The organism is Burkholderia sp. WSM2232 (genome assembly GCF_000472545.1).
GTDB lineage: Bacteria > Pseudomonadota > Gammaproteobacteria > Burkholderiales > Burkholderiaceae > Paraburkholderia.
On record NZ_AWZV01000036.1, the window covers coordinates 1 to 56,859 of the forward strand.

The following is a 56,859-nucleotide window of genomic DNA, read 5'->3' on the forward strand; positions in this document are numbered from 1 at the left end:
CGTTTGCAGGCCCATGTCGCGCAGCGCCTTCGCGCATTCCAGACCCAGCAGGCCACCGCCGATCACCGTGCCGGTCTTCGAGCGCGCGCCGCATTCCTGCATTGCTTCGAGATCCTCGATAGTTCGGTAGACGAAGCAATCGCGCCGCTCGCGGCCCTGCACCGGCGGCACGAACGGCGAGGAGCCGGTGGCGATCACGAGCTTGTCGTAGGCGAGCGTTTCGCCGGTGGCGAGCGTGACCGNGCGCGCGTTACGGTCGATCGACACGGCTTTTGCATTGAGCTTGAGCAGCACGTTCTCGCGCTCGAAAAAGCCCGGCTCGACAAGCGAGAGGTCGTCCGCGGACTTGCCCGAAAAGAATTCCGACAGATGCACGCGGTCGTAGGCGGGACGCGGCTCTTCGCACAGCACGGTGATGTGCAGTGCAGCCTTCGGATCGTCGACGAGACATTCGAGCAGCTTGTGACCGACCATTCCGTGACCGATTACGACCACGTTCATGACAGAGGCTTGGTTCGTTTGCGATGCGGTTCGCGACATGATGTGTCCGGCAATAAAAAAGCGTCCCGCGGATGCAATCGCTACTGCGACTGTATTCGGGGGACGCCGTTGTCCAAAACCAGTAATCGGGGAAACAGACTGCTTGCTGCAAATTGGCAGGATCGCCGTTGATCCGCAGCCTTATTAATGCAAGGCCCATGCCATTCAGGCAGAACTTCCTGAACGCCCCGCCCCGTGGGCTTACCGCGAGTCTTGCCGCACTGGCTGCACGCCGACGCCCGACGCATTCCGATGCATGAAGGCGCAATGATGGTGCGACGCAGCACCTTCGGCGTGCAACGCGCAGCCGCACGGCATGCGCGAGGCGCGCCAGAAAGCCGGGTTAGTTGGCCACGCTCTGGGTGCTCGCGGCGGCGAGCGCACGCTCTCTCAACGCCGCTTCGCGCGCCTTGTGCTCGCCGCTAAAGCGCACTGCCAACGCACACAACGCCGACAGCGTGACGAGCACGCCGAGCGTCGCGAGGGTCTGCTGTATGCCGCCTATCCCTTTCATCAGGAAGCCCGCCGCCACTGCACCGACATTGCCGCCCGCGCCGATGATGCCGGCCACGCCGCCGAGCGCCTTGCGATCGATAAACGGCACCAGCGCATAAGTCGCGCCGCACGCCATGTGAGTGAACAGCCCGAACACCAGCATCGCGACGAGTGCAGGCGCGATGCTGTTCGCGTGCGCGAAACACATGAGGCCGAGCCCCTCGCCGATCATCAGGGCGCACAGCAGCGTGGAGCGCACTTCGAGACCGCGCCGCGCGGCAGCCCGGTCCGATACCCAGCCGCCCAGCGCGCGGGCAAAGAGCGCGAGCAGTCCGAAGCTGCCCGCGGCCATGCCGGCTTCCTTCAGCGACAGATGGAAATGGTCGACGTAATAGATAGCCGCAATGTTGTGGATGAACACCTCCACCCCAAAGCACGCCGCGTAGGTGATGAAGAGCATCCATACGCGGTAGTTCGCGCAGGCCGTGCGAAAGCTCGCCCAGCCACCCTTCTTGCCGCCGTCGATGGTCACGCCCTGTGCACGCAGTTCGCTGAAGTTGCCTTGCGGGCAGTCCTGCGTGAAGCGCCAATAGAACGCGGCCATCACCGGCATTGCGAGACCGGGCACCACCAGCGCCACACGCCACGCGGACGACTCGCCCACGCCCAGCACGATGATCGCGGCGAGCAGCAACGGAATCAGCGCCTGCGCGGCGCCCGCTCCGGTGTTGCCCCAACCCGCGGTAGTCGCGTTCGCCGTGCCCACCACGTTCGGCGCGAACATCATCGACGTGTGGTATTGCGTGATCACGAAGCTCGCGCCGACCGCGCCGATTAGCAGACGGCACAGCAGAAAGCTCTCGTAGCCCGTGGACACCGCAGCACCGAGCACCGGCAACGCACCGATGAGCAAGAGCCCCGAGTACACCTTGCGGGGTCCGTAGCGATCGCACATCGGGCCGACCACGAGCCGCACGAGAATGGTCACAGCCACGGCGGCGATGTTGATGTTGGCGACCTGGTCGGCGGAAAGCCCGAACTCGCGCTTGATGAGCGGCATCAGCGGCGCGCAGGCGAACCACGCGAAAAAGCACACGAAAAAGGCCATCCACGTGAGATGGAAGGCGCGCATGGCCGGTGTGCGCAGGCTGAAAAGGTCTATGCGGATTGCTTTGTCTGCCATCGTCGTTCCAGAAACAAAAAAGCGTCCCGAGAAACCGGTCGCGTGACTGGTTTCAGGGGACGCCGTTGTCCAAAGCTGCTCGTTACTGCTTGCGTGTATCGTGCTGCGAATGCATTTGGGAAGAATCGCCGTTGATCCTTTGCGGATGCACTATGCAAAGGCTATGCCATACAAGGCAAGTGTCGAAGCGATGCGGGTTTGCGCGACAAAACGCCAGTCGCCCTGGATTCAGGGCGTCGTATTTTGACGCGCCGAGGCACAGCGATGGTGCGGGTTCACAGCAACGGGGCGTCGCGCCCCAGGACCTCCGGAGCGGCGAGCTTCTGCGCGCGGCGGGTTTGAACAGGCAGATCGTTGTCGCTTGCAAAGCGCATGACGAAGTCGAAGGCGTCGGCGCACACTGAGCGCAACTCCTCCGAAACAAACAGGCACTTGGTCCCCGCATCGACAATCGGCATGGCGAGGCGCGTGCACGCGACATGAATGCCCGGCCGCCGCTCGCCGACGAACAGCGTAATGACGCCGCTCAGTCGTTCGGGCCAGTCGCCTGGCCGGAAGATCTTCTGCGAGTGAGTGATGCCCATGATCAGATAGCCCTGAATGGCGCCTTCAATCGTCTCTTGCGTGATGAGTGGTATCCGGTCCATGCCTGTCGCTACCCGCCAGCTGGTGAGGGTCTGTCCACGTCGCTCTCGTCGCCCGGCACATCGCGAGAGGCGATCTTGAGTTGCCGAAGCTTGTGATACAGGGTCTTTTTCGGCGTGCCCAGTTCGATGCTGGCTTCCGCGACGTTGCCGTTATGACGCCGCAACATGTCTTCGATCAGCATGCGCTCGAAGTACGCAAGCTGCTCGGCCAGCGTGCCGCCCTTGCTCGCGTTGCCGCCCTCGCTCAGCAGACTGTCGCCCGATAACCCCAGCACGAAACGGTCGGCGACGTTCTGCAACTCGCGCACGTTGCCCCGCCACGGATGCGTCATCAGCTCCGAGAGCTGCGATGCCGACACGATCGGCGCGGGCTGTCCGAAACGGCGCGCGGCCGCCAGCACGAAATGCTCGAACAGCAAGGGCACGTCTTCGCGCCGTTCACGCAGAGGCGGCAATTCGATCTGCGCGACGTTCAGGCGGTACAGCAGGTCGGAGCGGAACTGCCCTTCGCTGGAAAGCTGCATGAGGTCCGCCTTGGAGGCGGCAATGATCCTGCAGTCGACCGCGATAGGCTCGTTCGCGCCAAGGCGCTCCACTGTGCGCTCCTGCAGCACACGCAGCATCTTGATCTGCAGCGACACCGGCATGGTTTCGATTTCGTCGAGAAAAAGCGTGCCGCCATGCGCCCATTCGATCTTCCCCACCCGCTTCTTGATCGCGCCGGTGAAGGCGCCGGCTTCATGCCCGAACAGCTCGCTTTCGAAAATCTGTTCCGGCAGGCCGCCGCAGTTCAGCGCAACGAAATGCCGGTCGCGTCGCGCGCCGAACTCGTGCAGGCTGCGCGCGATCAGTTCCTTGCCGGTGCCGGTCTCGCCGGTGATGAGCACCGACACCGACGTATCCGCGAGACGCAGTATCTTCTTGCGCACCTCGGCCATTGCCGGGGACTTGCCGAGCACGAGCGCCTCGATGCCCTGCCAGTTGTGAAGCGCGGCGCGCAAGCCCTGCACCTCCAGCGTGAGGCGGCGTTTTTCGACTGCGCGCGCCACTCTGCGCGCAATATGGTCCGACGAAAACGGCTTTTCGATGAAGTCATACGCACCTACCTGCATCGCGCCGACGGCGGTGGAAATATCCGCGTGACCGCTGATCAGAACCACCGGAATCTGCGCGTCGATGGCCATGACCTTGTCGAGCAGTTGCAGACCGTCGACGCCCGGCATTCTCACATCCGACACGATCACGACAGGGGCGCCGGGCGCGACTTCGGCGAGCGCCCCGGCTGCGCCCGCGTATGCGGACACCCGCATCCCCGCCAGCTCGACGGCCTGCTGGACGCCGAAGCGCACGTTCTCGTCGTCCTCCACGACGAGAACCCGGATTTCATCTCCCATCGGCTACTCCCTTTGCTGATGCAAACTCGATAGTGAAGCGCGCGCCGCCCTCGTTGCGATTGGCAGCCGCAATCTTCGCGCCGAACGCTTCGACGATGCGCGAGGTAATCGCAAGCCCGAGCCCCAGGCCGTGACCGCGCGGCTTGGTCGTGACGAACGGTTCGAACAGATGGTCGAGCACGTCCTGCGCGATACCGGCGCCGCTGTCGTCAATCGAGAAAAGCACGCGGGCCTTGTCGGCGGACTCAACCGCTTCGAGCACGATTACGCGCTTTTCTTCGTGGCGGACCGCGTCGAGCGCATTGCCCAGCAGATTGACGATAACCTGCTGCAACTGGCTCGCCTCCGCAGACACCAGCGTGCCCGGCGCAATCCGCACGTCGAGCTGCACGGACTCGTCGCGAATCCGTGCATCGTAGATGAGGCAGGCACGGGCCACCGCTTCGTCGAGCGACACCGCGACGCGTTCCACAACCGGCTTGCGTGCAAATGCCTTGAGTTCGCCAGTGAGCGTGGCCATGTTGTCGACGAGTCCCGACACCCGTTCGAGGTTGGCGACTGCATGCGCCGGCTGGTTCCGCTCGAAAAACGTACGCGCGTTATCGCACAGCGTCCGGATCGCGACGAGCGGCTGACTCAACTCGTGCGTGAGACCGGCGGCCATCTGCCCAAGCACCGCGAGCTTGCCCGCATGCACGACTTCCTGCTGCGATGCGCGCAGGCGCTCTTCGGTGCGCTTGCGCTCGGCAATTTCCTGCTGCATCCGTTCGTTGGCTTGCGTGAGCGCCGCGGTACGCTGCGCGACCGTTGCTTCGAGTTCGTCGTTCGCACGGCGCAGCGCGTCCTGTGCTTTCAGTTTCTCGGCAATCGTGCGGCGCCGCTGCACTGCATACAGCGCATAAAGCCCTGCGATCAGAAAGCCTCCTGTCACGAAGCCGAGCGCGAGTTCCTGCTGACGCCGCGCGCTCGCGACGTCGAGCAGCACCATGATCGAGTCGCCCGCTTGCGGCGCAGGCCGCGCCATCACGAGATAACGCGTGGTGTGCAGAGGACGGCGCGGATCGGGAAAGCGGCCGAGCCACGCGTCCGCGCCCCATTCGCCGACGCGCTGATAGTGCAGCGGTTCGACATTGCGGCCTGCGTATTGCCGCGAGGCCTGGATCTCGCGTTGCTGTTGCGAAGTGATGGGCCGCAGCGCCGCAAACTTCCACGCGGCCACGGTCGAGATGACGATCACGCCGTTGCGGTCGATCACCATCGCGGCCTCGTTTGGCCGGCGCCATGCCGACTCGAGTTCGTCGACGCTGATCTTGACCGCAGCCGCGCCGATCGGCGTGCCGCCGTCGCGCACCGCGCTTGCGAAGTAAAGCCCGGGAATGCCGGTATTGGTGCCGATACCGAAGAAGCGCCCCGCGCCGCGCGCGAGCGCGTCCTTGAAATAAGGCCGGTACGACACGTTGGTGCCGACGAAGCTCACCGGCTGATTCCAGTTGCTTGCGGCGATTACCGTGCCTTGCCGGTCGATCACGTCGACCGCGACGCTGCCCGCCTCCTGATTGACCGCTTCCAGATAGAGGTTGACGTCATGCAAAAGCACAGCGGAAGCGCGCGGCCCGGCTTTTAGCAACGCGCGCACGCTGTCCTGTCGCGCGACGATGGCAGGCATCGTCTCGAAGCGCCCCAATTCGCTCTTCAGGCTCGCGCCGTACAGGTCGAGCTGATGCGCGCCCGCCTCGGCGAGCGCGTCGATGGCGCGATTCCACGCGAGCTCGACCGCTGCCGCGGCCATGCCGGCATACAGCACCGCCGCAACCACCCACGCCCACAGCGGTATCCCCTTTATTCTCACCTGATGTCGACCTCGCGTAGACCCGATGCTCGCCCACCGCACGCGCGAGAGGCGCCGCGGCGCCGCGTCACGCTCCATGCGCGAGCGCAACCAGCGTAACCGTGACGACGATAGCGCCGCCAATGCGCGTGGCGATCTGCGCGAACGGCATGAGTTGCATGCGGTTGGCCGCCGTCAGGATCGCGACGTCGCCCGTGCCGCCCTGGCCGCTGTGACATGCGTTCACGATAGCGGTGTCGATAGGGTACATCTTAAGCCTGCGGGCAACCACAAAGCCGGTGCCCATCAGCGTCGCGACCGTTGCGACGATGGTCACGATATTGGCAAAGGTGAACGCGGCAATCAGCTTGTCCCACGGCGTCATGGCAACGCCAATGGCGAACAGCAGCGGGTACGTCACCGCGCTCGAGAAGAACTTGTAGACGACGAACGCGCCCTCCTGCAATTGCGGCGACACTGCGCGCGCCAGTTTGACGAGCACCGCGAGGAACAGCATGGCAACCGGCGCGGGCAGGCCGAACAGGTTGCGGCACATCAGGCCGAGCAGATACAGCGTGATCGCGGTGATACCGGCCGCCGCGATATGCGTGACGTCGATATGGCCGCGAAACTCTGCTTCCGCAGGAGCCAGTTCGTCGCTCTCGCCGATCTGCAAGCGCCCCTTGCCGGTGAGATGCGGCAAGCGCTTGCCCAGCATGTCGAGCGCGCCCGACAGGACGATCGCGGTGAGACTGCCGAGCATGACGGGCGGCAGGACCTGCGCGAACAGTTCGCCTTGCGGCAGGTGCATGATTTCCGAATAGCCGACCGACAGCGGAATCGCACCTTCGCCCACACCGCCCGCCATGATCGGCACGACGATATAAAGCAACGTATGGCGCGCGCCGAGTCCAAATGCCGAGCCCACCGCAACGCCGACAATGGCCGCCGCCAGCGAACCCAGCGCAAGCGGCACGAAGATCTTCACAAAGCCCCTGATCAGCACGCGCCTGTCCATGCTGAGAATACTGCCGACGATAATCGACGCGATGAACAGATACAGGAAGTTGGTCGACTTCGTGAACTCGGTCGTGAGATGCAGGATCGGCTTGGGCAGCACATGGTAGTACGTGAGCGCCGAAGGCACGAAGGTCGCGCAGATCGCAGCGGCGCCGATATTGCGCAGAAGCGGCAGGCGCTTGCCAAGCTCGGCGCACGTGAAACCGAAGAACGCGAGCACGGCGATGGCCATTGAAATCTCACCGGGCATCTTGCCCGTCACGGCGAAGCCGACAATCAGCGCTAGCAGAATGAAATAGACCGGCAACGGGATAATGCCGATACGGTATTCCATCAACTTCCACCAGCCTTCAGGCCAGAAGCGGGTGGTCGAGGTGGACTGCTGCACGGCTTCGGGCGCGAGGCTCGAACGCGGATCGTCGTGGGTCTGGGCGGGTGTGGACAAAACATGTCTCCTTGTCTTGGCGCGCCTCGCTGGCGTGGCGCGTCGCATTTCGATGCGGATGTCGGCGCATCCGGCTGTGGCTCGTCGAGCCGGTCGTGGGCAAACGTCAGGAAAACCCGGGCAAATTGAAGATGAAGTGAAGCGCGCGGCTTTAGCGTCGCGCGAGCCGGCTGGGCAAATGCAGGGTCATGAATGTCTCCGTGGGGTCTTGTGAATGGCGCTCGAGGCGCTCGTGGATGCTTATAAGGCAAGCCCTATGCCAATGGCCGGCCCTGCCAGGATTTCCGCAAGTGACTGATTCCGCAATGGAATTTTGCGTGGAGACGGAAGCGGGAAGCAGCGCATTCCGAGAGTTCAGAATTGGCGCCTATGAGAAGGCCGAGAGTTCAGCCGTCGCCCGGGTGCTCGGGCGACTCGTGCAACGTGACTCATGCAACGTAAAAGAATGCGCCCCAGGCACGAGCCTGGAGCGCCGTGCGGGAAAGCGCGCAGGTGCAGGTGCTGGCGGAGGCGGGGGCTGAGGCGAAGGCGGAAACCGGCCTCAACCGTCCGTGGACAGCGTGAGCGCTTCCCACGTCGCGATTTCGTCAGACAGTGCAGTCAGTTTCCTGCGCACGAGACCCAGCGCGTCGCTCCCGAGCAGAAGATGCGCGGGCGGCTGCGCCGACGCGATCGCAGCCAGCATCGCGCGCGCTGCTTTCACCGGGTCGCCCAACTGCTTGCCGCTCTTCTCTTCGCGAGCCTTGCGCAGCGGATCGAACAGCGCGTCATAGTCGGAAATGGAGCGCGGCGTGCGTGACATGGAGCGCCCTGCCCAATCGGTGCGAAAGGAGCCCGGCGCGACGGCGGTCACATGAATGCCCAATGGCCGCACCTCCTGCCCGAGTGCTTCCGAGATTCCTTCGAGTGCAAACTTGCTGCCGCAGTAGTACGAGATGCCGGGCATGGTGATGAAGCCGCCCATCGACGTGATGTTGAGAATGTGGCCGCGCCGGCGTTGGCGCATGTAAGGCAGCACGGCTTTCATCAGCGCCACCGCGCCGAACACGTTCACTTCGAACTGTCGGCGCAGGTCGGCAAGCGGCGCCTCTTCCATGACGCCTTCGTGGCCATACCCGGCACTGTTCACGAGCACATCCACGGGGCCGACACTTGCCTCTATGTCGGCTACGACGCCGTCGATCCGGTCGAAGTCGGTCACGTCCAGCAGGCGGCCGAACGCCCTGCCCGGCGCGAGCGCCTCCAGCTCCGCTCTCGCGGCCTCGCTTCGCACGGTGCCGACCACACGATGACCTGCCTGCAGCGCCTCCCGTGCAAGAGCGCGGCCGAAGCCGCTGCTGGCGCCGGTAATGAGCAAAATCCTGTTCGATGTCATGAGATGCCTTTCCTGGAGTTAAACGGAAAGTGCATACTATTCTTCCGGCCTCATAAGTTTGAGGTCGAATCATGGCTTTTTATTGCCTATTTCTATGACAGCTCGAATAACAAACAAGATGAGCCGTGGCGCGTCGCGCGCGCCTTCCCGCCGAACCCACCAGACAATGATCGGGCTCGTGCGTGCGCTCGCCCCCGAGGAAGGCTACAACCTCACGGCGCTGGCGAGCGTGCGCGTGCTGCGCTCGGATCGCAGCCTGACGTCGACGCCGGTGCTGTATGACCCGGGCATCGTGATCGTTTGCCAGGGACGCAAGCGCGGCTACTTCGGCGACCAGCTCTATGTGTACGACGAGCAGCACTATCTGGCGATTTCAGTGCCGGTGCCGTTTACGATGGAGACCGACGCCGATGCACAGCGTCCGCTGCTCGCGATCTACCTGCATCTCGACTTCAAGCTGGCTGCGGAACTGATTGCGCAGATAGAAGGTCACGTGCTGCCGCACAGCGGACACGCGCCGCAAAGCATGATGTCGAGCCCGCTCGACAAGCCCTTGCGAAACACCGTACTGCGCCTGCTCGAAGCGCTGAACCGGCCGCTCGACGCAGCAGTGCTGGGCCCGTCGCTGCTGCGCGAGCTGTACTTTCGGGTGCTGACCGGCCCGCAGGGCGATGCGATGCGCGCGGCGCTCGGCATGCAAGGTCAATTCGGCAAGATTGGCAAAGCGCTGCGCCGCATCCATTCCGACTACGCGAGTGCGCTCGACCTCGCACTGCTCGCGCGCGAGGCCGGCATGAGCATTCCCACGTTTCACGCGCATTTCAAGGCCGTCACGCAGACCTCTCCGATGCAGTACGTGAAATCGACGCGCCTGCACCAGGCCCGCTTGCTGATGTTGCGGCAGGACATGTCCGCGGAAACCGCGAGCGTGGCTGTCGGCTACGCGAGCACGTCGCAATTCAGTCGGGAATTCAAGCGGCTTTTCGGGCTGACGCCCGCTGCGGAAGCGCGACGCATGCGTGCCAGTTTCGCGATTCCGCCCGCGCATACCGGGTCCGAATACGTGTCCTCGCATTGAACCGATAGACGGACCATCACGCGGCAGAGAGCGCCCGCTTCGATTCGCGGCTTCTCACCAGGGCCAACATTGGTTGTGGCGCGGCGCGCCCGGAAAGCGGCTGACTAGCGAGCGAATCGCGCTAACCCTGGCCTTCGCCCTAGCCCGCCGTGCCCTCGTACGCCGCCCTCAATGCGGCGACATCGAACTTGACCATTTTCATCATTGCCTCGGCCGCGCGCCGCGCCTTGTCAGCGTCGGGGTCGCCCATCATCGCGATGACATCGGCCGGCGCAATCTGCCACGACACGCCAAAGCGGTCTTTCAGCCAGCCGCACGCCTCGGGTGCGCCGCCGCCTTCGAGCAGCGCATCCCAGTAGCGGTCGATTTCAGCCTGATCCGCGCAACTGACGAGAAGCGATACCGAGTGATTGAACGTGTCGTTGCCGCTCGAGCTCATTGCGTAGAAAGTCTGGCCGAACAGCACGAACTCGACCACTTTGGTCGCGCCGGCGGCTGGCACCCCCGTGACCCGAACGACGCGCGAGTCCGGAAAGATGCTCGTGTAGAAGGCCGCGGCCTCTTCGGCCTCGTTCGAATACCAGAGAAAAGGGGTGATCTTCTGAATTGTCATCGCGAGTCTCCTGTCAGTATCGGTCAGATGGCGGCCAACTGTATGCCGCTATGAGGACGACGAAGCAGCGCCCGCGGAATCGACACGGCAGGGGAAATTATTTTTCTTCTCTAACGGTTCCCGCCTGACGTGCCGGCGTGACCGTCGCGGCCGTCGCCCCATCGGAGCCGATTATAGGCAACGGTGCGCTTCGCGATGCGGGCCGCTGCGCCCGCCCGCATCGGCGCGGCAGGACCGGACGCGCCTGCCCGAGGGGCGGCGGCCGGGACTAACGCCGCGACCGCCCCCGATGCATGACTACAACGCGAGACCTAGTGGCTCGCGCCCTCTACCGCGCCGATGCCGGTTTCGGAGCGCACCGCCTGGGCGTCGAAGCCGGCCTGGTCGATGCGTGCGCGCGCCGATTTGTCGGTGACCGAAAACAGCCAGATCCCGGCAAAACCCACTGCCATAGAGAACAGCGCAGGCGACGCATAGGGGAACGGCGCGCTCGCGAAGTGAAACACGTCGACCCATACCGCCTTTGAAAGCACCGTCAGCAGCACGGCCGACAGAAGACCGAGGAAGCCGCCTATTGCCGCCCCGCGCGTCGTGCAGCCGCGCCACAGCACCGACAGGAACAGCACCGGAAAATTGGCCGAAGCCGCCACCGCAAACGCCAGCGACACCATGAACGCGATGTTCTGCTTTTCGAACACGATGCCGAGCACGACAGCGACGACGCCCAGCACCACAGTCGTGATACGCGACACGAAAAGCTCATTCGCGCTCGAGGCCTTGCCGTGCTTGAACACGGTCGCATACAGGTCGTGCGACACGGCCGACGCGCCGGCGAGCGTGAGCCCCGCGACCACTGCAAGAATCGTCGCGAACGCCACCGCCGAGATGAAGCCGAGGAACACGTTGCCGCCCACCGCACTCGCCAGATGCACCGCCGCCATGTTGCTGCCGCCGAGCAGCTTGCCGGCTGCGTCCTTGAACATGGGGTTGGTGCTCACCAGCACGATCGCACCGAAGCCGATGATGAACGTGAGAATGTAGAAATAGCCGATCCACGTAGTGGCCCAGAACACCGACTTGCGTGCCTCCTTCGCATTGGGCACGGTAAAGAAGCGCATCAGGATGTGCGGCAGGCCGGCCGTGCCGAACATCAGCGCGATGCCAAAGGAAATGGCCGAGATGGGGTCCTTGATGAAATTGCCCGGCCCCATGATCGACGCTTTCTTTTCGTGCACTTCAACAGCCTTGGCGAACAGCGCTTCGGGGCTGAAGTGAAATTGCCACAGCACCATGAAGGCCATGAACGACGCACCCGCGAGCAACAGACACGCCTTGATGATCTGCACCCACGTCGTAGCGGTCATGCCGCCGAACAGCACATAGACCATCATCAGCGCGCCGACTATGACCACCGCGATCCAGTACTCGAGTCCGAACAGCAGCTTGATGAGCTGGCCTGCGCCCACCATCTGCGCGATCAGGTAGAAGGCGACGACGACGAGCGTGCCGGATGCGGCAAAGGCGCGGATCGGGCCTTGCTTGAAGCGGTAAGCGGCCACGTCGGCGAACGTGAAGCGGCCAAGATTGCGCAGCCGCTCCGCCATCAGGAACGTGATGATCGGCCAGCCCACGAGAAAGCCGATCGAGTAGATGAGACCGTCGTAGCCGTTCGTGTAGACCGCAGCAGAAATGCCGAGGAACGAGGCGGCGGACATGAAGTCGCCCGCAATCGCAAGGCCGTTCTGGAAGCCCGTAATGCCGCCGCCCGCCGTATAGAACTCGGCCGCGGAACGCGTCCTTCGCGCAGCCCATTTGGTGATGAAAAGCGTCGCGATCACGAACGCGACGAACATGCAGATTGCGGTCCAGTTGGTCGGCTGCTTGACCGCCTGGCCCAGATCGGCGCCTGCCGCGAAGCAGGTCGAAGAAGCGGCGAAGAGCGCGGCCGCAGTTCCGGATCGGCGCGTATTCATACCGCCTCCCGCTTGATCTGGTCGGTGAGTTCGTCGTACGCACTGTTCGCGCGCCGCACGTAAAAGCCCGTGATCACGACTGTAAACACGATCACGAAGAGTCCGATCGGCATGCCCCACGTGGTAACGCCCGCGCCGAGCTTCGCCGACAGCACGTCCTTGTCGAACGCAATCAGCAGCACGTAGCCGTAGTAGACGATCAGCACGAGCGCCGTCAGCGTCCAGCCGAGCCGCGAGCGCTTTCGCACCAGTTCGCGGTAGGCCGCGCTCGATCTGATCTTGTTCGCGAGTTCCAGGTCCATCTCCGTCTCCTGCATGAGTATCTTTCGCCGCGTGCACAGTGCCCTGCTGTGGACGAGCCACAGTCATGGGACGTTTTCGCGCGCCGAGGTAGTTCGCTGGGAATGCAAGCCAATGCGCTCGCGCATGCGATGTGTTCTGGTTGTTTCGATGCGCTCGACCATACGTTAAGAGCGGCCCCTTACCCGGTTCTTACGGCGAGCGTTTTCCTGTGACGGGGTTTACGCGGAGAGCGGCGCGAGTGCGCAAGACAGGCCGCGGCCGATTGGCGCGGCAGAAATGGAGCGGGTTCCGGCAGCGCGAAGCCGTCGCGCCTAGCCGGAACCCACGTTCAATACATTCGACGATTGACCCGATAGACCGAGGCCTTCGTTAAACCCTGGTTAAACGATAGTCAGCGTCACGTCGATGTTGCCACGCGTTGCGTTCGAGTACGGGCAGACGATATGCGCCTTGTCGACCAGTGCCTGCGCAGCGTCGCGAGCCATGCCCGGCAGCGAGATCTTCAATTCCACTTCAATGCCGAAGCCGTTGGGAATCGCGCCGATGCCGACGCTGCCGTCGATCGAGACGTCCGCGGGAATCGCAATCTTGTCGCGAGCCGCCACGAACTTCATCGCACCGAGGAAGCACGCGCTGTAGCCGGCCGCGAACAGTTGCTCAGGGTTGGCGCCGTCGCCGCCTGCACCACCCAGCTCGCGCGGCGTGGTCAGCTTGAAATCCAGCTTGCCTTCCGGAACGACGGCACGGCCGTCACGGCCTCCGGTTGCGTGAGCATGAGCGCGATACAGAACTTTTTCGATCGACATGGTGAAGCTCCTTTTGAACAGGTTTGAAGTTGCCTCTCTCTATAACGATAGAGGCGAATGCAAAGCATGAGACAGACATATACCGCTTTGAATCTACCAGCGCGTTACCTTTTCTATCTACTGAAAGATAGACACATCAGCAAATCAGAACCCACCGATGGCGCTTGCCACTATGGCTGCGAGCGCTGTCACCGAACAACCCTAACCGAGGCCTCGACATCTTCGAGCCGCGCCCTTGTATTGAACAGCCGGCTTGCCAGCACACTGCCCTGGAACGCCGCGAACAGTGCCCGCGCAGCATTCTCCGGCTTGCCATTCACTGCGAGCGTACCCGCTTGCGAACCTTCCGCCAGTACCTTGGCAAGCCATTTTTCATTCGCCTTGAAGAATGCCTGCACTGCTTGCCGAATATTCTCAGGCAATGTTTCGATGTCGGCCGCCAGCATACCGCACAGACAGATCTGGCGCCCGTCGCCCAGCGTGCGGCCAAACAGTTTTGCGTACTTGCCGAGCTTCACCTCAGGAGGCAGCGATTCGTCGACGCCCTTGAGCGTGCTGAGTACCTCGCTGCTATACGCGCTTACCGCTTCGAGGACCAGATCGTCCTTCGACGGAAAGTAGTAGTGAATGCTCGACGTCTTGACTCCGACAAGGCTCGACAGATCGCGATAGCTAAAGCCGTTATAGCCGCGCATCATGATCAACGTAATGGCGTGATCGAGAATCTGTTCGCGCACTGATGTTGTCGTGTCCATGTATCGAACTCTATCTACTTGCAGATAGATTGTCAAGCACCGTGGAACCGGCCGCACGCGATGGACTTCCGCAAGGCGCCAGTGGACCGTTCGGGCAGCAGCGGCCGTCGTCGACTGCGCAGCGGAGCACTACGCTTGCGGGCGCACCTTTGCCGGGTCGTCCACGTGTGCTTCGCCCCCTGCGAGGCCGTCTGGCAATAGCCCCCGCTGCGGCCGTGTACATTGCCGCTACTGCTTGACTTCGCCGGTGCGCGACGGCCCCGACGCCCCCTCCGGCGACAGCGCGTTCGCGCGCTTGTCCATCAGGCTTCCGGGCTTGTTGCCCGGCGTGCCGAGGCCCGCGGGTTTGTCCACTGTCTGTCCGGCTGGTCCTGGCTGGACCTGCTGCCCGCTTTGTGTGCCGCTGTTTGCGGGCGCGTTACCGCTTTGTTGCGAGTAAGCCACGCTGGTCATGCACAGGACGCATGCCACGCCTGCAACTTTCAAGGCTTTCATCTCTGTCTCCCGGTTTCACGGCGCCTGCCGTTTTACAGAAAGACAGCATGGAGCGTGCCTCGTGCGCAATGGCAACAAAGCGTGCTAGCGGCGCCTGCCGCGCAACACTAGACACCCGCCCCGCTATTCGATGCGGCGACGCGTGGAAATTGCAGAGGCGGTGGAAATGACCAGATCGGCGAAGCGTTTTTCGTCGCGCTGTGCCTGCCAGCGCGAGCGCGCCACTGCGATGTTCACCGCGCCGATGCCACGCCCATGCGCGTTCGTGATGGCGGCCGCCGTGGAAATGTCGCTTACGAAATACTCGTCTTCCGTATGCGCGTAGCCCTGCTTGCGGATTTGCACGATCCGCTCCTTGATCTTGCGCGGCTCGTACACGGTGGAGGCCGTATAGGGTACGAGGTTAGTGCGCGAAAGAATGTCGTCGATTTCGCCGTCCGGCAGCGTTGCCAGAATCGCGAGCCCAGGCGCCGTGCAGTAGGCGGGCAGACGCGAGCCGGTAATGACGTGCGCGTTGAATACATTGCGGCTGACGATACGCAGCACGAACACAATGTCCGTGTCGTCCAGCACCGTGAGGTTGGTCGCCTCTTCCGTCTCCGACCCGAGTTGCTGCAAATAAGGCGTCGCGCGGCTGACCAGATCGTTCGAGGTCAGATAGTGGTAGGTGAAGTCGAGAAGCCGCGGCGACAGTTCATACTTGCGGCTGTCGGGGTCCTTGAAGAGATAGCCGAGCGCGGCGAGCGTGTAAGTGAAGCGCTGCGTCGCGCTCATGTCGAACCCGGTGGACGACGAGATCTCGGAGAGCGACAACTGACGCTTGCTGCCGTCGAACGCGGTGAGCACCTTCATCGCCTTCTCGACCGACTGCACATAAAGCGAAGACGCGCTCGGGTCAGCCGCTTCTGCGCGCGGCTTTGCGGCTCTACTGTTGCGCTTGCGTGCGGCTTTGGGCTCGTCGCTCATCACGTCGGTATCTGTCTGGTTCGAACAGCAAATTATCGCATAGCCCTAATCAGCTACCTATATGCGATAGCTATTGCGCAACGGTCGCCAGACGGTCCCATGCGTCCTGCGTATCACGCGAGATCAGATGTTTCCTGACGCGCTCGCTCGCCGTCAACTCGAAACCGGCCACCGCACGGTAGTAGCGCGGCAACTGGAAACTCGCGAGCCGCTCTCGCGCCCATGCGTGCAGAGCGGGCCACGCGACCGGCTCGTCCCTGAACTGGACGTCGAGCAGAATGTCCTGTTCGCCGATGGCCGATGCGACACCTATTGCAGCACAGACGCGAATGGCCGGATGAGTGGCGAAAACACGCTCTATTTCCCATGCTGACACGTTTTCGCCGCGCACCCGCATGCTGTCCGTCTGCCTGCCGATGAAGAACAGATCGCCATCCGCATCGCGGCGCGCGCGGTCGCCGGTATGCAGCCGCCCGTGGCGCAACGCGGCGCGGGTTGCTTCCGAATTCTTCAGATATGTCGGCAAAAACGTGCCCTCCACCTTGCTCGACAGCACGATCTCCCCTGCTTCGCCGTTGGGTACCGGCTGCCCGTTTTCATCGAGCAAGTCGATGTCGATCCACGGCAACGCGCGACCAATCGAGCCGGCCTTGCCGCTCAGATTCGCCGTCGCGAAGCTCGAGCATTCGGTCATGCCGTAGCACTCGCGCAACGATACGTTCAGGCGCGCCTGGATCGGCTGCCACGACGCAGCACTCACTCCCGCGCCCCAGGCGACGCGCAGCGTGTGCGACGCCGGCTGCTCGCTTGCGGGCAACTGCATCAGGATATCCAGCACGCCGCCGAGATAATGCAGCTGCGTTGCGCCCGCGCGGCCGATCTGCTGCCAGAACTGCGATGCCGAAAAACGCGGCACCGCATGCAACGTGACGTTCGCGAGGAACGGCAGCAACAGCATCTGCGCGCCGCCGATGTGGCACAGCGGCTCCCACAGGAACAGCCGGTCGCCGTCGTGCACGTCGGCAACGCGTAACGCCGCCTCGCTTGCAATGCGCATCATCCGGTGCGTGAATACGACGCCCTTGGGCGCGCCCGTCGTCCCCGACGTGTAGATGATGCACAGCGGATCGTGCACGCCGATTGTTGGAGTTGCGAAGTCGGTGGTTGTGCCGGTCGCAGCGCTGGCGTCGTCAGCCTTCGAGGCAGGCAAATGCGCGGGTAGATGCGCGGGCAGATGTGTGCGCAGCGCAGTGCCGCAATCGAGTTCCGCGGTAAGCGCATCGAACTCGTCGTCGATCACGAAGAGCTTTGGCTCGGCGTGCTGCAGCAGATATTCGAGGCCCGCCGCACGCAGCTTCGTATTGACGGGCACCCACACGAGCCCGCTCAGATGCAGCGCGTAGATCAGATGGATATGCTCGGGACTGTTGCCGAGCATCACGGCGACGCGATCGCCCTGCACAAGACCGTGCCCGGCAAACCAGCGCTGCAATCGCGCAACCTGCCGGGCGGCCTCTTCGCAGGTCATCGCGCGATCCTCGAAATGGACGATGGTGCGCGCCGGATCGCGGCGCAATCCTGCCGCGAGCAGAGGCGCACAGTCGAGTTCGTCGTTTGCGTAGCGGTGAGCAAAATATTCTGGATAACGATGCATGTGTAAACGAGTTGAATGACCGGGATTTAGCGCGTCTTGCGTTTGAGCCACGAAGAAACCGCGACGACTAGCGCAATCAGAATCACAAGGGTGGTCGACACGGCCGCGAGTGTCGGCGTGATGGCGAGCTGGATGTCGTCCCACATCTGCTTGGGCAGCGTCGAGTTGATGCCGCCGGAAACGAAGATCGCGATCGTCAGGTCGTCGAACGAAACGAGGAACGCGAACAGGAATGCGGCGGTCACGCTTGCCATGAGCAGCGGCAGCACGATCGACGTGATGCGCCGCAACGGCGACGCGCCCATTACGCGCGCAGCGTCGTCGAGGCGCCAGTCGAAGCGCTGAAAGCCCGCGGCGAGCGTGACGACCACATACGGAATGGCAAGCACCGTATGGCCGATCACGAGGCCAAGGTTCGTGCCCGTCAGCCCGAAGCGTCCGAACAGGTACAGCAGACCGACTGCCACCACGATGCGCGGCACGATAAGCGGAGCCACCAGCAGCGCGAACATGGGCTTGCTCGCGCGGCGCGGCATGCGCGTCATGGCGAGCGTGGCGCCGAAACCGAGCAGCAGCGACAGCAGCGCAGTGCCGAGGCCCACTTCGAACGAGCGGATCACCGCGCTCTGCCACACGGGCGAATCCATGAAGGTGCCGAACCAGCGAACACTGAAGAGCTTCGGCGGGAACGCAATGTAGTCGCTCTTCGTGAACGCATACGGGATCACCGACAGCACCGGCGCAACCAGCACTACCATCACGACGCATGTATAGAAGCCAAGCGGGCTCGCCGCGCGCGCGCCCGCTTCCGCGTGCGCCTGGCGGCGCATCATGATCGGTGCGAAGACGCGCCCGGCGCTCATCAGAAGCGCAAGCTTGAGCCCTTGAGCGCGCGAGCCGCGCTGACGCTGCGCTACTTCGCCGGTAAGCGATGTGAGGCCCACCATACGGTCGTATATGAAGAAGATCACGATCGAGCAGACGAGCAGCACCGTCGAAAGCGCTCCGGCAAAGCGCATGTCGAAGAGCTCCAGCACCGACGAGATCACGAGTTGCGCGATCATCGTTTCTTTCGGCGAGCCAAGAAGCGCAGGCACAATAAAGAACCCGAGGCTGGAAATGAACACGAGCAGGCCCGCGGCCGCCACGCCCGGTGACGACAGCGGCAGAAACACCGTAAAAAAGCTCGTGCTGCGCTCGGCGCCCAGCGTTTCGGCGGCCTGCGTCAGCCGGTCGTCTATGCCGCGCATAACCGGCAGCATCGTCATGACGGCGAGCGGCAGCATCGAATGCACCATGCCGATCAACACGCCGGTCAGCGACGGAATCGTGCCGCTCGTCTCGCGTACGAGGCCAAGCGAGAGCGCAATGGTGGAGAGCACGCCGGTCTTCGAAAGCAGCAGCATCCACGCGTATGTCTTGACCAGGTAGCTGGTCCAGAACGGCAGCATGACCCAAAGCAGCCAGCGTTCGCGGGCGCGCTCCGACAGGCGGCTCAACATGTACGCGACCGGATAGCCGAGCAGAATGGAAAGCGCCGCCGTCATGAACGAAATTGCGAAGGTGATCCACAACACCTTCGCGTAGACGGGCGTGCGCGCGATGCGCTCGAACTGTGCAAGGCCTATCTGGCCGTCCGGTCCGACCAGTCCCCCTTGCAGAATTTCGCCGACGGGCAGCACGAAGAACACCAGCAGGAACAGAAGCGTCGGCACGATCGGCAAAAAGCGCAGACTGCGCGCGAGCCACATGGAGCGGCCGCGCCGCGAGGCTTCGCTTTCGCGGTGCGCGTGAAGAGCGATGGTCATTCCAGTCCCTTTCAGCTATGCAACAGCGTCGTGCGATACGGGTCCCATACGAGGCCCACTTTGTCGCCGACGCGCGGCGACAGACTGCGCTCGCAGCGCACGGTGAGCTCGCTGCCGTCGTTCATCGCGAGCTGCACGCGCGTGTCGCTGCCGAAGAACACCACGTCCGCAATTGTGCCGTCGACGAATCCGCTGGCCGGCTCGACGAAACGCGGGGCTTCCGGACGCACGAGCAGCGTGTGGCGCGCAGCAGAAACGGACGCGGGCGCAGAAACCGAAGCGCCGGATGCACCCTTGCCATTCGTTATCCTGATGGTGTCGAGCGCGCTGACCGGCAACGGAATGCGGCCGCCCGCCGCGAGCAGGATCGGCTCGCCGCTTGCGCCACGGGTTTCGTCGAGCGCGCCTTCGAGCAGATTCGAATGACCGATGAAGCCGGCCGCGAAGCGTGTTGCGGGACGGTCGTACAGGTCGGCGGGCGTGCCCACCTGCTCTATGCGCGCCTGATTCATGAGGCAGATGCGGTCAGAGAGCGTCAGCGCCTCGTCCTGGTCGTGCGTGACGTAGACGAAGGTTGCACCGAGCTCCTTGTGCAGCCGGCGGATTTCGGACTGCATGTGCTCGCGCAGTTTTTTGTCCAGTGCGCCAAGCGGCTCGTCGAGCAGAATCACCGACGGCCGGTACGCAAAGCAGCGCGCCAGCGCGATGCGCTGCTGTTGCCCGCCCGATAGCTCCTTCGGAAAGCGCTTCGCGTAGTCGGTCATGCGCACCATGGCGAGCGCACTCTCCACGGCCGCGCGCACCTCGTCGCGCGACTTGCGGCGCATGCGCAGACCATAGGCGACGTTGTCCCACACGCTCATGTGCGGAAACAGCGCATAGCTCTGGAACACCATGCCGATGCCGCGCTTACCCGGCTCAACGTGCGTGACGTCGCGCCCGTCGATCTCGATACGCCCTGCGCTTGGTGCGACGAGGCCCGAGATCATCTGCAGCAGTGTGGTCTTGCCCGAACCCGACGGCCCGAGCAGCGTCAGGAATTCGCCCGCCTGCACGGCGAGGTCCGTCGGTTCAAGCGCCACCGCGTCGCCGTAGCGCTTGGCAATGCCTATCGCCTCGAGTTTCGAGCTCATCGTGCAGTCCTCACGAAATGATCCACGAATTGAACCGTTCAGTGACTTTCTGGCGGTTCGCTTCCCACCATTGCGGACTCGGCAGCCGCATGTCGCGGATATTGTCGGGGGCCGTGGGGAATAGCGTCGCGCGCTCTTTGGCAATGGTCTCGAACGCTTTCCTGTTGGTCGGCCCGTAAGCCAGCGTGCGCGTGAGCAACGCCTGGCGCTTCGCGTCGGCGCAAAAACGCACGAACTGCTTTGCCGCCTCCGCGCGCGGCGTGCCCTTTGGAATGCCCCACCCTTCGATTGAATAAAGCCCCTGATTCCACACGATCGCGACCGGCGCGCCCGCGTCCTTCGCGGCTTGCGCGCGGCCGTTCCACGTCGAGATCATGTCGACATCGCCGCTCTGGATCGCCTGCATCGCCTGCGCGCCGGAAGTCCACCAGATGTTCACGTGCGGCTTGATCCTGTCGAGGCTTTTGAATGCCCGGTCGACGTCGAGCGGATACAGCTTGTCGAGCGGCACGCCGTCGGCGAGCAGCGCCTGTTCCAGCGTGTCGAGCGGGCTGCGCCGCAGGCAGCGGCGGCCCGGGTATTTCTTCACGTCCCAGAAGTCCGCCCACGTTTTCGGTCCGTTGTCCTTGAACCTGTCGGCACGATAGGCAAGCACGGTCGAATACACGTCCACGCCCAGCCAGTTCGGCGTGATCGCTTCGGGCATGATGTCAGGATAGTCGCTCGCCTTCAGGCCGATGGGTTCCAGCAGGCCCTTCGCTTCGAGGTAGGGAATGTCGGCGGAGAGCGTAAGCGTGGTGACGTCCCATACGTAATTCTTCGTTTGCACCATCGCCGCGAATTGCGCAACCGGCTGCGATTCGCGCGCGACGCTCACGACCTTGATGCCGGTCGCTTTTTCGAACGGATCGTAAAACGCTTCGCGATAGGCGGTGGTGTAAGGACCGCCCGGGTCCGAGACCACGATCTGCTTTGCCTGCGCACGCGCGGCGAGCGGCAGTGCGCCCGCCACGGCAAGCGCGCCCGCGCCGTGAAGAATGCGGCGGCGTGCCGGGTTGAAGTCTTGCGTCATTGTTCAGGTCTCCGCACTAAGGTTGAGATGGGAACGGCTTGACTTGGCCTTGCGGCTGCACTTGCAGCGGGCGCAAGCACCACGACGAAAACCGGCTCGGGCATTGCACTGACCATGCCGACCACGAGCGGCCCCGCGCGCCTCGCCCGCGAGCGGCTACTTCGCGCGCTGGCGGAAGAACTCTTCCATCATGCGCGCGGGTTCGCCGGAGTCGTACGCTTCGCGCTGAATGCGCTCGCCCGCTTGGATGCAGTCGATAAACCCCGGCTCCGTCATTTCGCGAAAACGCTGCTTGTCGAGCCGCATGGCGACGGGCGGCTTGGCCGCGAGTTCAGTGGCAATTTCGAGCGACTTGTCGAACACCTTGTCTTCGTCGACGAGGTGATGAATCAGGCCGATGCGATGACACTCTTCTGCGTCCATCAAACGGCCCGTGAGGGTCAGCTCAATGGTGCGCGACATGCCGAGCATCGCGTTCATGATCCACGGCCCGGTGGTGCTGGCAATGCCCGCATTGATTTCAGGCTGCCCCATGCGCACGCCGGCATGACCGACGCGGATATCGCCGAGCAGCGCCACCTGAAACGCCGAGCCCGCGGCTGTGCCGTTGAGCGCCATGACGAGCGGCTTCGAGAGGCCGCGCAGCGCCGTGTAGTAGCGCTGCCACTCCTTGACCCACGCCACCGCGCGCTCGCCGTCGAAGTCATGCGCTTCCGAGAGGTCCTGCCCTGCCGAGAAGGCGCGATTGCCGGCGCCGGTCATGATGATCGCGGCGACTTCCGGATCGTGGTTGAAACGCTCAAGCGCCTCGATGATTGTCTCGCGCATCGGCGTGGTCCATGCGTTCAGCCGCTCCGGGCGATTCAGCGTGATGATCGCGACACGACCGCGATTCGAGAACAGCACGTCATTGCTCATGATTTATCGCATAGTAATAGTTGATGGTGTATAGAAATATAGGCGCATCAAAAATACCGTGCAAGCGGGTTTACCAGAGAGATGGGTTGCAGTGAGAAGGCGAAGAGCAAAGCGCACAGACAGCGGTAGGCGCGACGGGCCGCGTGTGCGAGTCAGGCGAAGGGAGGTGGTAGAGAACGGGCGCCGCGTTCATCCGCTGCATTAGGGAAAAGCCGCGACACGCCCCGTTTGGCGAGCCGAAGTGCGCGCAGGCCGGCAGCCCAGGCAACGCATAGAAAAAAGCCGCAGACAAAGCTGCGGCTAAACAAACACACACGCCGAACGTTTGGGAACGCTGACGCCTTACAAATCGTAGCGATGTTTTCGGGGCCTGAAAATCGGGTGTTTTGTATGAAAGCATGCCGACTTCCCGGCAAAAGCCGCCTGTACGCAGATGATCGCAGTTTGCGTAGCTTACAAAGTCGCCAAAAAACAACGCAAACCTTGCAAACAGCTTAGCCGGCGGGCCAGCAAGCCGGCATTGAGGGCGTGCACGACCTCGTGGTGTAGGCATGGCTCCTGCGGGTCGGACTGAAAGTTTGCGCGTATGCAAACTGCATGACAGGGCGGGGACAATGCGAACCCGACCAACAGACTATTGCAGGAGCCACGTTGCGCCCCTTATCCGTTTACGTTCTCACCCACAACAGCGAGCGTCATCTGGACCGCGTGCTGACAGCCGCGAAGCGTGCCGCAGACGACTTACTGATCGTAGATAGCGGCAGCAGCGACGCGACGCTCGCAATTGCCGCAAGGCACGGCGCGCGAATCGTGCATCGCGCATTCGACAACTTTCGCGCGCAACGCGAGTTCGCCAACGGCCAGTGCCTGCACGAAATGGTGATGTTCTTCGACAGTGACGAAATTGCGAGCGACGCGTTGATCGACGAAATTGCCGCCTTGAAGGCCCACGGCTTCGCTCACGACGCGTATGCGGTCAGGCGAGACTGGGTGGTGATGGGCAAGCGGATTCATGCACTAATGCCGGTGTCGTGCCCGGACTATCCCATTCGTGTGTATCGGCGGGGCGCCGTGCGTTTCACCGGGCATAGCGTGCATGAAACGCTGACGGGCGCTGCAAGCGGCGGACGCATTGAAGCGCCGCTGATCCATCATACGTTCGAAACCACCGCGGAGATGAAGCGCAAGCTGGATCTCTACACGGACCTCGCCGCGCTCGACCTGGTGAACAGGCACGAGCGCCCGGCCGTGCTGAGCTTCAAGGGCTGGTTCAGCCCGTTGGGGGCATTCATGAAGTGGTACATTCGCAAGGGGAATATTCGCGATGGCCGCGTCGGCTTGATCCTCGCGCTTTACGCGAGTGCTTATACGCGCCGCAAGTATCGCAAGGCGCTTGTGCGGCTGCGTGGCAAGCGTTAAGGCACGCTCGCCTCGGCCGTTGAAAGCAGAATGAAAAATGCCGCGCCGATACTGGACCGTAACATGCGATCTGCATTGCAGCGACGCCGTCCGGAGTCTCCCATGACCGTTTCGATCAACCCGCATTGCGCCGTCCCCGCCGGTTTGCGGCCGGGCACCGTCGGCCTCGCGCTGGCGCTCTTCGTGTCGAGCGCCGACGCCGTGTCGGCTTGCCCGACGGTAGTCACGACTCCGGCCGGCAGCGCGTTCGACCTCGCCTCGCTGGTCGCCGACAACGGCTCGCCGCAAGCGGCACTGGCCAAACTGCGCGCCGCGTTGTCCAAACTCGGCTGGGGCACCCGTTGCAGCCTGCTGCGAGATATCCAGGCCTGCAACGAAACCGTCGATATCGCAAAGCGTGCAGTCGTCGCGCTCGAAGCCTGCGCTGCGGCGTCGCCTCGCGGGCCGAGCGTGGACCGGCGCAACGGCAAGGACCGCGATGCGCGCCAATCCGCGCAACTGGATAGATGAAGCCGCGTGCCGGCGGGCGCAGCGGTCTACCGCACGACGGTTGCGAGCGCCCGGCTATAGGCAAAGAGCTTGCCGATTGCAGCGCTGCCCGCTGATTCGTCGCCGGACAGAGTGACGCGATCGTCCTGCTGCGCCCGGCGGCCGGCACCTGGCACCCGGCGCCCCCCACTCGGCGGGAGGCACGCGAGCGCTGCCTGGCATGCCTGATACGGCCGGAGCGCCGTCGATTTTGCAGCGGCTTGCTCGTCGTGTTGATGGACCGATCGCGTCCGTCAATCCGGAGAAAGCTCATGCGCAAGCTCACCGTTTCTGCATTCATCAGTCTCGACGGCGTCATTCAGGCGCCGGGCGGTCCAGAGGAGGACCCGAGCGGCAACTTCCGCCTCGGCGGCTGGATCGTGCCGTATGCCGACGACGCAATCTCAGGCTACTTGCAGGAACTGTTCGCCGAACGGTTCGAATTGCTCCTTGGGCGCCGCACGTACGACATATTCGCCGGGTATTGGCCACACGTGCCGGCCGGTTCGCCGAGCCGCGGCATCGCCGATCTTTTGAACGGCGTGCCCAAGCATGTGACCACGCATCGACCCGACACGCTTGAGTGGCAAGAGAGCCACGCGCTCACAGACACGCTCGCGGACGCGATACGCGCGCTCAAACAGCAGTCCGGCGCGGATTTGCTCACATTCGGCAGCGGCAATATGGTCGCCCAATTGCTCGCCGCCGATCTGGTGGATGAACTGCGGCTGGTGATTTATCCGCTGATACTCGGGCGCGGCAAGCGGCTATTCGGCGAGAACGCGCCTGCGTCTGCGTTCAGACTCGCGCACTCGGTCAGCACGCCGCACGGCGTAATCATCACGCGCTATGTTCGCGGCGGGGAGGTGCGAACCGGATCGTTCGATGCGGATGATCAGGGATCCGTATGATCTGTCTTGTGTCAGGGTGCAGCGCAGGAAAATGCGTGCGGCGATGGCAGCGCGAGCCGCCGCCCCTACCCACCTAGACCTTGGCGTGATTGCGCGCCGCGCCGCGGCTGCCGGCGCGCGAGCCTTGGACCATCTCCGAGAGCCAGTTCACGATGAGGTCCGTGTAGGCGCGCTGGCTGCCGATGTCGGAAAGGCCGTGATCCGCACCCTCGATCACCCGATAGGTAAGCGAATGCGCCTGCAAAAACGCCTGCAGATAGCTGGCGATCACCGTATGCGGAACGATCTGGTCATGCTCGGATTCGACCAGCAGCACATCGCCGTCGAAGTTCGCAGCGGCACGCAACGCGCGGTTTTCCGCGGCCGGCACGACGCGTTTGCGGTATGCAACCAGATCGTGCTCGACGTGCAGCGCGCGCTTGGGCGTGTTCCAGCCGTCGTCGAGATAGAGCGCCGGCACGCGCAGGCCCAGCCATCGCACCGGCCGCAACTCCGTCAGGATGGCCGCGAGATAGCCGCCATAGCTGCTGCCGATCACCGCAATCGAATCGCGGTCGATTGCCGGATGCGCGGCGAGCGTGTCGTATGCGGCAAGCAGGTCGTTGAGATTCGTTTCGCGTGTGACCGTCTGCTGTTCATTCTGCGTGCGGGCGTGGCCGGTCAGGTCGAACGTCAGGCAGACGCAGCCGAGCGCCGCCGCCTGCCGCGCGCGCTCCAGATACTGCTCCTGATTGCCACCCCAACCGTGGACGAAAAGCACGCCCGGCACGGCTGTTTTCGGAATCAGCATGGTGCCGTCGAGATGGCCGCGCTCGAGCTTGATCTGTAACTGGTAACGGTCTGCCGTCATGAGTCGCTGCTCCTTTGCACCGTGTCGGGATCGAGCGTATAGAACTTCGTGATGGGTCCAGCCTGACTATCGATGCCGTGATAGACGAGACAGGCGCCGTCGGGCACGTGCACGTTTTCTCCGTATATTTCGCGTGTCGAGGCGCGCACCACATATGCGTCCGGATTCGCCCGGAACGTGCGCAACGCGCCGATTTCCGCGCCTGTCGCGCCGCCCACGCGCCACGACTGCTCGAGCACGCCGCAATGACGCACGCCCGCGGCATCGACGCCGCATGCGACGTCGTAGTTGCGCCTCGACGCAAAGAATCCCGCGTAGTCGATCTGCACCGCGGCATCGAAAGCGCGTGCTTTCGCAATGCATTCGCGCAAGTCTGCGGTGAGATCGAGCCGTTCGAGCACGTCGAAGCCGCCGCGCACGACGACGAGGTCCGAGCCGCCGTAGACATCGTGGCCATGATTGTTGCGCGTCAGATGCTGCACGCCGTAGTAGCTCACAACCAGATCGTCGAGCATGACCTGTCCCACGCTGAACGTGTCGAGTGCCTCGAGGTGCCGCTCGATCGAAATGCCGTCGCGTTGCAGCGCCTCGTCCCCTAGCGCATCGAGTTGCGCTTCGAGTTCGTCTTCCTTCTCGATCAGCGCCTGTCCCGCGCCGCCGATTCCATATGGACGCTTCACGCGCACGCGGCCCTCGTCCCACAGCGCGCGTGCGGCGCTGCGGGCGTCGTCGCGCGAAAACGCTGCGTAGCCCGGCAACACCAGCGACGCGGTGCGTGCACCGAGTGCACGCGACCAGCCAGGCGGCGCGGCGCTTGCGCCGCCGGCCAGGCTGTGCGCAATCAGTTTGGTCGCGACGAACGGGAACGGCACGACACCGCCATACAGGTCATGCACGGAGCGAACGCCGAGTTTGTGCGCTTGCGCAAGGGTCAAGGTATCGTCGGGAATCAGATACCGATTCGCGGGATAGGCCTGCGCGTCGCGGAATTCGCCCGCCACCTGCGTGCCTTTGAGTTCGGCGATCTGGCGCGCCAGTTCGCGCAAGGTCTCGCTTTCGTGACCGGCGCGGCACGCTTCGCGCCGCTGCCGGTACAGGATGACAACCGGTAAGCCGGGTGCTGCGGATACGTCCGGAGCGTGCGATGGTTCCACGATGTTCGCCTCCCTGGCGCGGAGTCGCGCTGTTGCTTTGCGAAAGCGCCATGTCGGTGCTTCCGCAGAGCCGGGGGTCGCAAGTGTTGTGCCATTGGGGCGGCATGCTGTTGGCCTGGCCCGTCTAAAGCGAGCGCGGTGGGTGTGAGCGGGTTTGGTCGGTGCTGGAAGGCGGAGGACTAAGTGGCGCAGCGGTAATGTGGAGATTTGGGCGCCCTGTTTTTTCAAGCAGGAACAGGGGAAACGGGGCTCCAGGACGAGGCTGCTAGTGGTTGGCTGCTCTCCACCCGGCGTCCGCAGGTAGAGCAGCAGGGAGTATCTTGCGCACGGACAGATCGCCGGTTCCGCCGCGAAGAGAACAAACCTGAAATATGTTCTGCCGATCGCACATCTCATCGAGCGGCACAGACCTTGCCTCTTTCGATTGCCAGCATCTTTGCCACAGGCGACTGGGGCGCGTTCTGTGAAAGAACGCGGTCCAGCCGGAAGACGGCCTCTATGTAGGTCCGCGCAGAAACCGTCGCGATCTGTCCGTTGTACGCAACCAACATCTGCTCCAACGCTCCAATGTGCGACTCAGGCAGACGCCAGACCCCGGTACCTTCGGCTCGCTCGACCGCACGATTCAGCGCTTCCTCAGCCGCCTCGTACACTTCGAGGTCGATCTTTCCTATGCCGGCTTTCCACATGTAGAAAGACAGGTAGGTCAACCGGGTCAGCTCGTTGAGCATGTGGAGATTACCGTCTTGCGCCCTGCACGCCTCGAGCGCCAGATGCGCGTTGAGAGACAGGCTACGGACTGACTCGTGCGGTAATGGCAGCAAGGTCTGGGTCGACCACCGCATACACGGGGATGCTTTCGTACGCGATTTACGAATTGATACCGGCATTGGCGGCCTCTTCAACACGCGATACGCTGTCCAAAGCACGACACGCCGAATCGATGATCGACTGGAAGTATTTACGCAGAGCGGCATGGATCACTTGCGCATTTGCGGCCGGCGCACTGCGGCCGGTCCTGATTGCCCAGACAGGCTCGTAGGGGATGACGAACCGATGCGGACTCTGGAAGCCGACAAATGCCAGAACGTCAGACAGCTGGTTGCCAACTAACGTCTCCGCCACGTACTGCCGAACGCACTCGAGCAGTTGCCCGTTTGCACCAATGGAACCATGCATCTTCCAGTTCCCCAGCACAAGTTTGCGTCGCATTTCCGATACCTCAACCATTCGTTACGTTTCACAATCATGGCGAACGGGCCGCAGGTTTCTCACATTCGTGATAACGTACGCTCCGTTCGTCAAGAACACGTTCTCGGGGCGGGGTGCGATTCCCCACCGGCGGTAATCGTCTTTCGCAGACGTAGCCCGCGAGCGCTCTGTTGCGACATTGCTGCGATAACAGAGGTCAGCAGACCCGGTTGGATTCCGGGGCCGACGGTATAGTCCGGATGAAAGAGAACAGGACAGCCAGTATTGCCGCGCGTGCGGGAAACGGCTGTTCTTCGCCCTGTTCACACAAAACAGGTTGAATCCATGAACAAATCTCTCTCAGTCGAAGCACAAGCAGCATTTGCCTGCGGCGGCACTCGCACCCGGATTGCCTTTATTCAGGCGTGCTGGCACCGCGATATTGTTGACCAGTGCAAGAGCTCTTTCCTGAATGTCATTAAAGAATTCGGTTACGGTTCTGACGACATCGATCTGTACGAAGTGCCAGGCGCGTTCGAAATACCCCTCCACGCGAAACGACTCGCGCAGAGCGGTCGGTATGCGGGCATCGTCGCGGCGGGTCTCGTTGTCGATGGAGGCATCTATCGTCACGAATTCGTCGCTCAAGCGGTAATTTCAGGCTTGATGCAGGTCCAACTCGAAACAGGCACGCCTGTGTTCTCTGCTGTTCTGACGCCGCACCACTTCCATCACGGTGAAGAACACATCAGGTTTTTCACTGATCATTTCGTTGTGAAGGGCGCGGAGGTGGCGCGTGCCTGCGGCGAAACGGTACGTAAGCTCTCCCTGCTGGAGACCGCATAAGCATGTCGTGACGGTCGCGCAGGTCGCGGGCAACGTTGCTCGCGACCATACGCACTCGCCTCAGGACATGAACATACCGCCGTCCACATTGATGGTCTGCCCGGTGATGTAAGCCGCGTCTTCCGAGGCGAGGAATGCGACGAGACCTGCGACATCCTTGTCGCTGCCAGCCCGCTTCATGGGAATGTTTGCAACCCATTCAGCCATGAGTTCACCGGGTTTGTAGTCACCCAGCAGCTTGCCCCAGGCTTCGTCGTTGTACGACCACATATCGGTCGTAATGATGCCCGGGCAAAACGCATTCACCGTGATGCCAGTCGGCGCCAACTCTTTCGCCAGACTCTGCGTTATCCCCAGCACGCCGAACTTGCTCGCGGCATAGTGGGGCGTGTAGACGAAACCTTGCCGAGCCTGTCCCGATGCCGTATTGATCAGTCGGCCAGCTTTTCCCGCACGCAGCATCCGCTTCGCAGCTTCCTGGCAGCAAAGGAAAACTCCTTTAGTGTTGACTGCAAGTACCTTGTCCCATTCATGTTCGGTCAGGTCTTCGAGCTTTGCGATAGTGATGACGCCGGCATTCTGCACGGAAACATCCACTTCACCCAGCTTCGCCGCAACCTCCTCGTACAGCGCGACAACCTGCTCTTTGCTGGTGACATCTGTTTCGATGGCGATGGCATCGAGGCCCGAATCACGCAACTGCGCTGCTGCGTCATGCACTGCCTTCTCGTTCGCGGAGACGCATACTTTTGCGCCTTCTTCGGCAAAACGCCTCGCAATACCCAACCCAATGCCACGGCTACCGCCGGTCACCACCACTACCCTGTTTTCAAAACGCCGCTGGAACGCCATCTTTCACTCTCCACTAGAGACGGACCCTAGAGCCGTCCGATCCATTGCAACCATTGTTCGTGGTTCTTTGCAGCTGCTTCGACGCCGGATCCCGGCTCGACACGTCGCGATACAACCCGTGTTTCGCGATATGTGTCTAGCGAGCTGATTGATCCGAGCTTCAACGCAGCGAGCGCTGCCGCGCCAGCGGCCGAGATCTCGCTGAGCATCAGCGTACTGACAGGCCGGTTCAACGTGTCGGCAAGGTACTGAAGAAGGAACGGTCGCTGGACCAGCCCACCGTCGAGAAAGAGTTCACGCAGCGGGACATTGGCCGCGCCCTCCATGACGGAGATCACGTCCTTGATCTGGTAGGCGATCGACTCATACGCTGCCCGCACGACGTTTTGCCAGGATGTCGAGAAGTTCAGGCCCACGATCTGCGCGCCACCCGGATATTTCCAGTGCGGACAACCAATTCCCGAGAATGCGGGAATAAGAAAGACACCACCGTTGTCGTATTCAGTGAAGGCTTGCTCTGCTTCTGCAAAGTCCTTGATGATTCGCAGCTTCTCCTTGAGGAACGAGGGTGTCGAACCCGCACTGATGACGATGCCTTCGAGTGCAAAGTCCACGCGCTCTTCAGTAGCAAAGCAAAGAGTCGACACAAGGCCATCGGTGGCGGCCAAGGGCGTGCTACCCACATTCATCATGATCGACGAGCCAGTGCCCATCGTCGCCTTCGCAACACCGGGACTCAGGCACCCTTCGCCGACGGCAGCCGCATGAGAGTCACCGATCATCGACACGATCGGGACAGGCCGATCGAAAATGCCATCGAAATCGCTCGCGCCGAAACCGGATGCCGACGGGCGCAGCTCGGGCAGTTGCAGACCCTGCAGTCCGAAATCTGCGAAAAGGTCGCGATCCCACTCCAGCTCCGCAAGATTGAACAACATCGTCCTGGACGCGTTCGTGTAGTCGGTGCGGTATGCCGTACCCCTTGTCAAACGATATAGCAACCAGCTATCGACTGTACCGAAGTGGGCTGTGCCGGCCTTGATTTCCGAGTGCACACGCTCGTCGTTTTCGTTCAACCAGATGAGCTTCGTACCAGAGAAATATGGATCGATTAGCAGCCCCGTCTTTTCGGCAATGATAGGTGCCTTCCCTTCCCGCTTGAGCCGGTCGCATATCGCGAGCGAACGTTGACATTGCCACGACACGGCCGGAACGATGGGGCGACCTTCCGCATCCCATAGCACGACAGTCTCACGCTGATTCGAGATTCCGACGCCTGCGATGTCCTTGCGCTCACCCTTGAACTCGCCGAGGCATATGGCTACTGCTCGCAGTACCGACTCGTAGATCAGATCCGGATCCTGCTCGACGAAACCCGTGCGCGGATGGGCACACGGGACAGCTACAAAGCCGCGAGCGTGCACCTGTCCTGAGGGGTCGAAAACAAGCGCCTTGGTACCGCTTGTGCCCTGATCGATGGCCAGAACGTATTGCATGTCACCTTCCTGAAGACGGTTCGGATCTGGCGCTCAAGCGGTGAGAGAAACCATGCGGCTCTGCAGGCGCTGCTGCAACTGATCGATGACGACGGCGAAGATGATGACGAGGCCCTTGATGACCATCTGCCAGAAATCGCTGATGCCGCACATCACCATGCCATCGCCGAGAATGCTGATCACGCAGGCACCGACAACCGAACCAAAGACCGTACCGCGTCCCCCCATCAACGCCGTACCGCCCAACACGACCGCCGCAATCGCGTTCAACTCGAACGTCTGGCCCGTCAACGGGTGAGCCGTCTGCAACTGGGCAGTGATAACGAGTCCGACAATCGCCGCACAAAACCCCGAGAACATGTACACGAACAGCTTCACGCGGTTCGTACGAATGCCGGAGAAGCGAGCGGCCTGCTCATTGCCACCGATCGCATAGATGCGGCGGCCGAGCGGCGTGCGCTTTGCGACAAAGATAGTGATGGCGGCGAGAATCACCATGATCCAGACGGGCATCGACAGGCCCAGAATGGTGCCGTTTCCAAGAAATTCGAAGCCCGTGTTGCCCAGAGCGGGATTGCCTCCCAGATCGGCATACGTGCTGCCATTGTTCACCAGCAGTGCCGCGCCGCGCACGACATACAACATGCCGAGCGTTGCAATAAATGGAGCAACATTCAGAGCCGTGATCAGATAGCCGTTCACTGCACCGATGATTGCGCCCAACGCGCATGCAATCAGCGTAACGCCCCAGGGGTTGAAGAACACGATGTGGTGTCCGACCTTGACGCCTTCGAGCAGAAGATACCCCGCAGCCATGCCGCTGATTCCAACTATCGAACCCACCGACAGGTCGATGCCCCCTGTCAGAATAACGAGCGTCATTCCGATCGACAGGATGGCGACAATTGTGACGTGCTTCGCCATGATCAGCATGTTGCTTGCCGACAGGAAGTTTTCCGTTGCCAGCGAGAACACGATGATGATCGCAAAGAGTGCAATGAAGATTCGCAGCTTGAGCACGCCCACCGCAATGCGGGAAGCCATGTAGGAAAACTGCCGGTTGTGCTTGCCGTGAACCGGCTGAATAGAAGGGTTGCTGCTGTTCGGGGTGTTCATGGTTTCTGCCTCAAATTGCTTCACACTACGGCTGTAGCTGGTGTCGACGCGCGCACGATGCGTTCGCTGTCAAACTGTGAACGTTCCATGATTGCCGTTAACTTTCCGCTGGCCATCACGAAGACCCGATTGGAAACAGCCATTGCTTCGTCCAGTTCCGAGGTCGCGTAGACGACTGCGATACCAGACTGCGCGAGCAGACTGATCGTCTTGTACACATCCTCCTTCGCACCCACGTCGATTCCCCGCGTCGGTTCGTCCATCAGCAGTACCTTGGGCGATGTGAGCAGTGCCTTGCCGATCACCACCTTCTGCATGTTTCCGCCGGAAAGCGATGTGATGGGTGCATCGACAGAGGCGGCCTTGATCGCGAGACGCTTGACGATGTCGGTTGATGCCTCGAGTTGTTTGTCACGCCGGAGTGAAAAGAAAGAGAGGCGCCGGGTAAACTTCGACAGACTCGACAATGTCATGTTTTCGAGGATCGACATCAGCTGTACCATGCCCTGCTTCTGTCTGTCTTCTGGTACCAGCGCAATGCCGGCCTCGATACGTTTTGGGATGCGGAGATCTTCAATCGCCTTGCCGGCCAGCTCTATTTCACCGAGAGCGAGCGGCTGCGCACCGAGCAGTGACTCAAGCAGCTCGGTACGACCAGCTCCCATCAAACCGTAGATCCCGATGACCTCGCCGGCCTTGACGGAAAACGAAACATGGTCAACCGCGTAGATCCCATTCGAGCGCTTCAGCGCAAGGTCCTTGACCTTCAGCACTTCTTCGCCGATCGCGTGCTGCTCGAACGCAAAACGTTTTTTCGTCGAGCCAACCATCGCTTCGATGATCCAGGGAATGTCGATATTCGCAACGTCGTTTTCTGCAACGAGGCGCCCATTACGCAGAACGGCGATGCAGTCTCCGACCGCCATGATCTCTTCGAGACGATGGGAGATGTATATAACTGTGACGCCCTCTTCCTTGAGTTGCGCAATGATCTTGAAGAGGATCTCGACCTCCGTCTTCGATAGCGCGGAAGTCGGCTCGTCCATGATCAGCACCTTGATGTGCTTGGAGAGGGCTTTAGCTATTTCAACCAGCTGCTGTTGTCCGACGTACAGATCGCCCAATCGCGTGCGCGGTTCGATCGGAATCTGCAGCCGGTTAAGCAGTATTTTTGCCTGATGGTTTTCGTCCTTGCTGCGGATCACACCGGAACTCGTCAACTCGTTGCCGGCGAAGATGTTTTCCGCGACCGTCATGTCCGGAAAGAGATTCAGTTCCTGGAAGATGATGCCGATGCCGTGCTTCTCAGCGCTACGCACGTCAGTGATTTGCGCAATCTTGCCGTCGACCCAGATCTCGCCAGACGTCGGGACTTCTGCGCCAGCGAGCAGCTTCATCAACGTAGATTTGCCCGCGCCGTTCTCGCCTATCAGCACATTGACCTTGCCGCGGCGCACCGTGTAGTCGACGTCCACCAGCGCTGCAGTGCCAGGATAGACCTTGGACAATCCACGCGTCTCGATGACGTTGACCGGATTCATGGTTCGGGAGTCGTTCATTTCCAGGCCACCGGAATTGCGCGGATTTCACCCGTCGGCTCGCTCCAGCTGCTGTAAACCGCAGCGACGTCGACCGTGTCACCGACCTTGAGCCTGAGCGATTTTTGCGCTCGCGCGACAACGAGCTTGTTCAGATCCTGCCCAAATACGGCGAAGCGCGTCTGATCGTCAAAGTCACTGTACTTGACGCCTGGAAACCCGTCGCGAACGCCGGTGCCGATCACCACTGGGCCGGTCTCGAGCGCGATGTGCACCGGATCACCGCCGGACGAAGGCGTGACGTCTACATATGCCTTTCCAACGCGCGATGAATCGTCAACCTTGACGACCTTGCCTTGCACGCGAATCCAGAAGTTGCATGGGAAAGCCGTGCTTTGGCGGAAACCGTACTCCTTGCACGCGCTATCGAAGTTCTGACCGGCAGCGCCGATCACCTGCGCAGCCGGCTTGGCATTCTTGTCCGCATAGGGGATCAGTTGTTCGTTCAGGATCTTTTCTGCATCAGGGCCCTGATGCTGCCCCTGACTGCGAATCTGTGCCAGTTCGGTATCCGTCACAACGTGACACCCGGCAATTGAAACGACGCCGAGAACAACCATCGTCAACCGGGCTGCAGATAGGGAAGAAACCATAACAACCTCTCTTGACAAGACTTCTACAGGCGCAGCACTCGCTGCACCCGCTCTAACACCGCCGCAATTACTTGGTGTAATAGAAGTCTTTTACGTGCGAAGCGTTGTCCTTCGTGATAAGGATGCCGCGCGTAAGTTGACGCTCCGCTTCTCCGGTCTTGCCGGTTGTGATGTACTTGTCGAGCAGGTCGACCCCGTGGATCGCGATGCCTTGCGCCTGCAACATGACGCTCGCCTTCAGCTTGCCCTGAAGGAGCGAATCGCGCTCATCGTTGCTGCCATCGATACCCATCACCACAACGTTCTTCTTGCCGGCCGATTCGAGCGATGCGATAGCGCCGAGGGCGACAGGACCGTTACCGCAAATCACGCCCTTGATGTTCGGGTGTTCCTGCAGGATCGAATCCATTGCCTGCTTGCCAGGCAGAAGCGCACCCTTGGCGTCCTGGCGGGCGACCATCTTCAGATCAGGGTATTGATCGAGCACCTGGTGGAAGGCCTGCGAGCGCGTCACGCAATTCTTGTCGGCCTGATTGCAGGTCAACTCGACGTATTCGCCCTTCTCGCCGATCGCTTCCACGAACTTCTGTGCGACCTCGGTTCCAGCCTGCAGGTTGTTGTGACTCAGTTGCGCGATCGCGATGCCATCCTTCGGGATTTCGCGATTGATCAGGACGACAGGTATCTTCTTTTCCTGGGCGGTTCGAACGGTAGCGACGCTGCTATTCGAGTCCGCATTGTCGAGGATGATGCCCTTGACGCCCTTGCCGATCACCAGGTTGACCAGTTCGTTCTGCTTGTTCACGTCCTCGCCGTGCGACAGCACGATCGTGTCGTAGCCGAGCTTCCTGGCCTCAGTATCAGCGCCCTTCGCTTCTGCCGCGTAGTACGGGTTATCGAGAGCATTGACCAGGATTGCGATGGTTCCTTTGGAAGCGGCGAGCGCATCGACGCAATGAACTGCTGCGAACGAGGCAGCGACGGCAGCAGCAAGTGCAAATTTCTTCAGCATTTTTTGTCTCCGGATTGGTCTCTTTCTCAACGTGTTGCAGCCCTCGGGCGGCTGCGCTCAAAGTGCCGTCAGCAAATCGTGTATCCGCCGTCGATCATGATGTCGGCGCCAGTAATCATGTCCGCTCCGTTCGAGAGCAGGAACAGGATTGCTGCGGCGATTTCGTCCGTGTACGCAAAGCGGCCGACAGGGATCTGCTTCTTCATCGCTTCTCCCTTTTCGCCCTCCCAGGCGGCTGCACCCATCGGGGTGAGTACGACGGTAGGCGAAACGGTATTGACCGTAATCCCACGCAGGGCCCACTCCTTGGCAAGCACCTTCGTCATTCCGATCAGTCCGGCCTTCGCCGACGTGTACGCGCAATGCTTGTCGATCGCCACAGTAGCGGCCTGTGAAGCGATGTTGACCACCTTGCCGCCGTGACCGCTCGAAAGAACGTGCCGGGCGAAGTGCTTCGAGCACAGGAACGGGCCGGTGAGGTTCACCCCAATCTGCTTTTGCCACTCGTCCACGCTGATGTCCTCAGCGCTCGTAAGCGTGATGCAGCCGGCAGCATTGACCAGAAGATGCAGATCGCCGAAGTGATCACGCGCTGCTTTCATCGCCTTCTCGACATCGGCCTCGTTCGCGACGTCACACGGAAATGCGGCGGCGTTTGCCGTCCCGAGTTCTTCTATCGCAGCGCGCACACGCGGTTCTTCGAAGCTGGGATAGAAAATCGCGACGCGAGCACCCTTTGCGATAAGCGCTGCATTCGTGGCCATCGCGATACCACCCAGGCCACCCGTCACGACCGCGATCTTGCCGTCGAGCCGGAAGTCAAAGTCGACGCCGTGACGCAGCGACATGTCATACTGAATTGCCATTCCCGTGTCTCCTTGAATCTTTGCTATCTGTTCAATGCGCGCACTGCGCGCGGATCGCTTTTGCAATGCCTTCTGCGTCAATGCCGTAGTGGCGCCGGATGCCTTTACGTGTGCCGTATTTTGCGAACTCGCCTTCAGCGATTCCGAGCATGGTGAGCGGTTTCGCAAGCTGACGTCGCGCCATGAGGACCGCGGTGACCGCACCGATGCCGCCGTGAAGCGAATGCTCTTCGACTGTGACGACAGAGTCATGAGCCGCAATGATCTTCGCGAGCGCGTCCTGATCGAGCGGCCGGATCGAAGAGAGGTTGACGAGCGTCGGGGCGATGTTGTGCTGTGCCTTCACGGACTCACATGCATCCAGCGCTTCGCCGACCACCGAACCCAACGCAATCACGGCGACTCGGCTGCCCTGAATCACCACGTCCGGGCGGCCTGGCTGGAACCGGTAATTGGCGTCGTGCACGATGGGAAACTTTGCGTTGTCGAGCCGGATGTACACCGGCCCCTCGACGGCCGCAGCGTATTCGATCATCTGCACGACCTCGACCTCGTCGCAGGGCGCGAGAATCTGCACATTCCCGAATCCGCTCATGATCGAGATGTCGTCGATCGCGTGATGCGTCGACGCGAGCGGACCATAGGCCACGCCGGCGTTCAGACCAAGCATCTTCACGTTCGTCGCGCTGTAGCAGACGTCATTCTTGACCTGCTCGTTAGCGCGGGCCACGAGGAACGGTGCAGCATTGGCGGTGAAGACGACATGTCCGCCCAACGCAAGTCCGGCAGCCATGCCGACCATGTTCTGCTCGGCGATACCCACATTGATGACCCGTTCGGGGTAGGTTTCGAGGAACGGGTTGATTTTGGAAGTGGACGTCGAGTCCGCGACCATCACAAGGATATCCCGGCCCTGCGCCGTTAACCGTCCGAGCGCGCTGACCGCCCCGTCCCGCAAATCGGCGTACTCACGCATGATCCAGTTCCTCCAATGCCTGTTGCAGTTGCTTTTCGTCCGGGAACTTGTGATGCCATGCGGGTACGTTCTCCATAAACGACACGCCGCGGCCCTTGATCGTGTGGGCGATGAGGACCTTTGGCTTTGCATTTCCGTAGTCCAGACTTTCGATTAGTTTCCAAATTGCATCTGCCTGGTTGCCGTTGACGTCATGTACCTCGAAACCGAAAGCCCGGAATTTCTCGTCGAGCGGATCCATATCCATGATGTTGTGGGTGAAGTCCGCGAGCTGCAGACGGTTGCGGTCCACGATCACAACCAGATTCGCCAGTTCGAAATGTGCCGCAGCCATCGCAGCTTCCCAGTTCGAGCCCTCTTCGAGCTCGCCGTCGCCCGTGAGAACGAAGACTCGGCCGGGTGAGCGTTCCGTGTTGCTGGCATGACGCTGCTTTGCCATGGCGAGTCCTGCCGCGATAGGAAATCCATGCCCCAGACCGCCCGTGTTGACGGTCACGAAGGACGGCAGTTTCTGCCGCACCGGATGCCCCGGCAGGCGCGAGTCGTCTTTCAGATAAGTGAGCAGCTCATCGTCAGAAAGCCAGCCAAGTTCAGCAAAGCAGGCATAGAGTCCACCCACGCCGTGCCCTTTGCTGAGGACGAATTCATCCTGCCATTTAACCGTCCGGTCAGCTTGCACCTCATAGCGGAGCACGTGGAAGTAAAGCGCCGCGAGCACGTCTGCCTCGGACATGTCACCGCCCGTGTGGCCGCTCCTGGCAGCGGAATTCATCACACAGATCTTTTTACGGATTTCCTGCGCCCGCCGATGGAGGGCGTCTCCCGACTGCCTGTAAGGGTTTTCCATTCACAGCTCCCGCACTTCCTGTTTGCTTGAAATTCAGTTTCTGTTACTTTCGTTAGAAAGTCAAAGGGAAATACACAGAAAGAGGGAAAACCCCTGGGCGGACCACAAGGTGGCGGTTTAGGGCACAATATCGGCTGACGTGGCGAGGCCGCGCAGACGCTTCGCGGGATGAGCAAATGGACCAACGGACAAGAACAGAAAAGATTTTCGAAAAGGTGCAGGCTGCCAAGCTGGTCAAGCTTTCGGAGCTTTCCAGCGAGTTTGGCGTTTCCATGCCAACCATTCGAAAAGACATCGATGAGTTACAGAAGCTTGGACGCGTGGAACGCGTTCACGGGAACGTCCGCCTGGTTACGTCTCAGTCCAATTCAGCCCGGCCTCTTGTCGATCGTGCCAACGTTCTCCCAACGAGTCCCGAGAAGGCAATGATCGGCCGGATGGCCGCGACGCTTATCCAGAACGGCGACTCCCTGATCCTGGATTGCGGTGCGACAACGACGGAACTCGCAAAGAACCTGCTTGACCGGCAGAACCTGCGGATCGTGACGAACGCGCTGAACATCGCGATCATCCTCGGCGCTGAGCCAACCAACCGGATCATGCTGACAGGTGGAGAGTTCAAGCCGGAGACGATCGCAGTTTCGGGAGAAAAGGCGTCGGCGTTTTTCCAGGGAATGTTCGTCGACAAGCTGTTCCTCGCTGCCGGTGGCGTCTCGAAAGAGTCGGGTATCTCCTACCCCGACTTCATCGACCTGCATGTGAAACGGGCGATGATCGATGCGGCGAAAACGGTCTACCTTCTCGCCGACTCCAGGAAGTTCGGAAAACGTGAGTTCGCGGCATTTGGTGCGATGGACAGGATTGACTACCTGGTCACCGACGAAGGCTTGGGCGAGGATTTCGCGAAGTGGCTCGCCGGCAACGGCACGCAGATCATCTACGCCGAAGGCAAGCCCAATCAGTTTGCGGGCTAATGCAGGCACAACGAGGGCTAGCATGCTTATTTGCGTTACCTCGCTCTGATCGCAGGTTTGCGTCCGCTGTCCATGACCGCGTCTGGATGAAGGTGTGTCGTCCCGATATCGATCCGCAAGCGGGGGCTAGCCGAACTCGTCGCCGGCACGGGCGTCACGATCAATGCGGTGCTGCCCGGCCCGACGGAGCCCGAGATCTTTTCGAACTGGATGAAGGCGACCGCACAGGCCACTGACGAACTTGCGAACATGGTCGCATATGCCTGGCCGGAACAGGCGTCGGCCGCGACCAATCGCCTTCTTGCCCCGGACCGTCATACGAGAGAAGCCCTGCGGCATAACAGGCGTGCCTGGCCACGTGGATAGGGTCGTGCAACCGTCATGCGAGGCTTCCGCTACCGGAAGTAACAGTTCAACGCGGAGCCGGATCGCGATCATCAGCAGTCACACGCGCCCAATTTCGAATCGTTTGCGCTGCCTCTGGCCTGTAACAACCTGCCTTCTTTCTACGCCGCGCACATGGCCGGCGTTTGCGTTCGACACGTCGTCCGAATGAGACTTCCGGCAACGGAGATCGCCCGTCCAGGCCGCGAGATTTCGTGTGAAAATCCATCGGACACTACTTGTACGCGAAGAACTGGAACATTCGATGGATCGGTTAGAAGCGATGTCTTTCCTGATACTGGCGGTGGAGCACGGCAGTCTGTCCGCAGCCGCCAGATCGTCGCGCGTGCCGCTTGCGACGCTCAGCCGCAAAATTTCGGACCTTGAGGCACTGATCGGCAGCCGCTTGCTTGTCCGTAGCACGCGAAAGCTGACATTGACGGATGCTGGGATCGCATATCTGGAGGCGGCCCGCCGCATTCTCGATCAGGTGGAAGAAGCAGAGCGACAGGCAAGCGGCGAGTTCACGGCTCCCAAAGGCGAACTGGTCATCACAGCTCCGCTCATGTTTGGGCGTCTTCACGTATTGCCGATCGTGGCGGACTTTCTCGCCACCTTTCCAGCTATCACGGTCAAGTTAGTGCTGATCGACCGGAACGTCGACCTGGTCGGCGATCACGTCGACGTGGCAATTCGCATTGGGCGGCTACCCGACAGTTCAATGTTTGCGACGCCGATCGGCGTCATGCGCATGGTGACGGCTGCCAGCCCTCGATTCCTCAAGAGCCACGGCACTCCGAAACGACCAGAAGATCTCTCCGCTATCCCGTGTGTGACCGTGGACACCCCCCAGCCCTTTCCAGCGTGGAGGCTAAAATCCGGCACCCGGACCGCGACCGTGGATGTGCCGATTCTTGCGAGACTAGTCGTTTCGACAGCCTCCGCTGCATCAGAGGCCGCAGTCAGAGGCGTTGGCGTGACCCAGTTGCTGCACTATCAGGTGTTCGATGCCGTCGAGGCAAGCGATCTCCAACTGATCCTCGAAGAGTTCGAGCCTGACGCAGCACCCGTTCACCTCTTACACGCTTCGCGCGGTCACATGCCATTGAAGTTGCGACGCTTTCTCGACTTTGCAACGCCGCTTTTTCGCGAGCGACTCGCGCATATTGCAGCCGCCAGGCCCGCCGTCGGGCCCGACGGCTCGGGTCTTGCCGGCGCTTCGTAGCGCTACAAGCCTTCCGCTCAACGGAAGGCTGGTTCTTTCTTTTGCCGGGTTATCGAAGTGCACCGGTCAGGCGATGATTGGCCTCACCGCACCGCCGCTCGTCAGCATCAAAAGCGGGACGGTGCATTCACACATTCCCGAGGCAAATACCATGGCATCCATCAGCTACCGCACCGCCAACGTTGACGGCTTTGAAGTGTTCTATCGTGAGGCAGGCCAACCTTCCCTGCCGGGTCTGTTGCTCTTGCACGGCTTTCCGAGTTCGAGCCACATGTATCGCGATTTGATTCCGATGCTTTCCGGGCACTTTCACGTCGTGGCACCCGATCTGCCGGGGTTTGGGCTGTCGGCGCAACCGTCGCGTGCGCAGTTCGCCTATACCTTTGACAACCTCGCCAAGGTAATGGATCGCTTTACAGAAGTCATCGGCATGGCACGCTATGCGCTGTATGTCTTCGACTACGGTGCGCCGACGGGCTTTCGCTTGGCCATGGCCCATCCCGAACGCGTGACGGCAATCGTCTCGCAAAACGGAAATGCGTACGAAGAGGGTCTGTCCGAGGGCTGGAATTCCATTCAGCGCTATTGGAGAGAACCAAGTAATGCCAACCGTCAGGCATTGCGTGAACTGCTGACGCCCGCGTCGATCCGTTGGCAATACGAGCACGGCGTCAGTGACCCGGCACAGATTTCGCCGGACGGCTACGGCCTCGACGCTTTCTATCTCGGCCGCCCCGAACGTGACGAGATCCAACTCGACCTCTTCGGGGACTATGCGAGCAATGTCGCTCTTTATCCGGCATTCCAGAAGTATTTCCGCGAGCATCAGCCGCCGCTAATGGCCATCTGGGGCAAGAACGATCCGTTCTTCCTCCCGCCAGGCGCAGAGGCCTACAAGCGTGACCTGCCGAACGCACGAGTACGTTTTCTCGACACCGGGCACTTCGCGCTTGAGACGCACGCGCGGGAAATCGCGGATGCCGTTGTTGATTTTATAAAAGCCGTTTGAGTCGACGCGGACCGAGTGCATATCGGCGGGACGTCGTCGCTCGCCAGCGCCTCGCGCAATCCGGCACGAGGCTCGTATGGCAACGACTTCGGACATGTGCCGCCCGCGCGCAGCAGCGGCGTCTGCGCTATAAGCGCCGGCGCGATCAGGCGGGGCGACCTGATGTACCAGCCAGCGCGCAGTCGTCCCAGCCCGCTCAATGGCGCTGCGATGATTTTTGCCTCGGCGCTGTGCGAGGTGGAAGCAAGCTAACCGGCCAGTGCGGCGAGCGGTCATGTGCCCGCTCGCGCACTCGGTAGCCGCGTTGCGTCGAGTGGACTGGAGCATGTCGGCTAGTCATTTCTGCAATGACGGCAACGCTCTGGACTCGACGTCGTGTGGCCGGTAACTTGACGTCAAGCGCGCACAACCTGGTCTCGTTGTTTCCATGAGACGAGACAGGGCTACTCTTTTCTTTAAGGAGTGCAAATTCGATGGCAACTGACAAAACTGCACTGATCATTGGTGCATCCCGCGGACTCGGCCTGGCACTTGCATCGGAGTTCAGTGGACGCCGGTACGACGTTATCGCCACGTCGCGAGGATCGTCTCCACAGCTGGCAGAACTGGAAGCGCAATGTCCGGGAAGAGTGACCACCGAGACCGTAGATGTAGTGGACCTGAAATCGGTAAGGGCCCTGTACGAGCGCCTCGATGGTCGCAAGCTCGATGTGTTGTTTGTCAACGCCGGCGTTTGCAAGGCAAACGAACTCACACCGCTGCAGGTGGACGAAAGCGACTATCTGGACATGATGCTCACCAATGCGCTCAGTCCAATGAGGATCGTCGAAATGTTCCACAACCTGGTCGCGGAGAACGGTGTAATTGCTGTGATGTCATCCGAGATCGGAAGCATTGAAAACTCCACTGGATTCTGGGAACTATACAGTTCGAGCAAGGCAGCCTTGAACATGTTAATGAAAGCCTTCTCGCAGCGTCACCCTCGAGACAAGCGCGCCCTCCTTCTTGTTGCGCCGGGCTGGGTTCGAACGGACATGGGCGGCAGCAATGCGACGCTGGATGTTTCGGAAAGTATTCCGCTGGTGGTGGACATGATCGAGGCGAACTTCGGGGTTCCGGGTCTGCGCTTCACGGATCGCTACAACAAGTCCATACCCTGGTGAGCTGCGCTGCTTCACGGTCAAATGAACGTTCCTTCATCTCTGCTGATCGTTTCCGCGGAATGTGCAAATTGCACAGACCGCTCGTGAACACCAGTCTCATTGACCGTGTTCCGACGCGATAGACTTCGGGCTTGAAACATCTCAGCCACGACAAGGACTTTGCGGTCCTTCAAGGAGAAGCAGCGCCATGGACCGGATGGCAGCAATGGAAACGTACGTCTGCGTCGTTGAGGCAGGCTCGTTCTCGGCAGCCGCAAAGCGGCTCAAACTCGGCCAGCCGGCCGTATCAAAGTCGATCGCGCAACTCGAGGACCGACTGGGCGTGCGGCTGCTTTTTCGATCGACACGCGGCCTGACACCCACCGATGCGGGTCAGCGCTTCTACGAGCACGCAAGGCGTGCTATCGAAGAAGTGGATCTTGCTGAACAGGTGGTGCGCGACGCGTCCACCGGACTGTCGGGCGTGCTGCGCATCGGCGCCGCGGTGACCTTTGCGCGGCTGCACATCCTGCCTGCGCTCAAGAGCTTTCTGGACGCCCACCCCAATCTTCAGATCGATATCGTGCTGGACGATCGCACCATCGACCTGCTTGAAAAAGGCGTGGACGTTGCGTTGCGCATGGGTTCGCTCGACGATTCGACTATGACCGCTCGTCGCATTGCGCGGGGCCGCAGGCTGGTCGTCGGCACACCCGGCTACTTCGCGGAAGCAGGCGTGCCGAAATCGCCCGCGGATTTGAGTCAGCACCAGGCCGTGGTTTATTCGTTGCGCGGCGGGGGCGAATCGTGGGCGTTCAGCCAGAATGGCAAGGAAGTAGCAGTGGTCGTGTCCGGTCGCGTCAGTGTCAGCGCCGCCGAGGGCATTCGCACAACGGTGCTCGGGGGCATGGGCCTCGCGATCGCGTCGGAATGGATGTTTTCTCCGGAACTTGCCGATGGTACTGTCAAGGCGGTGCTGACCGACTGGGAATTGCCCCCCATCGACCTTTGGGCGGTCTTCCCTGCCGGACGCCTGGTGAGTGCGAAGGCACGCGCCTTCGTTACCTTCGTGGAGGAAGTACTGGGCGTCACATCTGCCGGCAAGGAAGGCACATCGTCAGAACCCGAGCTTGCCGATTGACGCACCACCGTCTATGTACAGCGTCTGACCGGTCATGAAGGCGGCTACATCAGAAACCAGAAACGCGATTGTCCCGGCAATTTCGTCGGGCTTGCCGAGGCGGCCCATGGGGACTGCCGACAGATAGCGCCGCTCGCCCTCGCTTCCAGGTGGGTTGTTCGCGCGGAACAGCTCGGTCTCGGTCGGACCAGGCGCGACGGCGTTCACCGTTATACCCGTGCCGGCCAGCTCTAGCGCCCAGGAACGCGCGAAACTTACGAGTGCTGCTTTTGCCGCTGCGTAGGCGGTGCGCTGCGTCATGCCTAGAATCGTCAGACTGGAAATGTTCACGACGCGTCCCCAGGCGCGTTCGCGCATGCCCGGAAGCAACGCCTGCACGGTCTGGACGGCAGGATGAAGATTCAGCGCGAGAACGTCGTCGAGATCGTTTATTGCGACTTCACCCAGTCGCTGCGGTCGGACCAGCGCAACGTTGTTGACTACACCATCGAATGCGTGACGTCGCACGAGGTCCTCGAGCGCCGCACCGGTTGCGGCACGGTCGGCCAGATCCACGCGGACCAGTTCGCCCGGAAAATCGCTTGCTTCGCGTGCGAGGCCGACCACGTGGTGGCCAGCGGCAATCAGCTGTCTGGTCAACGCGAGCCCGATGCCCTTGGTCGCGCCGGTTACGAGAAACGTACGTTGTGTCATCAAATTTCCTTTACGAACCGCATGGAAGCAAAAAGCCGTGCCGGACTCTCCGGCGCGGCGTAGTGATTGCCTAGCGTCGAGCGCTCAGGCTCAGGCGCTGGCCGTCGCCTTTTCCAGCACTGGAAACATGTCTGAGGGGTCAGGACGACGTGTGTAATCCGGGTTGACCTCCGAATACAGCACGATTCCATCCTGTCCGATGACGTAGCGCGCCGGCATCGGCAAGGTCCAGCCAGGGTCGTTGTTGAACGTCGGCAGATCGTTCTTCAGGCTCTTGTACAACTCGACCAGATAGTCGGGCAGTGCAAAGCGCAGTCCGAAGTCCGCAGCGGTCCGGCCGTTCACATCGCTCAGCACCGGGAAGCCCAGTTCGTTGGTGCGCACTGATTTTCGGCTATTGACCGGCGTTTGCGGCGAGAGTGCCACGACATTTGCGCCATAGGCCTGGATCTCCGGCAGCACTTCGTTGATCGCCTGCAATTCGATATTGCAGTAAGGACACCAGACGCCGCGATAGAACGTCACGACGAGCGGGCCCTTCCCCAGCAACGCAGCGGAGGACACGTCGTTGCCGTCCTGATCTTTCAGGTTGAAATGCGGCGCGCGGTCCCCCGCCTTGATTGCGCGTGCCGCCTGTCCGCTTGCTATCAGTTCTGCCGTGGCACGTTCCATCACCGGATGAATCTCCGACGGTGCGTTGAACGGCGGTTTGCCCGCCTTGAAGTCGGCCCGGAATGCGTCGAGTTTGTCTTGCAGTGACATGATTTGTTCTCCTTGGGAGAAATAGTGAATTCGAGGAACTGCTGGCCGCGGATTCAGGCTGCGTTCTGCGCGGCTGCAATGCGCGCCACTCCCGCCGCAGTGATGCCTTCGAGCGCGAGGCCATAGCCGATGCCTTCGTCGATCACGCGACGCAGACGCTGTGTCAGTCCGATGCGCGTGTATTTGGCGGTGAGCGGCGGCTGCTTTGCGATCGTCGCGGCAATTGCGTGCGCGCGCTCCAGCAACTGATGCGCAGGCACGATTTCCTTGACCCCGCCCAGCGATTTCGCTTCTGCTGCATCGAGCTTTTGCTGCGTGAGCACGAGGTTGCTTAAGCAGCAACCGGCCTGGTCCACTCGTTACCGGCCATGAAGCTGTCGAGTTCGGTGTGGACGATGTGATTGGTGTAGTTGCTCATCACCTTCGTCGCTACGCCCAGAATCACTTCGAGGACGTTCTGACGGGTGTAACCGGCGGCGAGAAACACGTCGACATCGGCGTCCGGGACAAAGCCACGCTCACGCACCACAAGCGTGGTGAAGCGATGCAGCGCTTCGAGCTTTGCATCGGGCAGCCGCGTGCCGGCGCGCAGCGCGGCAATCACGCCTGGGTCCATCTTGATCATTTTTGCCAGCGTGCTGTGACCGGCCATGCAGTAGTGGCAGTTGTTCTCGAAGTTCGAGGTCAGGTAGACGACCTGCTGTTCATGCGGCGTCAGCGTGCTCTTCGCGAACAGGTCCCACAGCGCCGAATAACCGGCGAGCAGCGCGGGCGACTCCGCCATATGTGCCTGAAGGTTAGGAACGAAGCCAAACGCGCGCTTCGTGTCTTCGAGGCCGGCCTTCGAAGCGGCAGGGGCGTTATCGATCGTGTAGGTTTGGAAGTTGCTCATCGTTTTTGTCCTGTTGGTTGACGGTGAGCAAATGATGAAGGTCAGCGCCTGTTCGAAGAAGGCAGGCTCCGTCGATAACAGTCATTCCTGGGAGGCATAAAGGCGTGGGTATGCGGTTCGGGAGCGCGCGGGCATGAGCCGTGTGGATGGTTCGGTTGGGCTCGCAAGGGTCCTCTAATCTGGTCAGCCGGCGGACAGACGCCGCGAACCGCCATATATCCACGCTTCGGGACGGACGAAAGTCGACGGAATTGATGAGCAATCGTTCGAAGCGACGACCTTGCTTCGTTTGCAAGCGCGGTGGAGTCGTCAACTTACGCAACCGCACGATGTGTGAGATCGGCCGGTTTTTGCAGGGCTTTTTCGCGAAGTGAGGAACCTGAATGCCCAGCTACCGGATAGCCGGCGCATCCGGGTGTTGCTGGGCGCCCCGCCGATTGACTGGTCGGCCAAATCGAGTCGTGACGACTACATCAACCCGATTAGCAAACTAGACCGCGATGCATGTGCCGTGGAAATCATTCAACGTGAAGTCCTTGCAAAGCGCCGACGCGCGCTAGCGATCTACGGGGGCATGCACTTCTTGCGGCGCAACCCGGTGCCGCCAAGTGACGTTCGCCGACCCGTTAGAGATACTCTTTGGCATTGGCGCCGGTCCGCTGTCCCGCGAATAGGAGACATTCGCATGGTCTATGACCGAGGGCGGCGCAACTGGATTTTTGAGACCTGTTATATCCCACGCTTGGGCCGCCGACGCCCTTAGATGATCTGGCGAACCAAGAATAGGACCGACTCAATTACACCGTGATCTCGGCATTGCCGCCTGTCACTAGCGCGATTTTCTCTTGCAGGCGGCTCGTCCTTCAATTTGCCCAATGAGCGTGCAGGTTGCGCCGATGAGCGTGCACCGCGGACCGGTATCCCGATGAAGGCATGCGCAGATGGTTGCCGCCGTGCGGCGTGAGCTCAGCGTGTCATGAGCACGTCGCACGGCGCGTCGTCCAACGCGACGTCGAGGGTTTCTAGAAAGCGCGCGGTCATCATGTAGAAGCCTGTAAGCAGCGTAACGTCGGCTAGCGCGCCTTCGGAGAAATACTCTCCTGCCCGCTCGAATGTTTGCGTCGACACGCGGACGTCCCGGACGCATTCGTCGACGAACGCCAGCAACGCTCGCGCAGTATCGTCCAGTGCGTCGCCAGGTCCGAGCTCGATTGCATGGATTTCTTCGTCGGACCAACCCGCCTGGCGTGCCGGCGGCAGATGCTGCATGCGCTCATAGGCGCTACCGCTCAATGCAGCCACACGCAGAATCACAAGTTCGTAATGCCTGGGCTCGAGATGCGTGGTTCGCATGGCGAAGCCCATATCCAGGTAGCTCCGTACGCAGCCACCGGTGCGCAACAGCGCTCGCGTGAGATTCGACGGGAAGCGCGCATATTGAGCACGGTCGTCGTCACCTAACGCAGAGACATCGGGTAGAACAATTCGGTTCATGGTTCGGCCATCTGTGCAGGAATTCGGATGCTGCGGCTCGCGTGGGCACATTGTCACCTGGCGAACGAGTGTCAGACGTAGACTTCGAGTTCGATTTCTGAAGCCACCACATCGTCGCGCTGTATCGTGGCGCAGAAAACGTAGCGTGAGAGCAGCTTCGATGCAGACGTGCAACGCACATGGAACGTGACGCTCTCGGACGCCGACATCAGACGCAATGCATCAATGTCCAGGCGCGCCACGGTGAAGCGCACTTCTTCATCTCGCATGTAGTGCAGAAGTCGGCCGGCGACGCGAGAGACCGCCTCGCAATAAAGCGACGCGGGCCACGAAGGATACTCGAGGAAGTGACCGGCGAACCGGCCGTCCGGCGTCGGACGGCTATGCGCGATTAACACGTCGTCATTCGGCATTCCGAAATCCAGTTCGATGGGTTCGCGGTAGGGCGAGTCGCTAGAAATCGAAGAGGGTGACGCGTGGTAATGGCGAAACGTGCGCGCAAAGACAGGCGCGGGCAACGCCTGGTACTCGCAATGGAAATGTGCGAGGTACTGGCCACGCGCAACCGTTGAATGCGCAACCAGTGACTTTCTATCCTGGAACAACACTTCCGACCGCGCGTGAAATTCACCCTGCGGGTCGTCCGGCGATGCATTGCGGACCACCTTCAGACGACCTTTTGTTCCCAGATAGTAGGTGGGCGTTGACGTCTCATCGAGTACGGCGGCGCACGAGCCGAGCGTCGCGAGGTGGCGGATGAGTTCCCCAGCGCAGACCGGTCCCAGCTCATAACCTGTTTGATGCTCGGCCCGAAATGTTCCGTGGACTCCGCGCGTGTCGTGGTCGTGAAGATCGAGGAACGCAAAGTACGGTGGATGGAGCGAGATCCGTCGGCAGATTTCCGGCAAAGCAAGTTGCGGCATATCTTAGATCCATTCGAATACGTGAATTGGGGCGTCAATTCGTCAGCGCGCACGCAGTTTAACGTTTGCGTGGGAAGCCGGTCAATTGTCTGATGAAATAGCCGCAACAGCTATTCGGTCGCCGCTCGACGCCGACATGCGATCGGCATAAAGCGACCCGCTAGGGCCCTTCGGCTCGCCGCAAAGCAGACGTTTGCGGGCTACAGGAAAGAGCAATCAAACTAATCAGTGGACACCGCTCGGAAGTTCCCGATTTGTGCATCAGGCTAACGCAAGAGTTCGAACGCGAATCCGTTGTTGAAGCATTCTGCCGGGGCGTCGAGCGTTACGAACTGTCGCACTTAGGCTCGAAAACGGTCAGTGAGAGTTTGTGACGTGTCGAGACCGCTCGGGTTAGGGAGCACGCGCTGCCGACTGGCTGCTCCCGGGCAGCAAAATCCAAGCGACCGCTTACAAGCGATGGGTTCGAAAAGCCGATTGACGCAGCGCGACCGATATGTTGAAAAAGTCGCTGGCCGTCTTTGTCGCGAGGTTTCCGGCGGTCTTCTTACCCTGGCCGGGCGTGCGTCGGCGGTTTGTAGCCGGATCTGAGAGGTCGCTTTTCGTGCAGGAAAACTGAAAAAGCCACGCAGCGACTTTTTCAACAGTATCGACTCTTGGCGGTCCTTGGAAAAACGAAGGAGCGGCCGCTCACCCACGGCGTTCTCGGCAGGACAGTGCTTTTTTAGTGCGAACATACGGTGACGGCGTGTACAAAGGCGTCCTGTTCAATCGGATTTTGAAAAAAGGCCTCAAGACTAGTCTACTCATCGTCGGCGTCTGTCCCAACGCACTGAAAAACATGTGGATTTCGGCAGGCGACAGTGCCGGATCGCACGGTCTGAAGTTGGCGGTGGCGGACGGGCGAATGGCCTCCCCGGGATTGTCCACCTTTAGTCAACGCGCCTGCACGGCGGGGGCCGCGGCGCCCCTCTCCTTGATCGTCTCGCAGCGCGCCATCAGTCGTGCGGGCATGATCTCTTCTAACTTCAGCCGGCCAAATTCCGATGGGAGATTCCGCTTGTACACCGATTTGCGCATCGCTCGTGTGGAGTCGGCAAGAGCAGTGTCTACAAAGTATCTCTCCGCCCACTTACCGAACGTTAGTGCCTCGATCGCCTCGACCCGTTTCTCGACTTTCGCACGTGAAGGACTTTCTCCCCGTTGGATTGCTCCGTAGGCTCGATCGCGTAGAAGCCGAGCTTCCGGCGGGCTAATAGCCATTCCAAATCCTAGCTCGTCTCGCTTGCGTGGCTTCGTGCGGAAAAGACGGATCGTACCGACCGATAACCAAGGTTTCCCGGCGACCATTCACCCGGTAGTCGTACCGGAAGCTCACCGCGCCTGACGGCGTCACTGCGGCGTATAGCCCGCGCTGATAGGCAACCTTGTAGATCTTATTGGCCGGCTTCAGCGCTCGCAACTGCATGTCTGTGAGCATAGGGACTCCTCGAACGTGTACCGTCAGCCGATACCGTCACTGGTTTGACGGTATCGGCCAAGGCCGTCCGAGGGGGAAACGTCTGTACCGTCAACGATACCGACATTTCCAGCAGGCATTGCCCGGATCACAGCCGAGCACACCGGACAATAACATGGTGTTTTCAAACGGAAAAACATGTAAACCGGACTCCCGGAACGACTTGGGAACAGTCTCAATCACTCCCACTCAATCGTCGCCGGCGGCTTCCCCGAAATGTCGTACACCACCCGGTTGATCCCTCGCACCTCATTGATGATCCGGTTCGACACATGCCCCAGCAGCTCATGCGGCAGATGCGCCCAGTGCGCGGTCATGAAGTCGAGCGTCTGCACCGCGCGCAACGCGACCACGTACTCATAAGTACGCCCGTCGCCCATTACACCGACGCTCTTCACCGGCAGAAACACCGCGAACGCCTGGCTCGTCAGGTCGTACCAGGACTTGCCGGTTTCCTTGTCGATGAACGTGCGCAGCGTTTCGATGAAAATCGCGTCCGCGCGACGCAGCAAGTCTGCGAAATCGCGCTTCACTTCGCCGAGAATCCGCACGCCCAGACCCGGACCCGGGAACGGATGGCGATACACCATGGCCGGCGGCAAGCCAAGCTTCACGCCCAGTTCGCGCACTTCGTCCTTGAACAGTTCGCGCAGCGGCTCCAGCAGCTTCAGATTCAGCGTCTCCGGCAGACCGCCCACGTTGTGGTGGCTCTTGATAGTCTGCGTCGCCTTCTTGCCCTTGCCGGCCGACTCGATCACGTCCGGGTAGATCGTGCCTTGCGCGAGCCACTTTGCGTCGGTCAGCTTGCCGGCTTCTGTCTGGAACACTTCGACGAATTCAGCGCCGATGATCTTGCGCTTGGCTTCCGGGTCGGTCACGCCTTCCAGCTTGCGCAGAAATACGTCGCTCGCATCGACGTGAATGACCTTCACGCCCAGGTGATCCGCGAAAGTAGCCATGACCTGCTCAGCTTCGTTCAGGCGCAGCAGACCATGATCGACGAATACGCACGTGAGCTGATCGCCAATCGCGCGATGCAGCAGCGCCGCCGCGACCGAAGAGTCCACGCCGCCCGACAAGCCGAGAATCACATGCTCGTTGCCGACCTGCTCGCGAATCTTCGCGACCGCCTCGTCGATGTAATGGCCCATTTCCCAGTCGGCCTTCGCGCCGCAAATTTGCAGGACGAAACGCTCGAGCATCGCGCGGCCTTGCACCGTGTGCGTGACTTCAGGGTGCCATTGCAGGCCGTAGAAACGGCGCGCCTCGTCGGCCATCGCGGCGATCGGGCACGATTCCGTGGATGCCATCAGCGCGAAGCCCGGCGGCATTTCCAGCACCTTGTCGCCGTGGCTCATCCACACCTTCAGCATGCCGTGGCCTTCCGGCGTCGTGAAGTCGCTGATGCCTTCGAGCAGACTTGTGTGGTTGCGCGCGCGCACTTCGGCGTAACCGAACTCGCGCAAATGGCCGATGTCGACCTTGCCGCCGAGTTGTTCGGCCATCGCCTGCATGCCGTAGCAGATGCCGAGCACCGGCACGCCAAGCTCGAAGACCACCTGCGGGACGCGCGGCGTGTCGGTTTCGGTGACCGAGCTCGGGCCGCCGGACAGGATCACGCCCTTCGGCGCGAAGTCGCGGATAAACGAGGCATCGACGTCATACGGATGGATTTCCGAATACACGTTGGCTTCGCGAACGCGACGTGCAATCAGTTGGGTGACTTGCGAACCGAAGTCGAGAATCAGGATCTTGTCGTGCATGGCAGCGGACGGTATGAAAAGTGAGCGGATACGGAATGCCGCGCATACAGCGCGGCGTTGAATTCAAAGCGGTCCACGCGGCAACGAATGGCCGGGGCTTGCAGTGGTGAAACGCGGCTGCGACTTACGAAGCCGGACTCTGCCAGCCCTTCGTTCGCGACGCCTCGCACCACCACCGTGGCGGCCCGAGTGCGCCGGGCGCACGCGGACTGCGGTTGCTTCAGCAGACGAGTGGCGCGCCGCGGCTCAACCATGAAACGGAGGCCGGGGCGCATGCGGCGAGTCGGCGGCGGCGTCGCGTGCGTCGTCGCGTGCGGCAGCGGCTTCTGCCCGTGCCGCTCGCTCCGACGGGCTCAGCGCTTCGCCCGTGCTTGCATGCAATGGCGCCGAGGTCGCGGGGTTGACCGGCCGTGCTTGCGACGCCGTGGGCACCGCATGCGCGGCCGGAGCAGCCGTTGCGGGCGGCACGACAGGCTTGCCAGCCGAATCGACGACGGGAGCGGCAGCAGGAGCGACAGCGGGAGCAACCGGCGGCACGATTGCCGGTTCCGTTACCGGATCGGCGCGATACACCGGAAACCCCGCCGTAGCCGGTACGACCGGCTCTCGACGGTTCGCCTCGCGGTTTGCCGCGTTCTTCTCGGCGTCTTTGGCAGCCTGCCGGTCGGCGCGCTCAGCCGCGGCGGCTTCAGCCACGCGCAGCTTCTCACGCCGCCGCACCGCGCCCGACAAACGCACGCCGCCCAGCCCCAGTACCAGTAGCACGACCCCGGTAAGCACCGCGACGATCTGCCCAAAGCCGGTCAGCGCCGGCGTGTGCAGCCCGAGCAGCCACACCAGCATCAGCACGCCGGTCAGCCAGTTCACGTGGCCGACCGCTCTTGCCACCGGCGAGGTCAGCGCGCCGTCGATTGCAGCATGCAGCGCAAGCCACGCCAGCCCGAGGAGCGCAACGCCAAACGCCTGGCCGGCCAGAGCCGGCTGCGTTTGCACCAGCTGCAGCGCGTCGTACAACGAAGTCCATGGGGTCAGCAGGAACAGCACGCCGAAGGCGAGCAGCAACAACGCATCGACGACGAGTACAGCGCGCAGCAATGGCTTCATTGGCGTTTAGTCCACGTGGTAGTTGGGCGCTTCCTTGGTGATCTGAACGTCGTGCACGTGCGACTCGCGCAAGCCCGCGCCGGTGATCTGCACGAATTCCGCCTTCTCGTTCATTTCGGCGATCGTGCGGCAGCCGCAGTAGCCCATGCTCGCGCGCACACCGCCGATCAGCTGGAACAGGATCGCGTTGACCGAGCCCTTGTAGGCCACACGCCCTTCGATACCTTCCGGCACCAGCTTGTCGATATTCGCCGAATTGTCCTGGAAGTAGCGGTCCGCCGCGCCGTCCTTCATCGCGCCGACCGAGCCCATGCCACGGTAGGACTTGTACTGGCGGCCCTGATACAGGAACACGTCGCCCGGCGCTTCCTCGGTGCCGGCAAACATGCTGCCCATCATCACGGCATTCGCGCCTGCGGCGAGCGCCTTGCTGACGTCACCCGAGAAACGCACGCCGCCGTCGGCGATGACCGGCACGCCGGTTCCGCGCAACGCCTCCGACACGTTCGCGATGGCGGTAACCTGCGGCACGCCGACACCGGCAACGATACGCGTTGTGCAGATCGAGCCCGGGCCGATGCCGACCTTCACGCCGTCTGCGCCGTATTCGACGAGCGCCTTAGCCGCCGCCGCGGTGGCGATGTTGCCGCCGATCACCTCGACATGCGGGAAGTTCTGCTTGACCCAGCGCACGCGTTCGAGCACGCCCTTGCTGTGGCCGTGCGCGGTGTCGACCACGATCACGTCCACGCCCGCCTGCACGAGCAGCTCCACGCGCTCTTCGTTGTCTGCGCCGACGCCCACTGCCGCGCCCGCGCGCAGCTTGCCATGCTCGTCTTTACAGGCGTCCGGGTGCTCGGTCTGCTTGGTGATGTCTTTCACCGTCATCAGGCCGCGCAGCTCGAATGCGTCGTTGATGACCAGCACGCGCTCGAGGCGGTGGCTGTGCATGAGCGCCTTCGCCTCGGCGAGCGAGGTGCCTTCTTTCACCGTCACGAGACGCTCGCGCGGCGTCATGATGTTGCGCACCGGCTCGTCCAGACGCTCTTCGAAGCGCAGGTCGCGGTTGGTCACGATACCGATCAGCTGCGTGCCTTCCACCACCGGAAAGCCGGAAATGCCATGCTGGTGCGACAGCGCGATCACGTCGCGCACCTTCATTTGCGGCGGCACCGTGATGGGGTCGCGCACCACGCCGGACTCGAAACGCTTGACCTTGGCAACTTCACGCGCCTGCTCGGCAGCCGTGAGGTTCTTGTGGATGATGCCGACGCCGCCCATTTGCGCCATTGCAATGGCGAGGCGGGCTTCGGTGACGGTGTCCATGGCGGCGGACACGAGCGGCATATTCAGGGAGATGTTGCGGGTCAGCCGGGTCTTGAGGCTGGTGTCGCGCGGCAAAACATCGGAGAAGGCCGGGACGAGAAGCACGTCATCGAACGTGAGTGCTGTTTGGATCAGACGCATGGCAAATCCTATAGGCGCAAAAGCGAATTATACGCGATACCTCCCCGCTTTTCACTGCGCGAACAGCAGCTTAGCGAATTTCGGGCGCTTTTTTTCGCGGCTTGCCACCCGTCGATTTCGCTTCGCGGTTCGCCTTGAGTTCGATCGCGTTTCGTTTGCTCGGGCCCGAATGCAGAATCAAACAAGACGCCCGCGCCCCCGACCGGCTACGCTGCGCACCATTCATTCCCGTTTTTCTCGCAGGAGTAGTCGATGCAGCGCGGTGTGGCATATGGCGTCATCGCCGGAGCCCTTTGGGGCATGGTTTTTCTGGTCCCGCGCGTGTTGCCGGACTTTTCGCCGCTGTTGCTGTCCGCCGGCCGCTACACCATGTACGGCGTGGTTTCGCTGGCGGCGGCCTTGCCCACGGCGCGCTCGCTCGTCAAGCGGCTCACGCGCGAAGATCTCGTCGCGCTCGTCAAGCTCGCGCTGGCCGGCAATCTTCTGTATTACCTGCTGCTGACGGCGGCGGTCCACCTGGTCGGCATCGCGCCGGCCTCGCTGATTGTCGGCGTGCTGCCCGTCACGGTCACGCTGATGGGCCGCGGCGATCGCGGCGCGGTGCCGCTCGCCCGCCTCGCGTGGCCGTTGGCCATGGTCATGGCGGGCATTGGCTGCATCAATGTCGACGTGTTCACTGCCGCAGAGGGCGCCTCGGTCAGTGTCGCGACGCGCCTCGTCGGCCTTGCCTGCGCAGTCGGCGCACTCGGCTGCTGGACCTGGTTCGCGGTCGAAAACACGCGCTATCTGCAACGGCAGACCCATTTCAGCGGCAACGAGTGGTCCGTGCTGTGGGGCGTGGTGACAGGCATGCTGGGCGCGGCGCTCTGGGTGGTCGCCGCCGCGCTGCCGGCAGGCGGCCCGCAGGGCGAACTTGCAGCAAGCCGCTGGCACAGTTTCTGGCTGTTGAATCTCGGGCTCGCGATTGGCGCGTCCTGGCTTGGCAACGGCCTGTGGAACGCCGCTTCGAAGCGGTTGCCGCTCACGCTTTCGGGGCAGCTGATCGTGTTCGAAACGCTATTCGCGCTGCTCTACGCGTTCATCTACGACGCGCGTCTGCCACGGCCGCTGGAAATTGCCGCGATCCTGTTGCTGGTGGGCGGTGTGTGCTGGTCGGTGCGCCAGCATGCGGACGGCGATTCGGGCGGCACGGCGCAAATCGGAGGAAAGGCGCAAGGGTCGGCGCCCTGAGGCGCGCCACGCCGCCGTAACGAGGCCACTCGCGGCCACCAGCGAGCGCCCCGGCCGAACACCAGCGCCGGCGAACCGCTAGCGCGAGTCCTTGTTCAGCCAGCGGCGCCCTTCGATCGAACCCGCCTTGCGGCTTTTCTCGACACGGCGCTGCCGCGACACCTTCGGGTCCACCAGCAGCGGCCGATAGATCTCGACGCGGTCGTGGTCGGCGAGCACGGTGTCGAGCGGCTTCAGCTTGCCGAATACGCCGACTTTTTGCGTACCAAGATCGATCTGAGGATAACGCGCCAGAATGCCGCTCGCCTCGATGGCCTGCGCGAGCGTGGCGCCCGCCGGCAATTGCACGGTGACGAGCGCCTGCTCGCTCGCGAGCGCATA

Annotated in this window: 54 protein-coding genes, 1 pseudogene and 1 riboswitch (1 of these 56 only partly in view); of the genes and pseudogenes, 12 read left to right on the forward strand and 43 right to left on the reverse strand. The window is 61.7% G+C overall.

The genetic code is table 11. From position 1 onward, the window contains the following. The 7 genes from F757_RS34125 to F757_RS0126210 all read right to left on the reverse strand — a co-directional run. A partial coding sequence (locus F757_RS34125) for an NAD(P)/FAD-dependent oxidoreductase (protein WP_035467469.1) occupies positions 1-501 on the reverse strand: 501 nt, incomplete at its 3' end. A 382-nt stretch (positions 502-883) separates the two neighbouring features. Beyond that, positions 884-2,218 (reverse strand): MFS transporter, encoded by a 1,335-nt coding sequence (locus F757_RS0126185; protein WP_027213966.1) that lies wholly within the window; start codon positions 2,216-2,218, stop codon positions 884-886. Positions 2,219-2,493: 275 nt separating this feature from the next. Then, entirely contained in the window at positions 2,494-2,865 is a 372-nt protein-coding gene (locus F757_RS0126190) for a DUF3579 domain-containing protein (protein WP_027213967.1), read from the reverse strand. Between the two features lie 8 nt (positions 2,866-2,873). After that, positions 2,874-4,259 (reverse strand): sigma-54-dependent transcriptional regulator, encoded by a 1,386-nt coding sequence (locus tag F757_RS0126195; RefSeq protein ID WP_027213968.1) that lies wholly within the window; start codon positions 4,257-4,259, stop codon positions 2,874-2,876. Further along, positions 4,249-6,048 carry a sensor histidine kinase gene (locus tag F757_RS0126200; protein ID WP_232221460.1) on the reverse strand — a complete coding sequence of 600 codons (1,800 nt, stop codon included), beginning with the start codon at positions 6,046-6,048 and terminating at the stop codon, positions 4,249-4,251. The genes F757_RS0126195 and F757_RS0126200 overlap by 11 nt, the downstream gene beginning before the upstream one ends. A 127-nt stretch (positions 6,049-6,175) precedes the next feature. Next, the gene (locus tag F757_RS0126205) at positions 6,176-7,495 is read right to left on the reverse strand and encodes a 2-hydroxycarboxylate transporter family protein (RefSeq protein ID WP_232221461.1); all 1,320 of its coding nucleotides are present in this window, start codon (positions 7,493-7,495) and stop codon (positions 6,176-6,178) included. 598 nt (positions 7,496-8,093) lie between these two features. After that, complete coding sequence (locus F757_RS0126210) at positions 8,094-8,927, reverse strand: oxidoreductase (protein ID WP_027213971.1); 834 nt, start codon at positions 8,925-8,927, stop codon at positions 8,094-8,096. 166 nt (positions 8,928-9,093) lie between these two features. Here F757_RS0126210 and F757_RS0126215 point away from each other — a divergent pair, with 166 nt between their 5' ends. After that, positions 9,094-10,005 (forward strand): AraC family transcriptional regulator, encoded by a 912-nt coding sequence (locus F757_RS0126215; RefSeq protein WP_027213972.1) that lies wholly within the window; start codon positions 9,094-9,096, stop codon positions 10,003-10,005. 139 nt (positions 10,006-10,144) lie between these two features. Here F757_RS0126215 and F757_RS0126220 read toward each other — a convergent pair whose 3' ends face one another. The 12 genes from F757_RS0126220 to F757_RS0126275 all read right to left on the reverse strand — a co-directional run bounded on the left by F757_RS0126220 (position 10,145) and on the right by F757_RS0126275 (position 22,501). After that, a complete protein-coding gene (locus tag F757_RS0126220; RefSeq protein WP_027213973.1) occupies positions 10,145-10,618 on the reverse strand; it encodes a VOC family protein in 474 nt (157 codons plus the stop codon). Between the two features lie 311 nt (positions 10,619-10,929). Then, a complete protein-coding gene (locus F757_RS0126225) occupies positions 10,930-12,591 on the reverse strand; it encodes a cation acetate symporter (protein WP_027213974.1) in 1,662 nt (553 codons plus the stop codon). After that, on the reverse strand, positions 12,588-12,893 hold the full coding sequence (locus tag F757_RS0126230; RefSeq protein WP_027213975.1) for a DUF485 domain-containing protein: 306 nt from the start codon (positions 12,891-12,893) through the stop codon (positions 12,588-12,590). Before F757_RS0126230 ends, F757_RS0126225 begins: the two co-directional genes overlap by 4 nt. 381 nt (positions 12,894-13,274) lie before the next feature. Continuing rightward, positions 13,275-13,700, reverse strand: coding sequence for an organic hydroperoxide resistance protein (locus F757_RS0126235; RefSeq protein ID WP_013588760.1), 426 nt, complete (start codon positions 13,698-13,700; stop codon positions 13,275-13,277). Positions 13,701-13,888: 188 nt separating this feature from the next. Then, the gene (locus F757_RS0126240; RefSeq protein ID WP_027213976.1) at positions 13,889-14,455 is read right to left on the reverse strand and encodes a TetR/AcrR family transcriptional regulator; all 567 of its coding nucleotides are present in this window, start codon (positions 14,453-14,455) and stop codon (positions 13,889-13,891) included. A gap of 228 nt (positions 14,456-14,683) precedes the next feature. Further along, entirely contained in the window at positions 14,684-14,950 is a 267-nt protein-coding gene (locus tag F757_RS0126245; RefSeq protein ID WP_027213977.1) for a hypothetical protein, read from the reverse strand. A 123-nt stretch (positions 14,951-15,073) separates the two neighbouring features. Beyond that, positions 15,074-15,916: an IclR family transcriptional regulator gene (locus tag F757_RS0126250; RefSeq protein WP_027213978.1), complete on the reverse strand. Its 843-nt coding sequence runs from the start codon at positions 15,914-15,916 to the stop codon at positions 15,074-15,076. A 70-nt stretch (positions 15,917-15,986) separates the two neighbouring features. Continuing rightward, the gene (locus F757_RS0126255) at positions 15,987-17,570 is read right to left on the reverse strand and encodes an AMP-binding protein (protein WP_027213979.1); all 1,584 of its coding nucleotides are present in this window, start codon (positions 17,568-17,570) and stop codon (positions 15,987-15,989) included. Between the two features lie 26 nt (positions 17,571-17,596). Further along, complete coding sequence (locus tag F757_RS0126260; protein WP_027213980.1) at positions 17,597-19,378, reverse strand: ABC transporter permease subunit; 1,782 nt, start codon at positions 19,376-19,378, stop codon at positions 17,597-17,599. Positions 19,379-19,389: 11 nt separating this feature from the next. Next, a complete protein-coding gene (locus tag F757_RS0126265; protein ID WP_027213981.1) occupies positions 19,390-20,511 on the reverse strand; it encodes an ABC transporter ATP-binding protein in 1,122 nt (373 codons plus the stop codon). 10 nt (positions 20,512-20,521) lie between these two features. Beyond that, a complete protein-coding gene (locus F757_RS0126270) occupies positions 20,522-21,583 on the reverse strand; it encodes an ABC transporter substrate-binding protein (RefSeq protein WP_027213982.1) in 1,062 nt (353 codons plus the stop codon). A 156-nt stretch (positions 21,584-21,739) separates the two neighbouring features. Beyond that, complete coding sequence (locus F757_RS0126275; protein ID WP_027213983.1) at positions 21,740-22,501, reverse strand: enoyl-CoA hydratase/isomerase family protein; 762 nt, start codon at positions 22,499-22,501, stop codon at positions 21,740-21,742. 651 nt (positions 22,502-23,152) lie between these two features. On the opposite strand from F757_RS0126275, the gene F757_RS0126280 reads away from it, so the two are divergent. From F757_RS0126280 to F757_RS0126290, 3 genes are all read left to right on the forward strand, one after another. Next, on the forward strand, positions 23,153-23,920 hold the full coding sequence (locus F757_RS0126280) for a glycosyltransferase family 2 protein (RefSeq protein ID WP_027213984.1): 768 nt from the start codon (positions 23,153-23,155) through the stop codon (positions 23,918-23,920). Between the two features lie 102 nt (positions 23,921-24,022). Continuing rightward, positions 24,023-24,430, forward strand: coding sequence for a hypothetical protein (locus tag F757_RS0126285; RefSeq protein WP_027213985.1), 408 nt, complete (start codon positions 24,023-24,025; stop codon positions 24,428-24,430). 290 nt (positions 24,431-24,720) lie between these two features. Further along, positions 24,721-25,359: a dihydrofolate reductase family protein gene (locus tag F757_RS0126290; RefSeq protein WP_027213986.1), complete on the forward strand. Its 639-nt coding sequence runs from the start codon at positions 24,721-24,723 to the stop codon at positions 25,357-25,359. Between the two features lie 73 nt (positions 25,360-25,432). On the opposite strand, the gene F757_RS0126295 is transcribed toward F757_RS0126290, so the two are convergent. The 4 genes from F757_RS0126295 to F757_RS36885 all read right to left on the reverse strand — a co-directional run bounded on the left by F757_RS0126295 (position 25,433) and on the right by F757_RS36885 (position 28,575). Next, a complete protein-coding gene (locus F757_RS0126295; RefSeq protein ID WP_027213987.1) occupies positions 25,433-26,209 on the reverse strand; it encodes an alpha/beta hydrolase family protein in 777 nt (258 codons plus the stop codon). Beyond that, on the reverse strand, positions 26,206-27,363 hold the full coding sequence (locus F757_RS0126300; protein ID WP_027213988.1) for a DUF3182 family protein: 1,158 nt from the start codon (positions 27,361-27,363) through the stop codon (positions 26,206-26,208). Before F757_RS0126300 ends, F757_RS0126295 begins: the two co-directional genes overlap by 4 nt. A gap of 392 nt (positions 27,364-27,755) precedes the next feature. Next, positions 27,756-28,094, reverse strand: a complete 339-nt coding sequence (locus tag F757_RS34130; RefSeq protein ID WP_156923737.1) for a hypothetical protein — start codon at positions 28,092-28,094, stop codon at positions 27,756-27,758. A gap of 139 nt (positions 28,095-28,233) precedes the next feature. Beyond that, on the reverse strand, positions 28,234-28,575 hold the full coding sequence (locus tag F757_RS36885) for a triose-phosphate isomerase (protein WP_269661062.1): 342 nt from the start codon (positions 28,573-28,575) through the stop codon (positions 28,234-28,236). 95 nt (positions 28,576-28,670) lie between these two features. After that, positions 28,671-28,830: riboswitch (FMN riboswitch) on the forward strand. Between the two features lie 69 nt (positions 28,831-28,899). Between F757_RS36885 and F757_RS0126315 the strand changes: the two genes are divergently transcribed. Continuing rightward, positions 28,900-29,400 carry a 6,7-dimethyl-8-ribityllumazine synthase gene (locus F757_RS0126315; protein WP_027213990.1) on the forward strand — a complete coding sequence of 167 codons (501 nt, stop codon included), beginning with the start codon at positions 28,900-28,902 and terminating at the stop codon, positions 29,398-29,400. A 60-nt stretch (positions 29,401-29,460) separates the two neighbouring features. On the opposite strand, the gene F757_RS0126320 is transcribed toward F757_RS0126315, so the two are convergent. The 9 genes from F757_RS0126320 to F757_RS0126360 form a co-directional block, all read right to left on the reverse strand. Continuing rightward, the gene (locus F757_RS0126320) at positions 29,461-30,252 is read right to left on the reverse strand and encodes a glucose 1-dehydrogenase (protein WP_027213991.1); all 792 of its coding nucleotides are present in this window, start codon (positions 30,250-30,252) and stop codon (positions 29,461-29,463) included. A gap of 26 nt (positions 30,253-30,278) precedes the next feature. Beyond that, positions 30,279-31,748, reverse strand: coding sequence for an FGGY-family carbohydrate kinase (locus tag F757_RS0126325; protein ID WP_027213992.1), 1,470 nt, complete (start codon positions 31,746-31,748; stop codon positions 30,279-30,281). Positions 31,749-31,781: 33 nt separating this feature from the next. After that, complete coding sequence (locus F757_RS0126330; RefSeq protein WP_027213993.1) at positions 31,782-32,864, reverse strand: ABC transporter permease; 1,083 nt, start codon at positions 32,862-32,864, stop codon at positions 31,782-31,784. A gap of 20 nt (positions 32,865-32,884) precedes the next feature. Continuing rightward, on the reverse strand, positions 32,885-34,405 hold the full coding sequence (locus F757_RS0126335) for a sugar ABC transporter ATP-binding protein (RefSeq protein ID WP_232221459.1): 1,521 nt from the start codon (positions 34,403-34,405) through the stop codon (positions 32,885-32,887). 14 nt (positions 34,406-34,419) lie between these two features. Next, positions 34,420-35,055, reverse strand: coding sequence for a DUF2291 family protein (locus tag F757_RS0126340; RefSeq protein WP_084531043.1), 636 nt, complete (start codon positions 35,053-35,055; stop codon positions 34,420-34,422). Positions 35,056-35,122: 67 nt separating this feature from the next. Continuing rightward, positions 35,123-36,067, reverse strand: a complete 945-nt coding sequence (locus tag F757_RS0126345) for a D-ribose ABC transporter substrate-binding protein (RefSeq protein ID WP_027213996.1) — start codon at positions 36,065-36,067, stop codon at positions 35,123-35,125. A gap of 68 nt (positions 36,068-36,135) precedes the next feature. Further along, on the reverse strand, positions 36,136-36,933 hold the full coding sequence (locus F757_RS0126350) for a GolD/DthD family dehydrogenase (protein ID WP_027213997.1): 798 nt from the start codon (positions 36,931-36,933) through the stop codon (positions 36,136-36,138). 31 nt (positions 36,934-36,964) lie between these two features. After that, positions 36,965-37,909 carry a transketolase family protein gene (locus tag F757_RS0126355; protein WP_027213998.1) on the reverse strand — a complete coding sequence of 315 codons (945 nt, stop codon included), beginning with the start codon at positions 37,907-37,909 and terminating at the stop codon, positions 36,965-36,967. Then, positions 37,902-38,756, reverse strand: a complete 855-nt coding sequence (locus F757_RS0126360; RefSeq protein WP_027213999.1) for a transketolase — start codon at positions 38,754-38,756, stop codon at positions 37,902-37,904. The genes F757_RS0126355 and F757_RS0126360 overlap by 8 nt, the downstream gene beginning before the upstream one ends. 176 nt (positions 38,757-38,932) lie before the next feature. On the opposite strand from F757_RS0126360, the gene F757_RS0126365 reads away from it, so the two are divergent. The 6 genes from F757_RS0126365 (at position 38,933) to F757_RS0126395 (ending at position 44,631) form a co-directional block, all read left to right on the forward strand. After that, positions 38,933-39,730 (forward strand): DeoR/GlpR family DNA-binding transcription regulator, encoded by a 798-nt coding sequence (locus F757_RS0126365; protein ID WP_027214000.1) that lies wholly within the window; start codon positions 38,933-38,935, stop codon positions 39,728-39,730. Between the two features lie 601 nt (positions 39,731-40,331). Next, positions 40,332-41,339 carry a LysR family transcriptional regulator gene (locus tag F757_RS34135; protein ID WP_332258138.1) on the forward strand — a complete coding sequence of 336 codons (1,008 nt, stop codon included), beginning with the start codon at positions 40,332-40,334 and terminating at the stop codon, positions 41,337-41,339. Between the two features lie 151 nt (positions 41,340-41,490). Further along, a complete protein-coding gene (locus F757_RS0126380) occupies positions 41,491-42,348 on the forward strand; it encodes an alpha/beta fold hydrolase (protein WP_027214002.1) in 858 nt (285 codons plus the stop codon). A 15-nt stretch (positions 42,349-42,363) separates the two neighbouring features. Next, on the forward strand, positions 42,364-42,600 hold the full coding sequence (locus F757_RS37075) for a DUF3331 domain-containing protein (protein ID WP_051376870.1): 237 nt from the start codon (positions 42,364-42,366) through the stop codon (positions 42,598-42,600). 221 nt (positions 42,601-42,821) lie between these two features. Continuing rightward, complete coding sequence (locus tag F757_RS0126390; RefSeq protein WP_027214003.1) at positions 42,822-43,511, forward strand: SDR family NAD(P)-dependent oxidoreductase; 690 nt, start codon at positions 42,822-42,824, stop codon at positions 43,509-43,511. Between the two features lie 187 nt (positions 43,512-43,698). Then, a complete protein-coding gene (locus F757_RS0126395; protein WP_027214004.1) occupies positions 43,699-44,631 on the forward strand; it encodes a LysR family transcriptional regulator in 933 nt (310 codons plus the stop codon). On the opposite strand, the gene F757_RS0126400 is transcribed toward F757_RS0126395, so the two are convergent. From F757_RS0126400 to guaB, 10 genes and pseudogenes are all read right to left on the reverse strand, one after another. Continuing rightward, the gene (locus F757_RS0126400; protein WP_027214005.1) at positions 44,608-45,324 is read right to left on the reverse strand and encodes an SDR family oxidoreductase; all 717 of its coding nucleotides are present in this window, start codon (positions 45,322-45,324) and stop codon (positions 44,608-44,610) included. The two genes, F757_RS0126395 and F757_RS0126400, sit on opposite strands and share 24 nt — an antisense overlap. Positions 45,325-45,414: 90 nt before the next feature. Then, positions 45,415-46,086: a peroxiredoxin-like family protein gene (locus F757_RS0126405; RefSeq protein WP_027214006.1), complete on the reverse strand. Its 672-nt coding sequence runs from the start codon at positions 46,084-46,086 to the stop codon at positions 45,415-45,417. Positions 46,087-46,139: 53 nt separating this feature from the next. Continuing rightward, positions 46,140-46,409: an enoyl-CoA hydratase/isomerase family protein gene (locus F757_RS0126410; protein WP_198021442.1), complete on the reverse strand. Its 270-nt coding sequence runs from the start codon at positions 46,407-46,409 to the stop codon at positions 46,140-46,142. A gap of 8 nt (positions 46,410-46,417) precedes the next feature. After that, positions 46,418-46,978, reverse strand: a complete 561-nt coding sequence (locus tag F757_RS0126415; protein WP_027214008.1) for a carboxymuconolactone decarboxylase family protein — start codon at positions 46,976-46,978, stop codon at positions 46,418-46,420. A gap of 966 nt (positions 46,979-47,944) precedes the next feature. Further along, the gene (locus F757_RS0126420; RefSeq protein WP_027214009.1) at positions 47,945-48,472 is read right to left on the reverse strand and encodes a carboxymuconolactone decarboxylase family protein; all 528 of its coding nucleotides are present in this window, start codon (positions 48,470-48,472) and stop codon (positions 47,945-47,947) included. A gap of 71 nt (positions 48,473-48,543) precedes the next feature. Next, a complete protein-coding gene (locus tag F757_RS0126425; RefSeq protein WP_027214010.1) occupies positions 48,544-49,395 on the reverse strand; it encodes a hypothetical protein in 852 nt (283 codons plus the stop codon). Positions 49,396-50,169: 774 nt separating this feature from the next. Continuing rightward, a pseudogene (locus F757_RS34145) lies at positions 50,170-50,875 on the reverse strand (tyrosine-type recombinase/integrase); the annotation flags it as partial. 218 nt (positions 50,876-51,093) lie between these two features. Further along, positions 51,094-52,677: a glutamine-hydrolyzing GMP synthase gene (gene guaA / locus F757_RS0126435; RefSeq protein WP_027214012.1), complete on the reverse strand. Its 1,584-nt coding sequence runs from the start codon at positions 52,675-52,677 to the stop codon at positions 51,094-51,096. 246 nt (positions 52,678-52,923) lie between these two features. Continuing rightward, positions 52,924-53,781, reverse strand: a complete 858-nt coding sequence (locus F757_RS0126440; protein ID WP_027214013.1) for a hypothetical protein — start codon at positions 53,779-53,781, stop codon at positions 52,924-52,926. A 6-nt stretch (positions 53,782-53,787) separates the two neighbouring features. Then, on the reverse strand, positions 53,788-55,248 hold the full coding sequence (gene guaB, locus F757_RS0126445; protein ID WP_027214014.1) for an IMP dehydrogenase: 1,461 nt from the start codon (positions 55,246-55,248) through the stop codon (positions 53,788-53,790). A 252-nt stretch (positions 55,249-55,500) separates the two neighbouring features. Here guaB and F757_RS0126455 point away from each other — a divergent pair, with 252 nt between their 5' ends. Then, the gene (locus F757_RS0126455) at positions 55,501-56,478 is read left to right on the forward strand and encodes a DMT family transporter (RefSeq protein ID WP_027214015.1); all 978 of its coding nucleotides are present in this window, start codon (positions 55,501-55,503) and stop codon (positions 56,476-56,478) included. Between the two features lie 78 nt (positions 56,479-56,556). Here F757_RS0126455 and F757_RS0126460 read toward each other — a convergent pair whose 3' ends face one another. Beyond that, positions 56,557-56,859 carry the 3' portion of an RnfH family protein gene (locus tag F757_RS0126460; RefSeq protein ID WP_027214016.1) on the reverse strand. Its footprint extends 30 nt past the window's final position, so 303 of the gene's 333 nt are visible here — the last part of the coding sequence; its start codon lies off the right edge, out of view — the gene reads right to left on this strand; it ends in the stop codon at positions 56,557-56,559.

Excerpts from the sequence above, each read along its gene's own strand:
- F757_RS0126185 (WP_027213966.1), bottom strand. The coding sequence starts at position 2,218 with ATGGCAGACAAAGCAATCCGCATAGACCTTTTCAGCCTGCGCACACCG.
- F757_RS0126190 (WP_027213967.1), bottom strand. The coding sequence starts at position 2,865 with ATGGACCGGATACCACTCATCACGCAAGAGACGATTGAAGGCGCCATT.
- F757_RS0126195 (WP_027213968.1), bottom strand. The coding sequence starts at position 4,259 with ATGGGAGATGAAATCCGGGTTCTCGTCGTGGAGGACGACGAGAACGTG.
- F757_RS0126200 (WP_232221460.1), bottom strand. The coding sequence starts at position 6,048 with ATGGCCGCGGCAGCGGTCGAGCTCGCGTGGAATCGCGCCATCGACGCG.
- F757_RS0126210 (WP_027213971.1), bottom strand. The coding sequence starts at position 8,927 with ATGACATCGAACAGGATTTTGCTCATTACCGGCGCCAGCAGCGGCTTC.
- F757_RS0126215 (WP_027213972.1), top strand. The coding sequence starts at position 9,094 with ATGATCGGGCTCGTGCGTGCGCTCGCCCCCGAGGAAGGCTACAACCTC.
- F757_RS0126220 (WP_027213973.1), bottom strand. The coding sequence starts at position 10,618 with ATGACAATTCAGAAGATCACCCCTTTTCTCTGGTATTCGAACGAGGCC.
- F757_RS0126225 (WP_027213974.1), bottom strand. The coding sequence starts at position 12,591 with ATGAATACGCGCCGATCCGGAACTGCGGCCGCGCTCTTCGCCGCTTCT.
- F757_RS0126230 (WP_027213975.1), bottom strand. The coding sequence starts at position 12,893 with ATGGACCTGGAACTCGCGAACAAGATCAGATCGAGCGCGGCCTACCGC.
- F757_RS0126235 (WP_013588760.1), bottom strand. The coding sequence starts at position 13,700 with ATGTCGATCGAAAAAGTTCTGTATCGCGCTCATGCTCACGCAACCGGA.
- F757_RS0126240 (WP_027213976.1), bottom strand. The coding sequence starts at position 14,455 with ATGGACACGACAACATCAGTGCGCGAACAGATTCTCGATCACGCCATT.
- F757_RS0126245 (WP_027213977.1), bottom strand. The coding sequence starts at position 14,950 with ATGAAAGCCTTGAAAGTTGCAGGCGTGGCATGCGTCCTGTGCATGACC.
- F757_RS0126250 (WP_027213978.1), bottom strand. The coding sequence starts at position 15,916 with ATGAGCGACGAGCCCAAAGCCGCACGCAAGCGCAACAGTAGAGCCGCA.
- F757_RS0126255 (WP_027213979.1), bottom strand. The coding sequence starts at position 17,570 with ATGCATCGTTATCCAGAATATTTTGCTCACCGCTACGCAAACGACGAA.
- F757_RS0126260 (WP_027213980.1), bottom strand. The coding sequence starts at position 19,378 with ATGACCATCGCTCTTCACGCGCACCGCGAAAGCGAAGCCTCGCGGCGC.
- F757_RS0126265 (WP_027213981.1), bottom strand. The coding sequence starts at position 20,511 with ATGAGCTCGAAACTCGAGGCGATAGGCATTGCCAAGCGCTACGGCGAC.
- F757_RS0126270 (WP_027213982.1), bottom strand. The coding sequence starts at position 21,583 with ATGACGCAAGACTTCAACCCGGCACGCCGCCGCATTCTTCACGGCGCG.
- F757_RS0126275 (WP_027213983.1), bottom strand. The coding sequence starts at position 22,501 with ATGAGCAATGACGTGCTGTTCTCGAATCGCGGTCGTGTCGCGATCATC.
- F757_RS0126285 (WP_027213985.1), top strand. The coding sequence starts at position 24,023 with ATGACCGTTTCGATCAACCCGCATTGCGCCGTCCCCGCCGGTTTGCGG.
- F757_RS0126290 (WP_027213986.1), top strand. The coding sequence starts at position 24,721 with ATGCGCAAGCTCACCGTTTCTGCATTCATCAGTCTCGACGGCGTCATT.
- F757_RS0126295 (WP_027213987.1), bottom strand. The coding sequence starts at position 26,209 with ATGACGGCAGACCGTTACCAGTTACAGATCAAGCTCGAGCGCGGCCAT.
- F757_RS34130 (WP_156923737.1), bottom strand. The coding sequence starts at position 28,094 with ATGCTCAACGAGCTGACCCGGTTGACCTACCTGTCTTTCTACATGTGG.
- F757_RS36885 (WP_269661062.1), bottom strand. The coding sequence starts at position 28,575 with ATGCGACGCAAACTTGTGCTGGGGAACTGGAAGATGCATGGTTCCATT.
- F757_RS0126315 (WP_027213990.1), top strand. The coding sequence starts at position 28,900 with ATGAACAAATCTCTCTCAGTCGAAGCACAAGCAGCATTTGCCTGCGGC.
- F757_RS0126320 (WP_027213991.1), bottom strand. The coding sequence starts at position 30,252 with ATGGCGTTCCAGCGGCGTTTTGAAAACAGGGTAGTGGTGGTGACCGGC.
- F757_RS0126325 (WP_027213992.1), bottom strand. The coding sequence starts at position 31,748 with ATGCAATACGTTCTGGCCATCGATCAGGGCACAAGCGGTACCAAGGCG.
- F757_RS0126330 (WP_027213993.1), bottom strand. The coding sequence starts at position 32,864 with ATGAACACCCCGAACAGCAGCAACCCTTCTATTCAGCCGGTTCACGGC.
- F757_RS0126335 (WP_232221459.1), bottom strand. The coding sequence starts at position 34,405 with ATGAATCCGGTCAACGTCATCGAGACGCGTGGATTGTCCAAGGTCTAT.
- F757_RS0126340 (WP_084531043.1), bottom strand. The coding sequence starts at position 35,055 with ATGGTTTCTTCCCTATCTGCAGCCCGGTTGACGATGGTTGTTCTCGGC.
- F757_RS0126345 (WP_027213996.1), bottom strand. The coding sequence starts at position 36,067 with ATGCTGAAGAAATTTGCACTTGCTGCTGCCGTCGCTGCCTCGTTCGCA.
- F757_RS0126350 (WP_027213997.1), bottom strand. The coding sequence starts at position 36,933 with ATGGCAATTCAGTATGACATGTCGCTGCGTCACGGCGTCGACTTTGAC.
- F757_RS0126355 (WP_027213998.1), bottom strand. The coding sequence starts at position 37,909 with ATGCGTGAGTACGCCGATTTGCGGGACGGGGCGGTCAGCGCGCTCGGA.
- F757_RS0126360 (WP_027213999.1), bottom strand. The coding sequence starts at position 38,756 with ATGGAAAACCCTTACAGGCAGTCGGGAGACGCCCTCCATCGGCGGGCG.
- F757_RS0126365 (WP_027214000.1), top strand. The coding sequence starts at position 38,933 with ATGGACCAACGGACAAGAACAGAAAAGATTTTCGAAAAGGTGCAGGCT.
- F757_RS0126380 (WP_027214002.1), top strand. The coding sequence starts at position 41,491 with ATGGCATCCATCAGCTACCGCACCGCCAACGTTGACGGCTTTGAAGTG.
- F757_RS0126390 (WP_027214003.1), top strand. The coding sequence starts at position 42,822 with ATGGCAACTGACAAAACTGCACTGATCATTGGTGCATCCCGCGGACTC.
- F757_RS0126395 (WP_027214004.1), top strand. The coding sequence starts at position 43,699 with ATGGACCGGATGGCAGCAATGGAAACGTACGTCTGCGTCGTTGAGGCA.
- F757_RS0126400 (WP_027214005.1), bottom strand. The coding sequence starts at position 45,324 with ATGACACAACGTACGTTTCTCGTAACCGGCGCGACCAAGGGCATCGGG.
- F757_RS0126405 (WP_027214006.1), bottom strand. The coding sequence starts at position 46,086 with ATGTCACTGCAAGACAAACTCGACGCATTCCGGGCCGACTTCAAGGCG.
- F757_RS0126415 (WP_027214008.1), bottom strand. The coding sequence starts at position 46,978 with ATGAGCAACTTCCAAACCTACACGATCGATAACGCCCCTGCCGCTTCG.
- F757_RS0126420 (WP_027214009.1), bottom strand. The coding sequence starts at position 48,472 with ATGAACCGAATTGTTCTACCCGATGTCTCTGCGTTAGGTGACGACGAC.
- F757_RS0126425 (WP_027214010.1), bottom strand. The coding sequence starts at position 49,395 with ATGCCGCAACTTGCTTTGCCGGAAATCTGCCGACGGATCTCGCTCCAT.
- guaA (WP_027214012.1), bottom strand. The coding sequence starts at position 52,677 with ATGCACGACAAGATCCTGATTCTCGACTTCGGTTCGCAAGTCACCCAA.
- F757_RS0126440 (WP_027214013.1), bottom strand. The coding sequence starts at position 53,781 with ATGAAGCCATTGCTGCGCGCTGTACTCGTCGTCGATGCGTTGTTGCTG.
- guaB (WP_027214014.1), bottom strand. The coding sequence starts at position 55,248 with ATGCGTCTGATCCAAACAGCACTCACGTTCGATGACGTGCTTCTCGTC.
- F757_RS0126455 (WP_027214015.1), top strand. The coding sequence starts at position 55,501 with ATGCAGCGCGGTGTGGCATATGGCGTCATCGCCGGAGCCCTTTGGGGC.